This window comes from Gimesia maris (genome assembly GCF_008298035.1).
Taxonomy (GTDB): domain Bacteria; phylum Planctomycetota; class Planctomycetia; order Planctomycetales; family Planctomycetaceae; genus Gimesia; species Gimesia maris.
Genome location: NZ_CP042910.1, coordinates 6200001 through 6257671, shown reverse-complemented (window position 1 = coordinate 6257671; position 57671 = coordinate 6200001). Strand labels below are relative to the sequence as shown.

General features: G+C 50.0%; 45 protein-coding genes (1 of these 45 only partly in view). 25 read left to right on the top strand and 20 right to left on the bottom strand.

What is annotated here, in order from left to right; all coding sequences use genetic code 11:
• Positions 1-1478, bottom strand: partial view of a PVC-type heme-binding CxxCH protein gene (locus GmarT_RS23155; RefSeq protein WP_002649388.1) — the 5' portion only. The gene continues 1870 nt to the left of window position 1, outside the view; only the first 1478 of its 3348 coding nucleotides appear in the window; it begins with the start codon at positions 1476-1478; its stop codon lies off the left edge, out of view.
• A gap of 319 nt (positions 1479-1797) precedes the next feature.
• On the opposite strand from GmarT_RS23155, the gene GmarT_RS23150 reads away from it, so the two are divergent.
• The 3 genes from GmarT_RS23150 (at position 1798) to GmarT_RS23140 (ending at position 6039) form a co-directional block, all read left to right on the top strand.
• Positions 1798-3081, top strand: coding sequence for a glucose-1-phosphate adenylyltransferase (locus GmarT_RS23150; RefSeq protein ID WP_149303291.1), 1284 nt, complete (start codon positions 1798-1800; stop codon positions 3079-3081).
• A 154-nt stretch (positions 3082-3235) separates the two neighbouring features.
• The gene (locus GmarT_RS23145; protein WP_149303289.1) at positions 3236-4363 is read left to right on the top strand and encodes a hypothetical protein; all 1128 of its coding nucleotides are present in this window, start codon (positions 3236-3238) and stop codon (positions 4361-4363) included.
• A 293-nt stretch (positions 4364-4656) separates the two neighbouring features.
• Positions 4657-6039 (top strand): hypothetical protein, encoded by a 1383-nt coding sequence (locus GmarT_RS23140; RefSeq protein WP_149303286.1) that lies wholly within the window; start codon positions 4657-4659, stop codon positions 6037-6039.
• 39 nt (positions 6040-6078) lie between these two features.
• Here the strand turns inward: GmarT_RS23140 and GmarT_RS23135 are convergent, their stop codons facing one another.
• A complete protein-coding gene (locus GmarT_RS23135) occupies positions 6079-6615 on the bottom strand; it encodes a hypothetical protein (RefSeq protein WP_002648783.1) in 537 nt (178 codons plus the stop codon).
• 250 nt (positions 6616-6865) lie between these two features.
• Here GmarT_RS23135 and GmarT_RS23130 point away from each other — a divergent pair, with 250 nt between their 5' ends.
• Both GmarT_RS23130 and GmarT_RS23125 read left to right on the top strand, forming a co-directional pair.
• The gene (locus GmarT_RS23130; RefSeq protein ID WP_002648784.1) at positions 6866-7510 is read left to right on the top strand and encodes a pentapeptide repeat-containing protein; all 645 of its coding nucleotides are present in this window, start codon (positions 6866-6868) and stop codon (positions 7508-7510) included.
• A 178-nt stretch (positions 7511-7688) separates the two neighbouring features.
• A complete protein-coding gene (locus GmarT_RS23125; protein WP_149303284.1) occupies positions 7689-9302 on the top strand; it encodes a glycoside hydrolase family protein in 1614 nt (537 codons plus the stop codon).
• A 17-nt stretch (positions 9303-9319) separates the two neighbouring features.
• On the opposite strand, the gene GmarT_RS23120 is transcribed toward GmarT_RS23125, so the two are convergent.
• Positions 9320-10123 (bottom strand): GNAT family N-acetyltransferase, encoded by an 804-nt coding sequence (locus GmarT_RS23120; protein WP_002648787.1) that lies wholly within the window; start codon positions 10121-10123, stop codon positions 9320-9322.
• A 237-nt stretch (positions 10124-10360) separates the two neighbouring features.
• Between GmarT_RS23120 and GmarT_RS23115 the strand changes: the two genes are divergently transcribed.
• The gene (locus GmarT_RS23115) at positions 10361-11194 is read left to right on the top strand and encodes a hypothetical protein (RefSeq protein WP_002648788.1); all 834 of its coding nucleotides are present in this window, start codon (positions 10361-10363) and stop codon (positions 11192-11194) included.
• 115 nt (positions 11195-11309) lie between these two features.
• Here GmarT_RS23115 and GmarT_RS23110 read toward each other — a convergent pair whose 3' ends face one another.
• Together GmarT_RS23110 and GmarT_RS23105 are read right to left on the bottom strand one after the other, a co-directional pair.
• Positions 11310-13595, bottom strand: a complete 2286-nt coding sequence (locus tag GmarT_RS23110) for a peroxidase family protein (protein ID WP_149303282.1) — start codon at positions 13593-13595, stop codon at positions 11310-11312.
• 356 nt (positions 13596-13951) lie between these two features.
• Positions 13952-15250: a PDZ domain-containing protein gene (locus GmarT_RS23105; protein WP_002648790.1), complete on the bottom strand. Its 1299-nt coding sequence runs from the start codon at positions 15248-15250 to the stop codon at positions 13952-13954.
• Positions 15251-15571: 321 nt separating this feature from the next.
• Here GmarT_RS23105 and GmarT_RS23100 point away from each other — a divergent pair, with 321 nt between their 5' ends.
• From GmarT_RS23100 to GmarT_RS23090, 3 genes are read left to right on the top strand one after another with little or no spacing between them, the layout of a single operon-like run.
• Complete coding sequence (locus tag GmarT_RS23100) at positions 15572-16576, top strand: 6-bladed beta-propeller (protein ID WP_002648791.1); 1005 nt, start codon at positions 15572-15574, stop codon at positions 16574-16576.
• Between the two features lie 40 nt (positions 16577-16616).
• Complete coding sequence (locus tag GmarT_RS23095; RefSeq protein WP_002648792.1) at positions 16617-17180, top strand: SUKH-4 family immunity protein; 564 nt, start codon at positions 16617-16619, stop codon at positions 17178-17180.
• Positions 17177-17725, top strand: a complete 549-nt coding sequence (locus tag GmarT_RS23090) for a hypothetical protein (RefSeq protein ID WP_002648793.1) — start codon at positions 17177-17179, stop codon at positions 17723-17725. The genes GmarT_RS23095 and GmarT_RS23090 overlap by 4 nt, the downstream gene beginning before the upstream one ends.
• Before the next feature lie 461 nt (positions 17726-18186).
• Here the strand turns inward: GmarT_RS23090 and GmarT_RS23085 are convergent, their stop codons facing one another.
• Together GmarT_RS23085 and GmarT_RS23080 are read right to left on the bottom strand one after the other, a co-directional pair.
• The gene (locus GmarT_RS23085; protein WP_002648794.1) at positions 18187-18954 is read right to left on the bottom strand and encodes a BPL-N domain-containing protein; all 768 of its coding nucleotides are present in this window, start codon (positions 18952-18954) and stop codon (positions 18187-18189) included.
• 36 nt (positions 18955-18990) lie between these two features.
• Positions 18991-20280 (bottom strand): carcinine hydrolase/isopenicillin-N N-acyltransferase family protein, encoded by a 1290-nt coding sequence (locus tag GmarT_RS23080; RefSeq protein ID WP_002648795.1) that lies wholly within the window; start codon positions 20278-20280, stop codon positions 18991-18993.
• Between the two features lie 305 nt (positions 20281-20585).
• Here GmarT_RS23080 and GmarT_RS23075 point away from each other — a divergent pair, with 305 nt between their 5' ends.
• The 3 genes from GmarT_RS23075 (at position 20586) to GmarT_RS23065 (ending at position 22870) form a co-directional block, all read left to right on the top strand.
• On the top strand, positions 20586-21404 hold the full coding sequence (locus tag GmarT_RS23075; RefSeq protein WP_002648796.1) for a hypothetical protein: 819 nt from the start codon (positions 20586-20588) through the stop codon (positions 21402-21404).
• Positions 21405-21432: 28 nt separating this feature from the next.
• A complete protein-coding gene (locus GmarT_RS23070; protein WP_002648797.1) occupies positions 21433-21927 on the top strand; it encodes a hypothetical protein in 495 nt (164 codons plus the stop codon).
• A 76-nt stretch (positions 21928-22003) separates the two neighbouring features.
• On the top strand, positions 22004-22870 hold the full coding sequence (locus tag GmarT_RS23065) for a hypothetical protein (protein WP_149303280.1): 867 nt from the start codon (positions 22004-22006) through the stop codon (positions 22868-22870).
• A gap of 7 nt (positions 22871-22877) precedes the next feature.
• On the opposite strand, the gene GmarT_RS23060 is transcribed toward GmarT_RS23065, so the two are convergent.
• Complete coding sequence (locus GmarT_RS23060; protein WP_002648799.1) at positions 22878-23660, bottom strand: DUF1559 family PulG-like putative transporter; 783 nt, start codon at positions 23658-23660, stop codon at positions 22878-22880.
• A gap of 237 nt (positions 23661-23897) precedes the next feature.
• On the opposite strand from GmarT_RS23060, the gene GmarT_RS23055 reads away from it, so the two are divergent.
• From GmarT_RS23055 to GmarT_RS23045, 3 genes are read left to right on the top strand one after another with little or no spacing between them, the layout of a single operon-like run.
• Entirely contained in the window at positions 23898-24641 is a 744-nt protein-coding gene (locus GmarT_RS23055) for an SDR family oxidoreductase (RefSeq protein ID WP_002648800.1), read from the top strand.
• A 38-nt stretch (positions 24642-24679) separates the two neighbouring features.
• A complete protein-coding gene (locus tag GmarT_RS23050) occupies positions 24680-25117 on the top strand; it encodes a HEAT repeat domain-containing protein (RefSeq protein WP_149303278.1) in 438 nt (145 codons plus the stop codon).
• A 31-nt stretch (positions 25118-25148) separates the two neighbouring features.
• On the top strand, positions 25149-26189 hold the full coding sequence (locus GmarT_RS23045) for a transglutaminase-like domain-containing protein (RefSeq protein ID WP_002648802.1): 1041 nt from the start codon (positions 25149-25151) through the stop codon (positions 26187-26189).
• 27 nt (positions 26190-26216) lie between these two features.
• On the opposite strand, the gene GmarT_RS23040 is transcribed toward GmarT_RS23045, so the two are convergent.
• From GmarT_RS23040 to asnB, 8 genes are all read right to left on the bottom strand, one after another.
• Positions 26217-27692, bottom strand: coding sequence for a sulfatase family protein (locus GmarT_RS23040; protein ID WP_002648803.1), 1476 nt, complete (start codon positions 27690-27692; stop codon positions 26217-26219).
• An 87-nt stretch (positions 27693-27779) separates the two neighbouring features.
• Complete coding sequence (locus tag GmarT_RS23035; protein ID WP_002648804.1) at positions 27780-28394, bottom strand: adenylate kinase family protein; 615 nt, start codon at positions 28392-28394, stop codon at positions 27780-27782.
• A 217-nt stretch (positions 28395-28611) separates the two neighbouring features.
• Positions 28612-29217 (bottom strand): 30S ribosomal protein S4, encoded by a 606-nt coding sequence (rpsD, locus tag GmarT_RS23030; RefSeq protein WP_002648805.1) that lies wholly within the window; start codon positions 29215-29217, stop codon positions 28612-28614.
• A gap of 333 nt (positions 29218-29550) precedes the next feature.
• Positions 29551-30564: a polysaccharide deacetylase family protein gene (locus GmarT_RS23025; protein WP_157158994.1), complete on the bottom strand. Its 1014-nt coding sequence runs from the start codon at positions 30562-30564 to the stop codon at positions 29551-29553.
• A gap of 61 nt (positions 30565-30625) precedes the next feature.
• Positions 30626-31609 (bottom strand): NAD(+) synthase, encoded by a 984-nt coding sequence (nadE, locus tag GmarT_RS23020; protein ID WP_002648807.1) that lies wholly within the window; start codon positions 31607-31609, stop codon positions 30626-30628.
• Positions 31610-31685: 76 nt separating this feature from the next.
• Positions 31686-33242: a class I adenylate-forming enzyme family protein gene (locus tag GmarT_RS23015; RefSeq protein WP_044239912.1), complete on the bottom strand. Its 1557-nt coding sequence runs from the start codon at positions 33240-33242 to the stop codon at positions 31686-31688.
• A gap of 19 nt (positions 33243-33261) precedes the next feature.
• Entirely contained in the window at positions 33262-33519 is a 258-nt protein-coding gene (locus tag GmarT_RS23010; RefSeq protein WP_002648809.1) for an acyl carrier protein, read from the bottom strand.
• A 50-nt stretch (positions 33520-33569) separates the two neighbouring features.
• Positions 33570-35543 carry an asparagine synthase (glutamine-hydrolyzing) gene (gene asnB / locus GmarT_RS23005; RefSeq protein WP_002648810.1) on the bottom strand — a complete coding sequence of 658 codons (1974 nt, stop codon included), beginning with the start codon at positions 35541-35543 and terminating at the stop codon, positions 33570-33572.
• A 358-nt stretch (positions 35544-35901) separates the two neighbouring features.
• On the opposite strand from asnB, the gene GmarT_RS23000 reads away from it, so the two are divergent.
• Positions 35902-37485: a DUF8689 domain-containing protein gene (locus tag GmarT_RS23000; RefSeq protein ID WP_002648811.1), complete on the top strand. Its 1584-nt coding sequence runs from the start codon at positions 35902-35904 to the stop codon at positions 37483-37485.
• A 21-nt stretch (positions 37486-37506) separates the two neighbouring features.
• On the opposite strand, the gene GmarT_RS22995 is transcribed toward GmarT_RS23000, so the two are convergent.
• Positions 37507-37824 (bottom strand): hypothetical protein, encoded by a 318-nt coding sequence (locus GmarT_RS22995; protein WP_002648812.1) that lies wholly within the window; start codon positions 37822-37824, stop codon positions 37507-37509.
• A 398-nt stretch (positions 37825-38222) separates the two neighbouring features.
• Between GmarT_RS22995 and GmarT_RS22990 the strand changes: the two genes are divergently transcribed.
• Positions 38223-39251: a lysylphosphatidylglycerol synthase transmembrane domain-containing protein gene (locus GmarT_RS22990; protein ID WP_002648814.1), complete on the top strand. Its 1029-nt coding sequence runs from the start codon at positions 38223-38225 to the stop codon at positions 39249-39251.
• A gap of 8 nt (positions 39252-39259) precedes the next feature.
• Here GmarT_RS22990 and GmarT_RS22985 read toward each other — a convergent pair whose 3' ends face one another.
• Both GmarT_RS22985 and GmarT_RS22980 read right to left on the bottom strand, forming a co-directional pair.
• The gene (locus GmarT_RS22985; protein ID WP_002648815.1) at positions 39260-40147 is read right to left on the bottom strand and encodes a right-handed parallel beta-helix repeat-containing protein; all 888 of its coding nucleotides are present in this window, start codon (positions 40145-40147) and stop codon (positions 39260-39262) included.
• 127 nt (positions 40148-40274) lie between these two features.
• On the bottom strand, positions 40275-41423 hold the full coding sequence (locus GmarT_RS22980) for a citrate synthase (RefSeq protein WP_002648816.1): 1149 nt from the start codon (positions 41421-41423) through the stop codon (positions 40275-40277).
• Between the two features lie 1048 nt (positions 41424-42471).
• Here GmarT_RS22980 and GmarT_RS22975 point away from each other — a divergent pair.
• From GmarT_RS22975 to GmarT_RS22950, 6 genes are all read left to right on the top strand, one after another.
• A complete protein-coding gene (locus GmarT_RS22975) occupies positions 42472-44238 on the top strand; it encodes a sigma-70 family RNA polymerase sigma factor (protein WP_002648818.1) in 1767 nt (588 codons plus the stop codon).
• A gap of 225 nt (positions 44239-44463) precedes the next feature.
• Entirely contained in the window at positions 44464-45285 is an 822-nt protein-coding gene (locus GmarT_RS22970) for an enoyl-ACP reductase FabI (protein WP_002648819.1), read from the top strand.
• 407 nt (positions 45286-45692) lie between these two features.
• Complete coding sequence (locus GmarT_RS22965; protein WP_002648821.1) at positions 45693-46313, top strand: hypothetical protein; 621 nt, start codon at positions 45693-45695, stop codon at positions 46311-46313.
• A gap of 4 nt (positions 46314-46317) precedes the next feature.
• Positions 46318-48417 (top strand): flotillin family protein, encoded by a 2100-nt coding sequence (locus GmarT_RS22960; RefSeq protein WP_002648822.1) that lies wholly within the window; start codon positions 46318-46320, stop codon positions 48415-48417.
• A 236-nt stretch (positions 48418-48653) separates the two neighbouring features.
• Positions 48654-53984 carry a DNA repair ATPase gene (locus GmarT_RS30505; protein ID WP_002648823.1) on the top strand — a complete coding sequence of 1777 codons (5331 nt, stop codon included), beginning with the start codon at positions 48654-48656 and terminating at the stop codon, positions 53982-53984.
• A 195-nt stretch (positions 53985-54179) separates the two neighbouring features.
• Positions 54180-54680 (top strand): hypothetical protein, encoded by a 501-nt coding sequence (locus GmarT_RS22950; protein WP_044239916.1) that lies wholly within the window; start codon positions 54180-54182, stop codon positions 54678-54680.
• A gap of 21 nt (positions 54681-54701) precedes the next feature.
• On the opposite strand, the gene GmarT_RS22945 is transcribed toward GmarT_RS22950, so the two are convergent.
• Complete coding sequence (locus GmarT_RS22945) at positions 54702-56078, bottom strand: DUF1501 domain-containing protein (RefSeq protein WP_002648826.1); 1377 nt, start codon at positions 56076-56078, stop codon at positions 54702-54704.
• A gap of 256 nt (positions 56079-56334) precedes the next feature.
• Between GmarT_RS22945 and GmarT_RS22940 the strand changes: the two genes are divergently transcribed.
• Both GmarT_RS22940 and GmarT_RS22935 read left to right on the top strand, forming a co-directional pair.
• Positions 56335-56841, top strand: a complete 507-nt coding sequence (locus GmarT_RS22940) for a hypothetical protein (protein ID WP_002648827.1) — start codon at positions 56335-56337, stop codon at positions 56839-56841.
• Between the two features lie 296 nt (positions 56842-57137).
• Entirely contained in the window at positions 57138-57638 is a 501-nt protein-coding gene (locus GmarT_RS22935) for a hypothetical protein (protein WP_044239918.1), read from the top strand.
• Positions 57639-57671 lie beyond the last annotated feature (33 nt).

The following is a 57671-nucleotide window of genomic DNA, read 5'->3' as shown; positions in this document are numbered from 1 at the left end:
ATGCGGATCCGCTGATCAACGTGGGCCAGCAGCTTTGTCAGTTCTTCCGGGGAGCGTTCGGCAAAACCCTGTTTCATGATTTCTGCTGAATGCGACTCTTTCGCGGCTTTGACATGTTCAGTGTCGGTGAATTTGTAGATACGACCTTTGCCCAGACCGCTCCAGCCGTTGACCCAGTCGCTGACATACAGGCTGCCGTCATAACCGAAGTCGAGATCGGTGGCCAGGATCTGCCAGATGAATTCATGCGAGTCGGTCAGTTCAAATGACGCCCCTTTGGGCTTCACTGCAAAGGAGCGGATACCGCTTTTCGAAGGTGTGCCCCGAAAGTCGGCCAGGAAAAAGTGGTCCTTGTAGCGATCCGAGAGACCGACGCCGGGGTAATGGGTCAGTCCGGAAGGACCATCGGCAAGATTGATCACGGGGGGAACCATGTAGGCGGGCTGACCCTCGTGGGCAGGATGCCAGATCTTTTCCCGGTTGAAGGGCCCGCGGTCGCTGAGGTACTGGTAATACATTCGCCAGCCGGTGTCGCCCCCTTCGACGACGTAGACCCAGCGGGCTTTGTCACTGCTGTCGGAATTATTATCGCCTGTGAAGAGATTGCCATAATTGTCGAACGCCAGTTCCTGCGGATTGCGCAGGCCGTAGGCGAATTCCTCGAGTTCAGTACCGTCCAGGTTGCAGCGAAAGACGGCGCCTGTATCCGGGCGGAACAGGTGTTTGCCTTCTTTGGTGGTCACGTTATATCCGCGGTCGCCGATGCTGAAGTAGAGGCGTCCGTCAGGCCCCAGTCTCAGGCCGTGCAGGTCGTGACCGCGAAACGCGACGCGAATACCGTAACCGCTGCTCAGTTTTTCCCGCAGTGTTGCTTTGCCTTCGTGGGCGGTGTCGCTCAGTTTCCAGACGTGCGGGATGCAGGTGTAATAGACATAACCGCCCCGGGCCAGCACACCTGCGCCGGTTCCGTCTTCGATATTATTGAATCCATCGGCAAAGACACTCGCATGGTCGGCTGTGCCGTCGCCATCGCGGTCTTCGACCAGACGAATCCGGTCGTGCTCCCGTGCGTAATCTTTGATCTTGTCTTTGAGGTGTTTCCTGAAATAAGCCAGCCGATCTTCGATTGTTTCTGCTGCCAGATCGTCGTGCAGCCAGTCCATGTGTCCGCGGTTGTCCTCAACTCCTTTTCCCTGGCGGAAGGTTTCAGCGACGTAGAACCGACCCTGTTCATCAATGCAGAAGGCGACCGGATTGGCCAGCAGGGGCTCGGCGGCAAACAGACTCACCTGCATTCCCTCGGGAACACGGAAACCCTGGATCGCCTGTTCGCCTTCTTTCGAAGCCTCCGCGATGGCAGGCGTATAGGGTGTTTCACTAAACGCCAGTCGAGGTAGTATCGAGATGATGCAGGCAACAGCGGTCAGCAATACAGAACGAGGATACAGAGACAATTTCGGACAGAATACGTGCGACAAGATGACACTCCTCGGCGAGACCGTTGGCGGGAAGTAATAAATGAAGAAGAATTGATACTATCTTAAGGGTTTGTTTAAGCAGATCACAGCCTGAGTTTCTCCTAATCTGCCTGATCAATACAGATTTGAAATTGGTCGGAAAATTTGTCCGACCCGTGGAGTACACTGCTGAATCAACTGGCTTACGTGCCGCAATCTGAGTAACATGCAGTATCTAAGCAATACTGTTGTTCTACATCAATCTGTTCATTAATGTTGCTAACAAAAGTGTACGAACTCACGCTATAAGGTGCTTTTTGCACTAGAATCGGATCGCTCTATGAAAAATGTCGTCAGCCTTATCCTTGGCGGAGGCAAGGGAACCCGCCTGTTTCCACTCACCCAGTTTCGCTCCAAGCCGGCCGTTCCGCTGGCGGGAAAATATCGGCTGATTGACATTCCGATTTCCAACTGTATCAACAGTGAACTGAGCCGTATCTATCTGCTGACGCAGTTCAACTCGGTCAGTCTGCATCGCCATATTCGTCAGACCTACAAGTTTGATTCCTTCGGGGGTGGCTTTGTGGAAATCCTGGCGGCCCAACAGACGATGGAAGGGACCGACTGGTACCAGGGAACTGCGGACGCCGTCCGTAAGAACATTCGCTGCATCGAACAGTCGGACATCGACTATGTACTGATCCTTTCCGGCGATCAGCTGTATCGCATGGATTATGCAGAAATGCTGACCAACCATATCGAGTCGAATGCCGACGTCTCCATTGCGACCGTGCCACTCTCCAGCGAGCAGGCGGCTGCATTCGGGATCATGCGCGTGGATGACTCCGGCCGCGTCAAAGGCTTCCTGGAAAAACCGCAGACTGAAGAAGAGCTGAAAATGGTCCGCACGCCTCCCGAATGGATCGACCAGCAGGGGATCGAAAGCCGCGGCCGCGACTGCCTGGCCAGCATGGGGATCTACCTGTTCAACCGCGATCTGCTCGTCGATCTGTTGAAGAAGACCGACTATGAAGATTTCGGTAAAGAAATCTTCCCGATGTCAATTCGCACACACAAAGTGCACGCGCATCTATTCGACGGTTACTGGGAAGATATCGGCACGATTCGATCATTCTATGATGCGAACCTGGCGCTGGCGCATCCCAATCCGCCTTTCGATTTTGTGGTTGAGAAGTCCCCCATCTATTCGCGTCCCCGTTTTTTACCGCCGACGCGCTGTGAAGGCGTGACGATCAAACGCAGCCTGATTGCCGATGGCTGTGAAATCGACGAAGGAGCCGTGATTGAAAACAGTGTGATCGGCCTGCGATGCCGGATCGGCAAGAACGTGACGATTCGCAATTCGGTGATCATGGGAGCCGACTACTACCAGGACGAATGCAAAGAGACACTGGAAAACGACGACCGCCCGGCGATCGGCATCGGCGACGGTGCTTTTATTGACGGCGCGATCGTCGACAAAAACTGCCGCGTCGGCAAAAACGCCCGCATCGAACCCAACGGCCACAGCGAACAGGATTTTGATCATACTGAGGTCTTAATTCGCGACGGCATTATCGTGGTCCCGAGAGGCACCGTCCTGGCGGATGGGTGGAAGCTGTAGAACACTGGGTGACTAAATAGATCAATCAGAAAGGCAGTCCTTCGGGGCTGCCTTTTTTTATTTTTCACTTGAAAAATGTATTCGCGTGTACATAATGGCTTTGTGGATATTATTGTATTCGTAAGATGAATTAAATTTTTTCGGGAACAGATTCATGCGTACTTTGATACTTCTCACTATTTTGTCATGTCTTTCCCTGCCCCTTACCAGGGCAGAAGTGTTGCCATCACAAAAATACCCAGATTTGGGTTTTGATACGGTGAAGGTGTTAGATTACAAGAAAGCACTCCGAGAACAGGGGGAAGAGATCCCCCGATTTCCACCTCGTACTGCCAATGCACTCATCGTGAAAATGAATCGCTATAGAACCCGGATCGACAGTTCAATCACTGTTGTAGAACATACACGAGCTTCAAACTCTGAGCTTAAGGACGATGATTTAATAATAGTCGTCAATGGGAAATTACTTCGCTCATCTGATGAAGGAGAAAAGCTCCTGCAGCAAATCACTTACAAGGATAAGCTTGAATTAAGGGTGATTCGTCGTAGCGGGAATAACTGGGAGCGGATCGATGTTCCGATAAAACCATTTTCAGATCTGGAATATTATCATACGAAGATTACTACCGATCAGTCTCACGATGATGACTTTTCCCTCTGTCGATTTTGGATTCATCGCAAGGCTCATTCCAGATTCACCGATGGCAACTTTCAGTTGTATATCAAGCATAGAAGTGATGAACCATTACATCTCTACCTGCAGTTGTCGATGTTCCTGCCTGATGCTCCACTTCAAAAGGACTCGACAAAAGTTGATGGATTTATCATCAAAACGGATCATGCAAAATATCGAGTTGCCATAGACAAAGAAGAGAAAGTCGATCAACAGGAAGAAGAGCAGAGGAGGCAGAAATCAATAGCAAATTTTTCTCGTTTATATCGTCGCACTACAGACCAAACACGTGAGATGCTGGATGAACTGGGAGAAAAAATTGGTAATCTGGAAACAGTCCCTGATAAAATTCTGATTTCTTTGGAGCGTCGAGGCCTCGCCAGATCACAAGTCGCACTTGCCAGAATGTTTGAAGGTTGGCAATTGTACGATCTGCCTTTGAAGAAAGATCAACGAAAAATGATTGAGGATATCATCGCTTCAAATAAAGTGATGGTCTACCATGAATCTGTTCCCAACAAACCTTTTGAAGTCACTTCAGAACAAAAGCAACATATGAAAGACATCCTGGCTGTCTTCGATGTCGAAGGAGGGGAGGTAGGGAAGTAGTCAGGAGCCTGCGCGTTCAGAATGAACTCCTGCTGGAATTCTTTGATCAGAGCGAACAGGACTTCGATCATACCGAGGTCTTAATCCGCGATGGAATCATCGTGGTCCCGAAAGGCACCGTACTCGCGGATGGGTGGAAGCTGTAAAAGCTCAATCAACTTTAAAGATCAATCAGACAGGCAGCCCTTCGGGGCTGTCTTTTTTTATGGGTCAACTTGAATGTGTGGCCGGTTGTTTATATGGTGAACTCGTGTTGTTGGCGGGCATGTGATAGTCGATTAGAGGCCAGTTTGATGAGAGTATTGATTACGGTTGCCGTGTTGCTGTTTGGTTCACTTCCGGTTCAGGCAGAGTTTCCGTCTAAGAACTATGAGATGGGTTTTGAGACTGTTACCGTTTTTGAATATAAAAAAACGCTCCGCGAAGCGAATGCAGCGATTCCGGATTTTCCCCCTCGCACAGAGACTGCGGTAATCGTGAGATCGGTCGAATCGAACTCGCGTGCTTCCCTGGCTGGTCTCAAAGAAAATGATCTGATACGCGTGATTAACGGCAGCTATCTGCGGTCCCCCAACGCAGCCGATCAGAAACTGAGCGTGATTACCAATCGGGATCAGTTGAAACTGGGCATCATTCGTCGTGTGGAGGACAAGTGGGATCAGATTGCGATTACTCTGGAACCCATTTCTGATGCAGCGGCTCTCAAGCTGAAGCTCAGGAAACTCCCTCGCCTGGATGGTGCTTTTCTACCTTACTATCGCATCAGCCACAAGCACGCGCCAGCAACCCGCTATGCTCCCAACAATTTTCAATTGTATTTTACCGAGAGAGTAAACCGCCCCGAAAAACTTTATTTGCAAATCGCCCAGCTCCTTCCCGGTCACCCCGGACCCGGTTCATTTATCGTGACGACCGCTGACGACCGTTTCGTGTTCCAGTCTGAAGTTGTACAACCCCATCAGCGGGGACTGTTCTTTGCGGGGTCTCTACGCAGTCCTGAATGGGAACCGGTCAAGACCGAAATATTACTGATTTTGGCTGAGGACTGGCTCAACGAAAAACGACAGGAGTTTCAACAGGTCGAAGCAACACATAAACAGGAATTCAAAGAGTTTCAGTTTGATCAGAGTCGCCGGGACAAAGCCTATCAGGAACTCAATCAACGGCGGTTGTCTCTGATCACCGACATGGAGCGAATCAATCAGAAAATCCAGACAGCGGAAAGAAATTACCAAATTTTATTGCAGCGAAAAGAACGGCTGGCGAACCCGAGAACTGTGCTGTCACGAAATCCGTTCAGACTGACTGACGAAGCCCGCGAAGCAATCAAGTCTCATTTTACTGCCTTAACTTCTGAGCAGAAAGACATAGTCACTCGCGCGTTTCGGTCTGGAATCTCACTTGGTTTTAAAGAAGCGGAACTGCTTCAATTAGAAGAAACCGGTCTGGCCGAACAGGAAATCAGACGAAAGCAAGAGAAACTAGGCTGGCTCTGGGTAGATGCACCGCTGACGCCCGCGCAAATCCCCATGCTCCGCGCGATCATCGCCGCCCCCAGCGCGACCGTGCATCACGAAAGTACTCCGGAACAGAAATTCGAAGTGACTCCCGAACAGAAGGAGCGGATGCAGGTTGTGCTGGATGTGTTTGAAGCTGAGGAAAGGGTTGGAGAGTAAACAGTCAGCCATTTCCTAGAGCGCGATTCCACTTCGGATTCAGTAGCTTTTGAACTCTTTCAACAGTTCCGCATGCTTGAAATCAACAGCATTCCAACAGGAACTCTCTATCGGTTCGGGGAGATCATTCCAGGCGACGATCATCTGGAATGTGTTTTCGCTGCCTTTCGCTAACTCGGGCAGCTCAATCGACACGCCTTTTTCACTGATTCCGACTGATTCGGGATAAACCTGCTGGTCTACGGGCAAGCGTGCGTTGAGGCATTCTTCATCTTCAGTGCCAATCATCAGAATAGATCGAACGTTTTCCCAGGAGTGCGCGTAGAGATGCTCTCCGCAGTCGATCGCATGATCGGTAAATTTATGTTCGAGCAATCGGCATTCGAAGATCAGATTGTCAATCGGTTCATGGCAGTGAACCCTTAGCAGGATACCAATGCAACCAGAGACTGACATCCCAGGCGGAAGTACGGGGGACAGCGGTATCGAATCGAGATGAATCGAAACAGCTTTCGTGACGCCGAATACGAAGAAATTGATTTCACCCAGAGGGGTATTGATGGTGAGATATTGCATAATTATTCAAAAAGAATGCTTTATTAGAAATGGTTGAAAAGATCTAGCCGATTCGTTTGAGTCATTATATTTGACTGGAGTTTGTTATTTTTCGGTTTATGATACTCTAACAATCCTGATTCAAAGAACTTCGAGCATAGGATACCAGGAATTTCTTCGTAGGAAACAAGCTGAATGCAATTTTATGAACTGCATCATGAACGGTATTGTTTGAAGGCAACTGGTACCAGTCATTTCTGCGAGAAGAATTATGAACCTTGATTCTCATCTGTTACGGCTGGTGCATCACATTCTGTTTCGCGAGTGGGATCCTTTAGGCGTCAATGCCGATGAAGCAGCAGCCCGAGAGTATTCCAGCTACATCGTCGGCATTCTCGGATTACTCAAGCGGGGAGCGGATGAACGGAAGCTGTTATTGCATCTGCTTCAACTACAGGAGACCGCGCTGGGGATCAGCCCGCCTGATCCGGAAGGGGATCGGGTGATTGCCTCGCGACTGCTTGCTGCATATGAGATTGCCCAGAGGGGTATTCGACCAGCCCGCTCAGCGGAAGAGTTGCTGGCACGTTACCAGGCAGGAGAACGAGTTTTCAACGGCAGTCGTATTGAGACTGACGATCACAAGGTTTTGTCAGGATGCAAACTGGATGGTCTGGTGCTCCGAAATGCTTATGTGAAGCTTTCATTTCATGGGGCGTCGTTACGGGGCGCTGATTTCTGGGATGCTGAGTTGAAGGGCTCTGATTTTTCAAACGCCGATTTGCGGGGAGCCCAGTTTCACGGGAGTGTATTGGGTTTCACTTCTTTTCAGGACGCGCGTCTGGAAGGGGCGCAGTTCAACGAAGCGTGTTATCATTTGCGCATGCTGAAAACAGACGAGTTCCCTGACAGTTAGTGAAATACTCTTCACCAGCCTCATTAGGCATGTGTGACATAGATTTATTCGCAAATCAGTCGGTACTTCAGATTGAGATCTCAGGCTCATTTCCTCACGAATTTCATTGCTTCCCTGGTTCAATCTTCTACACTGAAACACATCTCATTAATCTTTCTTTCTTCCGGGGGGCAGGGTGATGCGCTGGAGTCTGTTGCTGGTGGCGGGGATTGTCTGGACTGGTCTGGCTGGTGTGATCGTCGCTGAAGAAAAGAGCGGTGATGCACACGGTCGTTATTTCGATGAGGCGCAGGCGACGACGCTGTTTGCCTTTGATGAGGTTTCGCTCCCTTTTTCACAGAATCTGAAACTGGTGATGCGGTCGCCTGAACGGCATCCGGCAAATCCGGTTGTGCAGCGCGGGGGAGCCGGGACGCCGGATTCGTGGGCCGTGCAGTTTTATGGTTCGGTCATTCGCGTGGGCGATGTGTATCGGATGTGGTATGTGGCGGCGGGGGAGGATCGGCTGGATAAGCGTGTGCCTCGCTCGGCGCCGTGGCGGGTGGCTTATGCCGAGAGCCGCGATGGCGTGCACTGGACCAAACCGGACCTGGGGCTGGTGGAGTACGCGGGGAATCGCAAGAACAACCTGGTGCAGATTGAGCCGCACATGGGGATCTTAAACGTCAAGGTGCTCTACGAGCCGGACGATCCCGATCCGTCGCGGCGGTATAAAATGGGAGCGCATGTCTGGTTCCCTAAAAACAAGGTCCGGCTGGGAACGCTGGCGACCTACGCGAGTGCCGACGGTCTGCGGTGGAAAACACTGCATGCTGCGAAACCGGTTCAGGCGGAGCTGCAGGTGGAAGAGATGCTGCTGCCTCCACTGCATTTTGAGCCGGTCGGCGGGCTCTATAAATGGGACGGCCTGTATTATGTGAATGGTCAGAATGCGATTGCGGCGTCGCGACCCTATCATGGTCGGGTGGTGCGGCAGTTTATTTCGCCTGACTTCGAGACCTGGTCGCACGCGAGCACGGTCGGTTTCGTCCGGCCGCAACAGTATCACCTGCTGGGACCGGGGCGGAGCCGCGAGGGAGAACAGAATCATGAAGGGGTGAGCGTGTGGAACCGGGGAAATGTGCTGCTGGGCATTTCCGGGATCTGGCACGGGGCCAGGGAATGGAAAGATGTGACCATCGACCTGGGGTTTGTGGTCAGCAATGATGGCGTGCAGTTTCGTCAGCCTGCGTATGAATGGACTTTTCTGAAACGGGGGGCTGACGGCGAGTGGGACCAGGGAGGCTTACTGCAGGGGCAGGGCTTTGAAAACATCGGTGGGCAGACGTTTGTGTATTACGGTGCCTGGGATCCGCGGCACTGGAAGGGCTCTCCGCCTCGGGGGGGAGTGGGGATTGTCACGCTGCCGCGCGACCGGTTTGCGGATTTGCGGGTGGATGAAACAACGACGGGCAAGGGTGACTACCAGATGCCGGTCACGACGAGTGAACTTCTGACGTCCGCGATTTCCCGGAAGGGAGACGGGCCTCAGCAGTTTTTCATGAATGCGGAGGGGCTGGGACCCGAGGCACGGCTGAAGGTCGAACTGTTGAGTGCGAACGCGGTCCCGCTGCCCGACTATTCAGGAAAGCAGGTAGCGGTCGTGACGACGAGCGGGTTTCAGACGCCGATCGTATGGAATGGTCAGACCGAGGTCACGGGCTTGCCGGAACGGTATCGGCTGCGGGTGACGTTTGAGGGGGAACAGAAAACGAAGATCCGGTTCAGTGCGCTGTATGTACGAGTGAAATGATCTTACTCAAAACTGAATCACGGATATTCGGCGTGGTTGAATTCTTCGACGGGCTGGAATCCCAGTGAGTGATAGACTTTGATCGCAGGTATGTTGTCATTGGATACGACGAGCGTGATCTGTTTTCCCTGGTCCAGCCAATGGCGGCTGATCGCGCTGACGATCTGTTTCGCGTAGCCTTTTCCCTGATGGGCGGGATGCGTCATGACGCCACCAATCTGGGCATAGTTTTTAGAAACGCCGTGAAGGTTGGCTTTGGAGACCAGCTGTCCCTCTTTGTGCAGCAGCCATTCATTGTCGGGAAAAATACGTGCGCGTTCGATTTCAGGGATTTCTTTGTCCGCGTCATCCTCCTCCACGATATTTCCGAGACGAATGATGTCTTCAATGTCGTGGGGTGTTGCATTGATTTCTTGTCCGGTTGCATGGTCATTGAATCTGTCCTGCGTGAGCAGCTGCAGTGTTTGTTCGGTGATCGTCTGAGGTTCGATGCCATGGGATTTCAGCCGATCAATGGTCGGTAAGGCATAGCGTCTGATAGCCACGACATATTTGACGGGCAATTTTCTCTGCATGAATTCATCGACAAATGCATTGATCACAGAGGGGCTTTGCGCATTGATCTGGATGTCACTCCAGAGGCCGAAGTAGGTGCCCAGACCGAGCAGGATATTGTTCTCGAAGTAACCCAGATACGTGTTGAATTCAAACGGGTTTAGAGAAAACTCAAAGCTGCCGATGACAAACATGTTTTCGATTTCCCGCTGATACGCGAAATCCAGGATTAACTGTTGATCGTCGGGTGTGAGTTCGCGAAGCATGGTTTGTGATCCTGTATTTGATATGTGTCAAACTGACTGGGAACAGGACTCCTGTCTGGGTAGGACAGATGATGCAATCAATGAGGTTCGGCTATGTGAGAATATTTTACCGGATCTGTTTTGCCGGGGCATCTGAATTGATCAAATATACATTTTTGGGTTGCTGAAGAGAGTCATTTCTGGTCTTCTATGCTTGTGATGTGAACAAAGTTCAATCGAGTGAAAGAAGGTGTCAGCATGCTGCAAGATGATTTCCAGATCACCGTAACCGGTCCCGAAGGATATGTTGAAGATCAGAACAGTGTGGATGAGTATCTGGAACATTTTCGGATGCAGATTCTGGATCACTTTCAGCAGTCCCCGGAGTTCTTCAGAGCGGCCGATTTGAATATCACGATGAAGGACTTCACGGCGCGAAGGTATGGCAGAGGCGTGATGTGGTATTCTCTGCGCTGGGAAATCGAGGCTTACGTCACCGGGACGGTGAATGGAAAAGAGTTCAAGTTTCCGGTATATCTCAAGAATGAATTCAATGTCAGAAAGATCGGTCTGATCTCCCTCCACAGGATGCTCACAGAAGGGTGGGATTTATATTCCACCTACGCGAATAATTATGATCTGGCGGGTGATCATCCCAAAGTGAAAGTGAGCATCGCAGATATCACCCATCAAGTATTGATTGCCCTGGATCAAAGAGTGGGGCGTCCTCAAGCCCCGACCACAAAACGCATCTACGCTCTCTGCTGGAGTCTGGCAATTCTGTCAGCTTTGAGTGTGTTTTTCTATATGCTGTTTATTGGCGGAGACTCGGCGAACCCTGACGTCTCGCAGCTCAGTAAGCTTATCACTTCCGGGATCGCCGGCTTAGTCAGCGGAATCACGGTCTTTGCCATCGTCTTTTTCACCAGCTTTCTGCTGATGCCTGGAGATTACTTTGTAAAGGACCCCGCAGGGAGAAAGCTGCTGCATCTATCAGGCACGAAATCAGTTTTTGGTGTACGACTGGCCTTGTTGTTCGGACTGAGTACCATTGTCTTTATTATCTGTTTCGTGACGGCACAATTCGTGTAGTGACAGGCTTTGTTCCGAGTATGCAAAAATGAGAAACGCCCGACAAGGTTTGCACCTTGCCGGACGTTCTTACGGGGTTGCCTGTCTGTGGTTTTCTGAAGTGAATCTAAGGCTGCTACCGACGGCGTTTCCCGGGTGACATATCTAACACTTTTCCCAGGTCGGAAGAGGCAAAGACCGCGTCCAGCATGCCGAAGTCGTCGCGGTCTTTTCCGGCATCTCGCTCGTTTGCTCTCTGCCGGTCTGGTCCTTGCGACGGGCGATGATTGTTCTGGTGTGGTGGCTGCTCTCTGCCGGGAGGTCCATCATGCCTGGAGTCGCGTCGTACCATGTCCAGCACGTTGACATCGATGTCGACATCGTCAGCGACGGAAACCGTGTCATTCGCGTCCGTGTGCTGAATCACAATCCGTTCGACGCCTGTGAAATCGACTGGCAGATTGTTGACTTCAACCACATTTTCATTCACGACGATCGTATCACTCTGCTGTGTGCCGTGGATGACCAATGCGTCGTCGCGTCCTTTGCCTGCTTCAACGATCAGGCCACCGGGCAGATCTGCCGGCTTAATGCCTTTGAAGTTGATGTGCAGCGAACCGGGGCTGGGGCTCGTCAGCATCAAACGTTCGACGTTGTCCAGAGGCTGACTGCCGAGTACCTGCTTTGTTCTTTGGTCGACAACTTGCAGAATCCCTTTTTTTGCACTAATGGTGACGTTCGTGGTACCAGTCTCTGCCAGGTCAATTTGCATCACCGTTGGGGCAAAGAAGACGTTTTCCTGCAGCCCGGAGACATCCGAGTTACGTTCGATGACATCTGCGAGTGTCGTATTGTTGATTTCATTCAATGCTTCACCGGAAAACACGTTTTCATACCAGAAGCGATCTCCATCGCGGAGTCGCTGGAACTGATCGATAATGATCATTGAAAAAGTCACACCCATGCTCGATCCCGGCATATGATCTTCAGCGAGGCCGCCCACCCAGAGATCGATGTTGTCAACGGTGCCGTAAAGTTGTTCCAGACGAGCAGCGACGTCCGGATCGGAAGTGATGTCGGAGAAGTTCTCCACGGCATTCAGACCCAGGGCAACCCGTGTTGAGTTGTAATCCGAGAGGCCATGGTCGCGACCCCGCTGGATATTGAGCGAGGCCAGATCAAAGCCGCCTGATCCGGGAGGGCCAAACAGGAAGTTGCGTACATCGTCGACGACCTGGTTATCGATTTCCTGGGCCAGGTTGACGGTGAGCCCGCGTAACAGGGAATCGACGCCATTGTTTTCGACTTCGCTCGGGTTGAAGAAGGCATCTAAGAGCGCAAGATTACCTTCGTCAGCGGTGTTCCCGTTCTCATCGAGCCGCAGGAGTTCGGACGACAGCATGGTATGCCCGAAGCGATAGGCGGCGGTAGAGAACTCATTGGCGATACTCGGATCGACGGTGGAATCGTAGCCCTGGTAGCTGCTGATGATATTGGAGCCGAACAAGGCAGGCAGGAATTCATTGAAGGTAATCGCCTGTATTTCAGCCGAAACGATCTGCCGCGCCTGTTGATAGAGTTGTTCGTCAGTCAGACTTGGATCTTCCAGCGCCAGTTCGGTGGCAACACGATTATGCTCCCGCATCCAGATGGTCTGCATCGACGTCAATGCGGCGTTTTCGTTGGCGCGAATGTCGCCGGCCAGAAAGAAACCGTCATCTCCATAGGGGAGCAGGTTCCCATCGCTGGTTGCCAGCAGTCCTCCCTGAAATGTTCTCAAACTGGCGGCCAGTTCCGCATCCGAACCATAGATCACCGAACCATCGATGAACGCCGTAATCTGATTGATCTGCTGCCGAACGCCGTTTTCGTCTACCTCGTAGTTGGAACGGTTCAAGTCGATTACGTCATCGCCTGAGCCGTCTGGATCGAAATAGATGTCACCGGTCGGGACTTCGATCGGATATGATTGGAGTGGATTACCGAATTCATCGTGCGCGGACTCGGTGAGAGTGATATCATGATCGATAAACTGGCCCCAGACCCAGAAGATATCAGTCAGGTAACGGTCATTAGTTTGTGATGTGTCCGCGGCAGCGATGACATTGCTGATTTCGCGAGCACTGGGTCGGTCTTCCCCGGCTGGTGTGTACTGGCCGTCGCCGTAGTCTGCGTCAGCCAGACGCAACAGTTCTGTATCAGTACTGCCGTATTCCGGGTTGTCGACGTTATTTCCGGTCCCGTCGATCGACGCATATTCGGGTGTGGTCCCGGACTCTGTCTGGGGAACGTTTGTGTCTGCCATCTCAGTGGGGAGGGAATTCATGGCTGACAGCAGTTGTCGGTATTCCAGATGTTCAATGGCGGAAGAATGAGATGCTTTATGTGATGCCTGACGGCGATGTGATTTTGGGAATAGCATGATGTGTTCTCCTGAAGCGTGCAGTTGCTGGCGCGCAGTTCTTTCGAACTGAGCGACATAAGCCACCAGACGCGTGGTTGATTTTGTAATGACGAAGGCCCGCCCTACAAAAGAGTTGATCAACCGGATTTCCCAAGACAGCGGGTTATCCTAAGAGAGTCTCAATGATTTAAAACGGAAGCCCACCGCAGTAATCCACCGAATTCGACAGAAATATCTTCAGAAAAATCAAAATGATCGGTGAACGAGTGGATGAATTGTAAGTTGACTCTCTCCCCAACAAAAAAACGCCCGACAAGGTTTGCACCTCATCAGACGTTTTCACGGGGTTGCTTGCATCATGCGTTGTCTGCTCCCTAGAAGTTTGCAGTTGGCAGACGCGTCATCTGCACGCTTGCTTCGAGCTGAGGACCGTCGATCGATTCGAGCAGTTCCAGTTCCAGGACACCGCCGGATTCTGCAATCACCTGTCCGAAGGTGGTGTCGTCGGTGATGACGACGCCGTTACATTTCGTGATGACCATACCAGGTTTGAGTCCGGTCAGATCAGCGGGAGAATTGGCTTCAACCGATTCGATGCCGATGCCTTTACCGGGTAACATCAATCCTTTCATTCCCAGGTACCAGCGAACGTCTTCGATGATCTGACCGCCGGGAGCGACATAGTCGCAGGTCGGGTACACGTAGTTGCAATACTGGTAGTTGCCTGGTCGATAGTTTTGCAGAGGCGTGCAGTAGTTGTACCACCACCAGGAAAACCGGGGACGATGATTGTGCCAGTGGTGTCCATGGTGTCCGTTATGATGACCGCCGTTGTGATGACCACCAGCGTGGTGCCCGCCATTGTTTCCGCCATGATGTCCGCCACCCTGATGACCGTGTCCGTTGTGACCCTGGCCGGGATTGGGTTTTGGCGGACGTGGTTTGGGAGGACCGTTACCAACGGGAGGTTGGGGCCGAGGTCGCGGTTTTGGTGCTCCCATTCCGGGATTAGGACGAGGTTTAATCACGCCTGTACCTGGTTTGCCGTTTCCAATACCCGGGTCAAGGGGTTTGATTGAAGGTCGTGGTTTGGGCACGCCGTTACCGGGACGAGGCCGAATTCCGCCATTGCCTGGTTTACCGTTACCAATACCCGGATCGATGGGTTTAATTGAAGGTCGTGGTTTGGGTGCGCCGTTACCGGGACGAGGACGAATCACGCCATTACCTGGTTTACCGTTACCAATACCCGGATCAATGGGCTTGAATGTCTGGCGTGGACGTGGTGCTGAATTCACTGTTTTGGGTCTGACGCTCATCTGGCGATGGTCGCGTGTGAAATTCGTGTTGCCTGCTCGGTGATCACGAATGTTACGTGTTGTCGGGGTGCGATGATCACGAATTGTGTTCATTGTTGGTTTACGGTTATTGGTCGTCGGGCTTTTTCGGACATTGGAAAAGTTCCGGGTTGATCGCTGCGACGATTGCATTCTCGGTGACCGGCTTTGCGTCCTGCCGCGAGAAAAATTACTGGATCGTGATGAGCGGGAAAAGCTGGATCCGCCTGAGCGTTTTGAACCACCGGAGCGGCCGCGATTACCGGCTTCGACATCCAACAGGCTGGTGCTGAAAACCATGGTGATGATCATCAGGCTGAGTGCGATACGTTTCATTGTTCTGTCTCCTGAATTTGCTTCAGTTATGGTGAAGTGAATCTGTTCCACGATTGATTCACCGTTGTGTGGCAGGTTGTCATCCCCCCTGCATGTACTACCAAGCGAGGGCCTGCGAAATGTGTTACAGGCTGTTTGAGAAAAAAACAGAAATGCCCCGAAAATGCCGATTTGGGCGGGATTAGTTGCAAACCGGGGAGCGGAGAGGGATACTGGAAGGGATGGCAACCGGCGTTGTATGGTTGCTGTCTGTCATTACTTACAACTTTTGAGAATGGCCCGCCATTCCACTCCGACATTCAATCAATGGGAAATTCGACTATGAAAAAGTGCTTGAATTATATTGCGGTGGCTGTGCTATTCAGCGTAACTGTCTCGCTGTCGGCGGCGGAGAAAGTCGAACCAGTGCGGATGGGCAGCGGGATCATGACCTTCGATACAGTGCCCGGCTGGGGATTTGACGAGCAGGGGCGCTCGGTACTGGGACCAACCCACGGCGGCGTTGTGATTGATAAAGCGGGTAACATCTACACGAGCGCCAAAATCGGTGTGGTTGTCTTTTCACCTGATGGAAAAGTCGTGCGGCGTTTTCTAGGGGACGAATATTCCAACATTCATGACATGGAAATTCGCGAAGAGGAAGATGGCGAATTCATTTACGGCGCCCGCAATGCGAACGCGGAGGGTATCAAGTTCAATGCAGAGACGGGTGAGATGATCCTGAAAATGCCGTTCCCGAAAGAATCCGGGCTCGATCTGAAGAAATTCGCTCCGACGGCAATTACCGTGGCTCCCAATGGCGACATCATTCTCTCGGACGGTTATGCCAGCAATCACATTTTCAAGTTTGACAAAAATGGCAAATACAAGTCCCACTTTGGTAAAAAGGGGAACGGGTTGAAGGAATTCAATACCGCGCATGGCATGACGCTGGATACGCGTTACGATCCCCCGCGGCTGCTGATCTGTGACCGCAATCATATGCCCAAAGGACGACTGCTGCATTACGATCTGGATGGTAACTTCATTGAAGAAGTGATTACCGGTCTGGGGATGCCGACATCTGTTTCGATCCAGGGAGATTATGTTTCGGTGCCCGATCTGCACGGACGCCTGGTGATTCTGGACAAAACCAACACCATCGTCGCGGTGCTGGGCAACAATGAAGATCCTAAAACGCATCGCAATTTCAATGTGCCCCAGGATCAGTGGCGCGAAGGCATCTTCAGCGGCACCCATGGTTCCTACTGGGACAAAGATGGCAACCTGTATGTCCAGGACTGGAACGTTTCTGGACGTTTGATGAAACTGGTCCGGGTGAAATAAGCCACCAGGTAGACCGTTGCCTTCTGATGAGAGAGAATTCATGTCGCCTGAATCATTTTGTGAGCGCTGGTGTGATGATGAAGATGAAGTTCTAATTGCATTTCCAGCGCAATCCGTTGCGGGGCTTTCTATCCCTGAAACGTCTCGCGAGTTTTTGAAGTCTGCTGGCCTGCCGGATTCCGCAGCTCCTTTTCTGGATTTTCAGGCTCCTGAATCAGGGGTGCTTCCCGATGTCTCAGAAAAATGGAATCAGGATCCATCATTCCAGCGTTACCGGATTATAGGTAATAATGGTTCGGGCGATCCGGTCTGTCTGGATGAGGCTGAAAATGGACGGGTGGTTTATCTGAATCATGATCTCAATTTTAAACCTGTGCTGATCAATTCATCCATCACGGCACTGGCAGAGTCTCTTTTGATCTATCGACAGTTTGTTCGTGATTGCCAGGAACAAAACGGTGAGGATGCCTGGTTAGATTGTGATATTTCAGAAGCGCTTCTGGTACGTCTCAATCATGATTTAACGCGCATCGATAGTACTGGCATATCACCAGGTTGTTTCTGGTCTATGGAACTGGAACGGCTTCGTGAAGGCGATTCATGAGTGAATACACTCCCCCGCAATGCCGTCGAATCGTGCTGGTCTTATTTGTTTTGTGTGGCGGGATCTGGCTCGCTGGCTGCGGAGGGCCAGAAGGGCCGCAACGTCGTGTCGTGACGGAACCCGGGGCTGACTTCACGCATTACACGGGGCTGGCCTGGCCTGCTGCGGCGCAGGTAGTTTCTGCCGGTGATATCTGGTTGGACTTTGTGGGAGACGGTGAATTCCATCTGGTATTTGACTTAGATCATGCGACGCTGGAACAATGGCTGGCAGAACCACCGTCGTGGGAACAACTGAAATGGAAAGGTGGACCGGTCCCTGATGAAATCAGTTGGCAAGCTGGTTTTGGTGTCAAAGGGATGAGCGCTGACCCAGCCGGGGGAGGCCCCGATCACAAAATCAGCGAAGTCGAGTATCAGAGTGTGTACGAGTCAAAGCAGACCTGGTATGTGGCTCAAGACCGTGGAGCAGGTTGGCAACATGGTCAGATTCTGATTCTGGACCTGGAACACAATCGCGTCTGGTTTTCCCGTTGGGATTACTGAGAGTCTCATTTTTTCCAGAGTTCAACTGCTCTTTTGCTGGCTTCGGGGTGTACCGTATGCCGAACTGGGGCGATCCGGTGCCGAACAGCCGCGACAGGAGTGTGAAGGGTGTCTGATAGGGGGCCGATAGCGGTCCGAGGTAGTGTCGACCCGCACTTTTTTTGTCGGTGCTCAGACTGAACTAAATCGGGCGGGTGATATCGAGTATAATCTGTCTCTGTAGCGTTAAATGAGCTTCTATAGTTTAGGGAATTCCTAATTCGGTGGCTCGGGGGCTATTTCATCAGATTTCGCTAAGTCGAGTCAGGGACAGCAAAAGCGTGCAAGCAATAATTTGCCCCGCGCGCGACGCAGATAACGCATCATGTCCCGATGCGGGAGCCTGTCAAGCTGATCATGGCGAACTGGTCTGGAATTTTCTTGGTCGAATAGTGATGAAATCTGCAGCAACAGAAGTTGGTTCATTCCTGATTCGCGGCCCAGTAAACGCCGATGGCGATGAGGGAATGTGGTCCGTTTTTGGTTTCGGCGTGCGGACTGAAGCAGATCACACGACCAGAGCCGAAGCGGGAGCGGATGATGGCGTGAGTGCCAGTCATGGCTTCAGCCGGGGCACCGTTATTGGCGACTTCGGATTCGAAAGAAGCGAGGACCTGGTAGCCGGGGAGGTCGGGTTGATTGTCAGGGACGAGTAAGGGGCCGTTGGAATAATAGATGTTGTATTTCGATTTTGTTTTACCGAGAACTTCTGAGCCGGCGGGCGTCAACTGGATGGTGACGTTGCTTTTGCCCCGTTTCCAGTGAGCACGATCCCAGACACGGGCGTTGATAATATCGAGCGACCAACTGTAATGCGAAGAAGCCAGATAAGCGCCAGCACAGATGCCGACGTAACCGCCTCCATTTTTCACGAACGTGCGGACTGCGGCACGACCTTCCGGTTTGAGTGCTTTGGCCTGACCACTGCCACTGCCGCCCGGCATGATGACGACGTCGAAGTTCTTGAGCTGACCGTCTTGAATTTCTTCAGGAGAAATGATTGTGGACTGGAAGCCGTTTTCAGGAATCAGGAACCGCTGCAGATTTTCATGACCTTTAGAACCGGATTTGGGGAAATTAAAGATGGCGACGCGAACCGGTGTTTCCTCGTCTGCAATTACCGCGGATTGGAGAGATGAGCAAACTGATACGAATAATACGATCAACAGAAATTGTGAAACAGGTCGCATGAGAAGAGCCTTCAAGTTAAATAAGAATTCAGGGAATCACAATTTTTTTTTGACAGGAGCAAACGCGGGTGGCGGAGGGGCCGGGAGTGTGATCGCCGCCTGTTTCATTTCGCGAAGTTCCTGCTGCATGGCGGTCATCGCGAGCTGTGCCATTTTCTGATGGAACCGGGTGACTGCTCCAGGCGAGTAGCCATGCTCCACGCGTGCCGCCTGGAATTTGCTGGTCAGCGAGAGGATCTTGTCTTCCACGGACCAGAGATCAGACCAGATGTCGGGCAGGTATTCGGTGTTGATGCCTTTTCCGTCGTCGGATTTACTCCAGGCACGCAGGGAGATCGCAATTTCGCCAAGCTCAGCTCCTTTGTCGTCCGCAAGCGGATCGGCGATTTCCTGCACTTCGACCCAGCAGGGGACGGCGATGGAAAAACTGGGATTACCCAGGATGGTCCACATCGTCGCCAGCCGAGGATCTTCCCCCGGTTTCACGCCTTGAAAGACGGCAGCGGAAACGGAGGTGGAGCGGCTGATGGTGTTGTCTGTTTTGATGACTGCCGGGAGTTTCTGTTTGACACCATTGACGGTGCCGGGCCAGGGAGTGCCTTTGGGGTCGGAAAGATCACGCGTCAGATTGCGAATGAGGTAATCGACGGTGATGCCTTTGTCTTTTTGCAGGTCGAGCCGGGAACAGGCCTGGGAATAGCGTTCTGCAGAATAGATCTTACCGAGTTGCTCTGGCGTGGGGTTGGCCGGAAAATCGCGGGCCGTGGTGGAGAAATTAGAACGGACAATGTAACCGTGGGGAGCGACCGCCGGATCGTTGGCGTCGAACATCGTAAAGCTGGTGGGACCGGTTTCGAACAGGGCCGCGCCCCCCTGGGCATCGATGACGCCGAAGTTGGCGACCGTGCGTCGACCGCTCTGGTTGGTTTCTTCGAGCAGTCGTTTGAAATCTGCGACCGTGTGGCAGGTCAGCAGGGCGCGTTTGATGAGCAGGCCATTGGCGGGGCCGGTCTTTTTACCAGGCTGACGGAGGTCGGTACTGAGAGAGTTTTCGATACAGAAGCCGGCTTCGTTCATGCCCATCCAGGCGGACCTGCGACTGCCCGCATTGACGACGGCAACAGCCCGCAACGGACCTTCTGTAAGCAGCGCGACTTCATTGTGCCGGGCAGGGGCATCGCGGTTCTTCCAGAGCAGCGGCCGACCGTCGACTGTCGCTCTGCCGCTGATGACAGCGGTGGTACAGGCATCGAGCGGGAGAGGAGAACTTTTCCAGATCAGCAGCAGCATCAGCATCCGAATCAGCGAGGCCCGGTTCGCGTACATAATCGGTGCATCCTTTGGAGGGAGTTAAACGGTTCGAATCTTCACAGGAAGAAAACTTCTAAATGGTTGAAACATTTTGAGTTTGGTTCACGATTCACTCAAGTGTCAAAAAGCGGGTTCATCAAACCTGCATCAAATCTTCATATTGTGCGATAGATTAATTTGCAGGGGAAATAAAAAATTTCAGATTCAGGGCAGATGGTCAAAGAAAATCTATAACTGGCGGGGCAGATGTTTTATGCTGAGTGATGGCGAACAGCGAATGCGTTCATCCCGATTTACATGTATTCAGAAAGGGGACTCTGATGCAGGAAACGCGATATACTGAAAAGCAGATTCTGGCCGGTATTTTTGAATGCTGGTGTGATGCGATGGGGTATGATGAAGATGAAATGGAAATGGATCCTCCCTTTAGTGCCGAAACTCGCATTGATCTACACATGAAAGCGCACAATGATTGGGCAGACACCGATCTGGCGGATATCTTCTATCGTCTGGAGAGGCATTTTAAATTTCAAAGCACTCTGGAAGAATGGACTGAAGAACTGGGGATTGCGAATGTGCCCAGTGTGGAAGTGTGGGAAAACGAGATTGCGCCTCAATTTACTTTTGGTGCACTGGCGCGGTTTATTCAGAAGCGAGCTGTGAATACGGTTTCGTTTGAGCCCGTGATGGTGATCAATAAAGAGTGCCGATCGGCGGGTGTGTTTTATGGCATTGAGCAGATTTCGAAGCAGCTGGTTTCAGCGAAATATCAGGTGACGCCGAGTACAAAAATTCTGGACGCGTTTCGTGGTTATCAATTGAATTCGTTCTGGAGTGAACTCAGCTGGAGGTCGGAAACGCGTCTGCCTCGTCTTACGCGACGCTGGGATTTTCTCACAAACTGGGGCTACATGATTGCCTTCTGGGTGCTGTTGATCGCCTTCCCCGCGGTAGTCTTTACGGAGAACTTTTATATCTTGCTTGGAGCAGTCCTGTATGTGATTACAATCTGGTTAACGGATTCTGTCTTTACTCATTATTCTGATCCCCTGCCAGCTGATCTGCAGACGTTTCGCGATCTGGCGGTGTGGATTGCCGAACATGACAGTGAAGCAGTACATCAATCCGTGGAAGGATAACTTTATTGGTGATTGCGGGAGGTTAATTATGAAATCAAGCGCTTGGCTTCTGATCCTGATGTTTACTTTCTGCTTTGTAACAGGAGTTACCGCGGAGGATCAACGGGTCCGCTTGACGTTACCTCCCGAGCAGATTCCAGATCCCGCCTGGAGGCGTGAGTATTTTGAGGGAACTTTGCCGTTAAAGAATCGTCCCCAGATCATTTCGAGAAAGAAGGTGCAGGACGAGGTACATGTCGTTGTGAAAAATACTGGCAACACAACCCTGGTCTATCGTTCCGCAGGACCGGAGTCCATTCAGGTATATCAGGAAATATTCAGGCGGGGGCTCTGGCGGAAAGCGAATTGGGACTGGTGTGGTACAGGAAAGGCTGATTACTCCATTCTGCCCGGTCAATCGGTTCAACTAACGGTTCGATTTTCTGATGAAGAAAGAGGAGAACGAATGCTGGGGGAATTTTATAGAAGCCGGGACAAAGCGTTGCGGATTGATTGTCCTGGCGACGGAGACCAGTCCAGATGATTTGTGGAAAAATAATTCTATTAAACTATCGTTTAGATACGGAAAATACAAACCGTCAGGTAAGTGAAACCACCGAATGAGAATCATAGCAGACAGGAACGCTTCTATTTTCGCTCGAACTACTATTCTGGTGTTTTTGATCGGGGTAGGAGCGATCTGGGCTGGTCTGTCTTTCCTTGTATCGAAACCTGCAGAAGGTGATTTTCATTTTGAACTGGGAAAAGGCCGGTCCCTGGATATCTACTGCGAAGGTGAATTCTTTTATGAACCGCCGGGGTACGTTTCTTATAGCGTGAGACAGAATGGAAAGGTCCTGGTGCCTAAGCATCGCTTTTGCAGTATTGGCGCGGAACGAGTTCCCTCTGGTCGAGTCGAAATGGTCATGACTGGGGACGGTGATACGGTCGCGATACGGCGGAATTTTGATGTAATAATCCTGCATGACTTCAAGTCGAATCGAACCTGGCCTCGCCAGTATGGAGAATTCCAACTGAATGATTATCTGTTAGCAAAAGAATTGTTGGAGCGGTTCAAAAGCGAAGGTCAGGAGCTTTACTGCACTGCAGTGCAATCATATCTGTCGTCTTATCTTCCGTCTCCCGATGGTCAAAGGATTGTGCTTCAGTTTTGGGATAAAAAGGAGTATCACGCGGAATTAAACGTACGTGTGATCAATCAACAGGGGGAAATTCTCCACGAGCTGAGGGGAGAGGAAAATGAGATCATTTCAATGGAAGATATTTACAGTCGGAAAAACTGGTCCGCCGGTTGGTTAAGTGAGAACCGGTTTGGTGTATGGACTTTAAATGGAGGGACGCATATCTGGGATTTTAAAGAGGATGGCACGTGTGTCGAATTGCCGGCTCCACTGGATCCCGAACTGGTGACTCAGTTGAAAGAAAAGACGGCTCCGCGAATGCGCTCTTTCGGGATCAACTTATGATGCGCGACTATCGGGCCTGCTGTAATGGAAAAGTTTCTCCCCCAGCGGGAGTACTGAGTGCCTTGAGTACAGCCGGGTCTGTGTCTTTATTCAATAAATGAACGCTGCCGTCAGCAAACAGGAAGAACACGCCCTCTCCCCCGGGTCTGCCGTAGGCGTTGGGGCCACCTTTGAGTCCACGGATGGGATCTCGTAAATTGGTGGGATCACCCCAGGCTGGAAATGAAGAATCAATTTCACCGATCAAAAGTGTATTTGATTGGCCATCGTGCATTTTCACTGTGGTCAGGTTGCGTGTTTTGTTGAACGGGATCAGGTGAGAATTCGCACTGTAATGGGAAAGCCCATAACCTTGCACATTCTGATGTGGAACGTCAGACAAATCAGGATTGAAGAATTTCGGAATTGTAATCGTGAAGACATTTTTATTTTCGGAAGTGTCCCAGGCTTGGGAGTAATCAATCTCAGCCGCCATCGCTGATTCATCAATGTAAGGCAACAGGTCTGTCATCCAACTATGTAAGGGGGCACCAGATGAATCCACCGGACGTTCCCAGGATGAGTTCTCGGTTTGAACGTAGTCAAAATTGGAAATCGCTAATCCCAGATATTTTAAGTGACGACGACTTGGTGATTTATATTTGGCAATTTCACGAGCCTGTTGAACTGCAGGGTATAAAAGCAGGAGCAGAACACAAATAATCAAAATGACGATCAGGAATTCGACTAATCGCGGGAGATGTTTCTTTTTCTTTTCTAAATTAGAATTCTCAGAAACAATATGATTCATATTCTACTTTTCAATTAAAATAAAACTGGTGCATGTTACTGTCTTCAGACAGTTTATCATAATTCGATTGAAATTTGAGAGAAATAAATCCCAAAATGAGAGCAGATCGGTGACGAATCAAACTCAGGGATTGTCTCACTCGCGCCGCGGCGTAGAATGTCTCTAACGTTTAAATATGGTTCCTGCGAATTGATTGCGGGGTATATTAGCGTCGGATATCTAATAAAGGATTCTGAAATGGGCTATGAGATTCAGGGGCAGGTGGCGTTGGTCACGGGAGCCAACCGCGGGATTGGGAAAGTGATTCTGGAAGGCTTGCTGAAAGCGGGGGCAACCAAAGTGTATGCGGCTGTCCGTGATACGTCTTCGGTGGCTGGATTGATCGACGAATATGGGGACAAGGTGGTGCCTGTAGAATTTGATCTGACGAAGCCGGCCTTGATCAAAAATGCTGCGGAAGTGGCCAGTGATGTCTCGCTGGTGGTGAATAATGCAGGGGTTCTCAAGCCGGCAACTGCTTTATCTGAAGACGCTGTTGAATCGCTGGAATTCGAGATGACTGCGAACGTGTATGGCCTGATTCGAGTGGCGCAGGCCTTCGCTCCCGTGCTCAAAGCCAATGGTGGCGGGGCGCTGGTGCAGTTGAATTCGGTGGCTTCGCTGAAAACGTTTCCCGATTTCACTACCTACTGTGCTTCCAAAGCGGCCTCATATGCTGTGACACAGGCCTTGAAGGAGCAGCTTAAGGGACAGGGTACCCTGGTGGTCAGCGTGCATCCCGGCCCGATTGCGACGGATATGGGTCACGACGCAGGCTTTGATGAGATCGCAGAGTCGCCAGAGTTAGTCGCTGAGGGAATCGTGGCTGCCTTGAAAGCGGGCGAATTCCATGTCTTCCCCGATTCGATGGCGAAGGATGTGGGAGCCGCTTATCACAGCTTCGCTGAAAATGTGATCGAAGCGGAGATGGCGGAAGGTTGAAAGCAGGAGAGACCGTTCCAGTTCAGAAAGGTCAAGAATTGAAATCAGAATCGGAAACTCTATCACTCGATTTAAGGGCCATGATGTATCGTTACTGCTTTCTCCTGTTATTGCTCGTTGGCTGTAATTCTGATCCACAAATTGATTATACCACGCTGACCGTCGATCAGTTACGGAGCAGGTTGACCGATTCTGATCCCAATGTCCGCTGGCAGTCTGTATTTGAACTGGAACGCCGCGAGGGAGGAGGGATACAGGCTGTGAAAGAACTGACGGCCCTGCTGGATGATAAGAATGTGGAAGTGAGACGCGTGACTACCCAGGCATTCGCTGGGATTTTTATGGAGGCGAAGCCACCCTATTCGAAAGATCTAAAACAGGCAATCATGGTGTTGAAGAATAATCAGGATGCTGATGAGGTGGTTCAGTCCGGTGTGCGAATTGCACTGGGGATTGTGGAAGCAAAACAAAAATGAAACCTGGAATGACTTTCACAGGAGAGATTCGATGTGGCGGTTTTTGATTCCTTTTCTATTATCTGGCTCGAGTCTGCTGGCTGCAGAGCCCGTGTTTGATGCCATTGATTATGCTACTCCCGAGAAATATCTGACCGCTCCTGCCAGCCTGGGAGATCAGGCAAAGATCAAGGCGCAGGCGCTGACTTTGAAGGCAGACAGCGATCAGAAAACGGTTTCCAATGTACTGGACTGGATGAATGCCAGTTTGAAGTATCAGGCTGATCTGGCATACCAGTGGCGCAACTATGATACGGTGATCGGGGATGGCTGCTATGGTGGCTGTGCTGATTATGCGATTGCCTGTGGTGTTCTGCTGAAAAGTGCCGGCATCCCGACCGTCTGGGTGAAAACGATGGATGTGCCCTGGATCTGGACTTTGAAACGAGGCGACGCGTTTCAGACCTGGTCGGGGCATGTGTTTCTGGAGGTTTATCTCGACGGGAAATGGGTGCTGCTGGATCCGGGGGCAAAACGTGTCTATCCGAATTATTCACCCGAGATGCGAATCCTGCCGGGCAATCGCTTCGCCTATCATAAAGGCAATGATCCCAAAACAATGATCATGTCTTTGCAGTGGGAAGATTGGAAACTGCAGACCAGAGCGTATTTTTCGAAACTGGACCCGAGGCTGCTGCCCGTTGATACTGTAGCGTCAGTCGTGCTGGGGAAAACCTGTTTTGTGATCGGTAATTCTCCCTACTATCAGAGGCTGACGAAGCTGGCTCAACAGCAGGGTTTGACTGTAGCCAAGTCGTTCAATACCGGCTACGACACCTATCTGCCGCTGGCGAAGGGGCACATCCTTTACATTGCGACACACGAAGGCCAGCCCACGGTTCCCATCGCGACGCTGGAGAAGTATTTCCCCAACGCTTCAGCCGGGATTAAACCGGGAAGGATTACCATTGAGGGGACCGAGATTCTGTTTATCGAACTTCCCAGAGAGATTTCAATCAACGAGAAACGGAACCAGTTAGAACAGGAAAGGAAACAGCTTGAGCAGAGGAAGGCAAAGCTTCTCGCGAAGTAAGTCAGCAGCGATGGCTGTGACAGGGTTTCAATCCACACGACCGGGCTGGCGGTTGTTTTTGCCTTTGCGTTTGGTGCCGGTATCGCCGAGGTCTTCGCGGGCCTGTTCTGCCAGCGCGGTCAGGCGTTTGACGACATCGGGATGCTGGTTGGCGACGTTTTTACTTTCACTGACGTCGTCATCCAGGTTGTAAAGGGCCAGGCCGGTTTTCTTCTGAATGTAGGGGCCGGGAGTTCCACCTGAACCGGGTTTGTTTTTCAGGCTGCGATAAGGATGAGGAAAATGCAGTTTCCATTTTCCGCTGCGGACGGCGTTGAGATGATCGCCCCAGTAGAAGTAGAGGACATCGTGGGGGGATTGGGCTCCCTGTTCGCCACTCATCAGAGGCCAGATGTTCTTGCCATCGATGATGCGATCCTGGGGAACTTTGCCGCCGGAGAGGTAGGCGATGGTGGGAAGTATGTCGATGGTCATTGCCATCTGGTGGCAGACGGAGCCCGCTGGAATCTGACCGGGCCAGGCCATGATACAGGGTTCGCGTTGTCCGCCATCCCAGGCGGTTCCTTTGCCTTCACGCAGCGGGAGTGCAGAGCCGGCGTGATCGCCGTAGGAGAGCCAGGGGCCATTATCGGAGGTGAAGATGACCAGGGTATTTTCTTCGATACCGTTTTCTTTCAGCGCCTGTCGAATCTGGCCGACGGACCAGTCGATTTCCATAATGACATCGCCGTAAAGCCCCTGTTCGGATTTGCCTTTGAATTTATCGCTGACAAACAGGGGGACGTGTGGCATCGAGTGTGGAACATACAGGAAGAAAGGTTTGTCATGGTTTTTATTGATGAAGGAGACCGCACGCTCGGTATACCAGGTAGAGAGTTGGGCCTGTTCCTTGCCGGTGACTTTGGGGTTGATGACGGTTTCGTTTTCGATCAGCGGGAGATCGGGGAAGCGTTTGCCGGCAGTGGGATGGAAGGGCCACATATCGTTGGAGTAGGGGAGCCCGAAGTATTCATCGAAGCCATGTCGTGTGGGAAGGAATTCGGGGAGGTGTCCCAGATGCCATTTACCGTAGATGGCGGTGGCATAACCCTGGGGTTTGACGACTTCGGCGATGGTGGTTTCTTCAGCATTGATCCCGATTTTGGATTGGGGGCCGAGTGCACCGCGAATACCAACACGATTGGGATAGCAGCCGGTGAGCAGCGCGACACGCGAAGCAGAACAGACGGCTTGAGCCGCGTAGAAGTCGGTGAAGCGGATGCCTTCTTTTGCCATCTGGTCGAGATTGGGGGTTTTGATATTGGGTGAGCCGAAGACGCCGACATCCTGGTAGCCTTGATCGTCGGTGAAGATGATGACGAAGTTGGGATGCTGACGGGCCGGTCGGGCGTCTGCCACGTTTGACAGCAGTGACAGGAATACCAGGCAGATCACAAGAAAGCTGATACCAGGGAACCGTTTTTTAACGCGCTGCAAGGAAGATTGTGTTTCAGTATCGGCCATGAAATTACCTTTCCGGAGAGCAATCGGGTTGTGTCATGTTTACAACCAGCTTACCGGAAAGGAGATTCATTTCAATGCTTGTGGAGTTTACTCACCGCGGAAGTGGGCATCCTGCACGGGAACGAGCTGTTCCAGGCAGGCGAGCAAAACGCCGGCTGGTGAGCCGATGGCGTCAATGTGGGCGACGATTTCTTCAGGATAACAGCTGAGAACGAGTGCCGATTCTTCGCGGTAGATTTCAAAACGACGACGGATGACTGTTTCGTTGGCATCGTCGGCACGGTTTTCACGGATCGCGCGGTGACGGATGCGGTGAATCATTTCTTCTTCATCGCTACAGGTCAGGTGCAGGACTTTGAGGACATCAATGTGCTGTTCCAGGATTTTGGCCTGCTGGATATTCCGGGGAATTCCATCGAGGATGAGAATGTCTTTGCGGGGTTTATACATCGAGAGGGTGGCGCGGGCATCGAGTCCCTGCTTCCAGATACGAATACTGAGGTCATCGGGAACGAGTTCGCCACGCGAGCTGTATTTGTAGATCTCCTGACCTTCGGGCGACTCAATATCAATCGAGCGGAAAACGTCGCCACTGGAGAGGTGAAAGAATCCGGGAATCTGTCCAAGGATTCGTCCCTGGGTTCCTTTACCAACGCCGGGAGCACCAAACAGCAGGACGGCTTTTCTACGTTCCGTCGCCATAGTTATGCCTCTATGTATCAAGGTCAATCATGGTTTCAGTAGCCACAGTGGTTACTGCTTTTTGTATCCAGACAGGCCGCCCGAATTCAGTTTATTACAATAACGTTTCAGCAGACAATTCTCACCCTAGCAGGGTAGTTATTAATGAATGTAAATAAAAAACACTCCGAAAAACCAGATAGTTTTTCGGAGTGTTGAATTAATTTGCTGGTAACTTTTAGCGTGAGATCAGAGCCACAACCTGACCGACGTCAACCGGGAGGCTGACATCTTCCATGGTGGGGGCAGTGACAACAGTGGCTGAGAGTTCTTTTTTCTCAAGTGTCAGCCAGGCACATCCGGGGCGACCTGATTCAATCAGCTCTGCATAGAGCTTTTTGAGGTTAGGGCGATTACGGACTGTGATGACATCGCCGGGTTTTACCCAGATCGATGGTTTGTTTACAGTCCGACCATTGAGCTGGAAGTGGGAGTGTACGATTCCCTGACGCGCCTGAGGACGAGTCTGGGCAAAGCCAGCCCGGCAGATAACGTTATCGAGTCGGCGTTCGCAGAGAATCAGCAGGGCTTCCCCGGTGTTCCCTTTGATGCGACGGGCTTTGTCGAAGTAGCGACGCAGCTGACGTTCGCGGAGACCGTAATAGAATTTGATCTTCTGCTTTTCAATTAAAGCCAGACCGAAGTTAGATGATTTGCGGCGGCGTTGTGACATTCCAGGTGGAAGGTTCCGCTGGTCCAATGCACGTGTTGCACCTGCGTCTTCAAAAACCAAAGCTCCCAGACGACGGTTGACCCGTCCTTTTGGTCCTGTGTAACGACCCATTCAGAGTTTCTCCCAGATTAATCACAAGCTGCCGAACACTTAACTTGTTGAACGGCAAAGAAATATACTTAAGGTCTGATCGAAGTAAACTATTTTCACATAATAGCTTACATTCAAATGCCTAGAGGATCAGACCGGTTTGAGCAGTCAGGGTCTTGAGTTACATAGCTTAACAGCGCGTAACACAACCTTTAAAGCGGTCCGCTGTTATCGCAAATTCAATAAGAATCGTCAACCAACTGGGCAGCAGGATCGGAAAAACTCAGAAAATATCAGGTCTTCAAATCGGGAAATGGATTCAAATCTGCTGGAATTCTGGAAAGAGGCAGGTTCTTATGTACACTTTTTGCTGCTGAAGACCTGTGGGATTGAAACCGAAGATCGAAACAGTGAGGCAGGTTCTTCGGATTCCACAGCGATTCGAGGCAGGTCCCACGGATCGGGTTTTTCGAGAGGAGCAAATCCGCCGTAGTAGCTGAAGCCCCAACGGAATCCGGCCTGCTTCAGACAGTCCCGGGTATGCTGGTTAAAGCAGTCTTTACCGCCGACCGGGTAGCTGAAACTGGTAATCTCCTGTCCGATTTCAGTTTCGATCCGTTGTTTACAGTGTTCGATTTCAAACTGTTGAATCTCAGGAGAGTGCCGTGACAGAATCGGGTGGGTGACTGTATGGCCGCCGATGTCCATGCCGGCTGTGCTCATTTCGCGAATCATATCCCAGGTCATCCAGACGTAATCGGCGATTTCCTGCGGACAGCGACCTGCGCCGGTCGCTTCGGCCAGAAAGTTCAGAAAATTCTCTGTCTGATCTCCGCTCAGTTTTTTGAATCTGCTCAAGAGGATTTTAATCGATTGCTCGCACTCATCCGGATGAAGAGACAGACTGTCCCCCGTCAATTCATTGGTCTGAATCAGCTGTCGCGTGGCGCTGCGGACCATCCAGGAAATTTCATCCCACCAGGCTACTTTTCGATCATCCAGAAAAGCAGTTGTGAGGAAGAACGTCGCAGGAGCGTTGTAAGATTTGATTATGGGGAAAGCCCATTCATAATTATCAAGGTAACCATCATCGAAGGTCACCAGCACATACCGTCCTCGTGGCTGATTCCAGATATGATCCAGATCCCGGATACGGATCATGTCGAAATTCAGGCTGAGAAATCGAATCTGCTTTTCGAAATCTTCTGCAGAGGCACTCCATAGATCATGATCGAACACTGAGTTGTTGATGTCACCAACGCGGTGGTAATTCAACACCAGCAAACCATTCCAGACGGAGACGTTACGAGCCAGCAGATTCATTCCGGTCCAGTCGAGCGCTTTGGCCAGCAGTTCTTTTTTACTCACAAGGCGGGTTCCTTTCAGACGATTTCTAATCTGGCGATACAGCTTCATTTTCAAGTGTCACTCAGACGGATTCAATCAGCTGGGGCGGCAGATGCAGGTAATGGCCTGCTTTGCGTTTCGATTCGATATCGCCGTAGACCAGAGCAACCTGTTCGGCTGGCAGACCGGTACCTGCGGCGGTCTCCTCTGCAGTATAACCGTTATTCAAACCGTACAGGCAGCAGTCGAGTTTGTCGTATGAAACTGCAAAGAAGAATTCTTCCTGGGACTGTTCCAGCGAATAAGTGTCTGTGGTTGGTGGACGCATCCGAATGACTTCCGGTACATCGAGATACTCAGCGAGTTGATAGACCTGCGATTTATACAGGTGGGCGATCGGTTTCAGGTCTGCTGCACCATCGCCGTTTTTAACGAAGAATCCCTGATCGTATTCGAGGCGATTGGGAGTGCCGGGAACCGCGTAGTTCAATCGGTCGGCGTGGTAGTATTCCATCATCTTACGACAGCGTTGTTTAAAGTTTGTCGCTGCGACAATCGTCTGGTAGGCAGAGAGAGGCAGACGTTTTTTGATGAATTCGCCTTCAGGGGTCTGCACGACGACTGAAAAGACACGGTACCCCCCCTCTTTCAGCAGGTTGGGCAGTACAATTTTCGATTTCCAGTGAGGCTCGTATTCCGGGATCACCTGCTTGATAGCGACGTCGCGGCGTTCATAGCAACCCGCGCCCTGCAACATGGGAGAGATGTTCTCCACGATGGCTTCCACATTGAAATGATCTGCCAGCAACTGGCCGAAGGTTAAACTTTCGTCCTTCGTATCGTGTTCGGGCATCATGATTCCCAGAACACGATCTGCACCAAAGGCCCGCACACAGAGCGCCGTTACAACGCTGCTGTCGATACCTCCAGAGAGTCCCAGCACGGCACCTTTTTTTCGCATTGTCTTGCGAACGGTTTCCTGCATCCAGCTGACAATACGCTCTGTTTCCGCTGCGCAGTCCAGATTCAGTAATTCCGGTTTGAAGGTTCTGGTTTGTGTAATCATAGTGTTGCGATCCTCGTGAGTAATGCTTATCGCGTGAGTGCGATTCAAAGTTTCCGTGTGGGTTGTGAGCTCTGTTTCAGGGAAGAACCAGCTGTTTTTTATCGACTTTCCCATTGGGGGATTTTGGCAGTTCATCCCTGAATTCCACCTTCTGGGGTACCATGAAATCCTCCAGGTGTTTGCGACAGTAAGCGATGACTGCTTTCTCTGTGAGTTCCTGTTCGGGCATCACAGTTACAATGGCGCGAATCGACTGGCCGAGAATCGGGTCAGGATCTCCTATAATGGCCGCTTCGGAAATTGCCGGGTGTGCGAACAGGACGTTTTCCACTTCCTTGGGACTGACTTTCTCCCCTCGACTTTTAATGATGTCGTCACGTCTTCCGACAAAGTACAGGTAACCTTCCCTGTCCATGCGAAACAGGTCGCCGGTATAGAGATACATTTCGCCCGGCAGTTCGCCTGGCTTTAATCGTTCTGCTGTGCGTTCAGGTGCTTCCCAGTAGCCAAGCATGACATTAGCACCGCGGACGACCAGTTCGCCTGTCTGTTCCGCTGGCAGGCGGTGACCTGCATCATCAACGATAAAGACTTCTGAGTCAGGCATGGCGATCCCGACCGAACCGGTTCTGATATCAACCTGATCCAGGGGAAGGTAGGAAACACGTTTGCATTCGGTCAGACCATACATTGAGAAAATCTGAACGTGTGGCAGACGTTTGCGGAAGGTGAGAATATGTTCGGTTGGTAATGCGGCTCCCGTGTTAGTAATGTAACGCAGGTTGGAAAAATCGTACTTTGAGAGATCCATCTTGAGCAGGATCGCCGACATGGTGGGCACGAGAGGAAATCCCGTGACCTGCTCGTCGATGATTTTCTGCAGTACTGCATGTGGATACGTGAACGATTTTTCGAGCGCCAGCGTTGCTCCGACCCGGAAGGCCATCAGTAACTGGTACAGGCCATAATCGAATGAGAGTGGCAGGACATTTAAGATAATGTCCGCTGGTTCATTCATCAGATAAGTGGTTATCGAACGGGCAGCCGAGGTCATGTTCAAGTGAGTGAGCATAACGCCTTTGGGATTTCCCGTCGATCCCGACGTGTAGACCAGGGCAGCAAGATCGATGCTGATGGTTTTAATCGCCGGTGGTGTCAGTTGATCTGCGTATTCCTTCTGCAACTGATCCCAAGAATCATATCGCAGAAGCTGCCATTCGGTACTTTCCGGCTGATCACAGTCAGCCCCGGTTGCGATGACGGTTTTCAAATGAGGCAGCAAAGCAGCATGTTCGAGGATCAGGTTCTGTTTTTTGTTCGGAATGATCAGCGTCGTGGCTCTGCAGTTGTTCAGGACGTAGGTCAGTTTATCAATCTTTGTAGTGGGGTTGACCATCACAAAGACGCCACCCGCTTTTAATACGGCGAAGATCGCGACCGTCGCTTCCAGTGAATTATCGAGATGAATGGCAACACGTTCGCCGCGCTGCAGTCCTCGCTGGAGGAGTGCCTGTGCCAGGCGATTACTCTGCAGTTCAAGATCCTGATAGGTATATCGCTGCTGATCAACGACCAAGGCAACTTTGTCCGGATACTCGCGCGCACTGTTTTCTAAAAATGATTGCAGCAACAAGGGCCTGCTCCTCAGGAAATTAAGCCAGTTCTTTGAGTTTGGATTCAATAAAAGTAATCAGTCGGTCGATGGAGTCCAGATTTTCCGGGACCAGTTCATCATCATCTACTGCGACGGAATAGTGATCTTCAATGAAAGCGACCAGTTCCAGTACGCCCGTAGAATCGATGATGCCTGTCTCCAGGAACGAGTCGTCATTGTGAAGTGAAGCCGGATCTTCGCCGAACAGGAAGTTTTCCGCGACAAAGTTTCGTACGTCATTTTGGATCGAGTTCATTTTGCTACCTTTGAAATTATCTTTTTAAGTAAATCTAAAGACTGTTTGTATTATGCAAGTGATGTTGCATTTACCGTACTGGTCTGATTTGAAGAAACGGTCTGTCCGTGGATCATCTGTTCGACCAGTAACTGTGTTGAAAGAATTCCCACCAATGCCATATTGTCTCGCGTGCCAATCGCACGTCCCTGTTCGATTTTTTTGACGAGACGTTGAACTGCCTCTGGCTGGAACAATCCATTTGCCTGAAGTTTCTCTGCTGACAATAAGTGGTTCACGTATTCAAATCGGGCCGATTGTTTCTCTGTATCAATGAAACTATGGGCATCGGGAGCGCGGTAAGGTTGCTTGGGGCGTTTGCGGATACTGTCGGGAATCAGATCCCGCATGGCGTATTTCAGCAGATATTTTTCGTCCAAGCCGTTCATTTTAAATCGCACGGGGATACGGGATGCGAACTCGACAACGCGATAATCAAGGAACGGGAAGCGGCCTTCAATCGAATTTCCCATTGCCATACGGTCTCCCTGTGAGGAGAGAATATAGCCTGGCATCAGGTTGATTGACTCCAGGTATTGTGCCTGACAGAAAGATGGCCATTCGGAGAACTGACCAGGTAGTTGGCTTTCAAAGTCAGTGAAGGGATTCTGATTGACCAGTTGTTGTTTGACATCATCACTGAAGAATGTTTTCAGTTTCGATGTCAAATCCCAGCGTGGCAGATGTGAAAAGAACGGGCTGTCGATTTCATCCTGACGGATCTTGAAAAATGCCTTGAGATAAGCAGGGGACTGTGCCTGCAGATTTTTCATATATGGATAGAGTCGTTTCAGCAACAGCGGCCTGATTGCCGAATCAGGTTGACGGCTCCAGAAGCGGCGGATTTTGGTCTCTTTAAAAATATCGTATCCCCCCAGAACTTCGTCGGCACCTTCGCCGGTCATGACGACCTTGAATTGACTGTCCCGAACGAGTTTGGACAGCAGGTACATGGGAGCGGGGGCAGTTCGCAGAACCGGTTTTTCTGTGTGTTGAATGACAGTGGGGAAAATTCGCCCGATATCTTCGTAAGAGCAGCAGACCGTCTGGTGATCTGTTCCCAGTTCGCGAATCATTTCCTGCTGGTAACTGCTTTCGTCATAATCTTTGTCGTTGAAATTCAGCGAAAAAGTATTCAGGGGGGCATTCGTGTAATTGCGAATGATTGCCGCGGTGACAGAGGAATCGAGTCCACCACTGAGGTAAGCGCCGACAGATACATCGGCACGTAATCGGAGTTGAGTCGCGTTGATCAACAGATCGCGCAGTTCATCTGCCCAGTCATCCAGCGACCGATTCTCTTCATTGGGCTGGTAGTCGAGATGCCAGTATTGCCAGATTTTGACCTGGCCATTCTTCACAATCATCGAGTGTGCCGGAGGCAGTTCATTGATACCCGCAAAAAATGTTCGGGGGGGGAGGGGTGACCAGAATGTGAACAGCTCGTTTAAAGCGGTCAGATCCACTTCCCGTTTGACATCAGTCAGTGCAAATAATGCTTTGACTTCGGAAGCGAAACACAGTCGACCCTGAGTCTGAGTATAAACCAGCGGGCGGATTCCCATACGATCGCGGGAGAGGAAGACTTCCTGGCGTTTACGGTCATGGATGGCAAAGGCCCATTGCCCGTTAAAGTGCTGAACACATTCCGGGCCGTATTCCGCGTACATGTGCAATATGACTTCCGTATCGGAATGGGTGCGAAACTCATATCCTTTGCTTTTGAGCTGAGCACGCAATTCGATATGGTTAAAAATCTCACCATTAAAAGTAACTGTCAGCAGGCCATCAGGTGTCTGCATAGGCTGCAGTCCCCCGGCGAGATCGACAATACTTAGTCGGCTGTGTGCGAAACCGACTGGCCCACACGTCGAGACTCCTGATGCATCAGGTCCCCGATGGTTCAGCGTTTCAATCATGGCATTTAATTCTGACTTAAGGACCGAAGCCTGGTCAGAACGAATGATGCCTGCAATTCCACACATAGATGAGCCAGTACGATAAAGAGAAAGATCAGATCTGAAATGGGGTGAGTAAATACTCCCACAGAAGGAATCTAGGTCACACGGATATCAAGTCAAACAGGAAGTGACTGAGCGTAGTAATGTTTATAAAAAACAACCGTTCCACTCGACTTCCGATGCTTAATCACTATGCACGATACAATCGGCACCCGGGTTGAGAGAAAGCGTTTGACTCTTTGGTTTTGAGTACTATGCTTAATTTGCATATTGCATTTCGGGCCGCATTTTCTAACAGACACATCTGACTCATCTGGAAATTCTGAAATCAGATGACCCTCTCATTATTAATTCAGCGCAGATAATTGATTGTGAACCGAATATGTCAGCGAATGATTCCGAATCTGTGGCAGTGAATTCCAAATCGGAAAACAGTGACTCCGGAAAACCGGGTCGTACCGCTTCCAATGCGGTCAATACAGAAGAGCTGCTCGCTTCACTCAGTATGTTGAATCTCAATTCGGATGAGGATTCCGGCGAGTCAGGGACAGAAAAAACATCAAAAAGCAGTATTGTTGCTGCTCACTTACCCCTGTCAAAGGGAGTGAGTGAACCCATGCGGGTCATTGGAAAAGATCAGCATCTCAGCCAGTTATTCAACCGGGTTCAGTCTCTGTTGAAAGGAGACAGCGAAGAGGCCGAAGGGAAATTTATCCCGCATTGTCCGGAAACTCTGGAAGATACCGGATTAACCCAGGACGAAATTGAGCGTCTGATCCTGAAGTATCTGCTCGCGAAAGGAACGCAGACCGGTCGTCAGATCTGTGCGCAGATCAAGCTTCCCTTTGGAATCGTGGATACCATTCTGAAGCGGGCCAAGCAGGATCAACTGGTCGCCTTCGGTGGTACAGCGGAGATGGGGGACTACGAGTTTACCATTACGGAACTGGGCCGGGAACGTGCCCGTCGATACACGCAGGAGTGTACTTACTTTGGTTCTGCTCCGGTGAGCTTCAAGGATTATCTGAAGGCGATGGAAATGCAGAGCATTGCCAAGCAGGAAGCGACCGAGGCGGATTTAAAAGCGGCTTTTTCTGATCTGATTATCAATCCCAAGATGCTGGATCGGCTGGGGCCTGCCGTGAATTCGGGCCGCGGGATGTTTCTATTTGGTGAAGCCGGCAATGGAAAAACCAGTATTGCCGAACGGATTACAAAAGCCTTCGGTTCGACGATCTGGATTCCCCGTTGCCTGGGTATCGATGGAGATATTATACGTATATTCGATCCCGGCTTGCATGAAGAGGTGATTCAGGAGGATCATTCGGAGGGACTGTTTGATTTGTCAGGCATCGATCCGCGCTGGGTACAGATTGTCCGCCCGACAGTGATTGCCGGTGGTGAGTTAACCATGAAAGAGCTGGAAATCACTCAAAACCCGCAGACAAAGATCTGCGAGGCACCACTGCAGTTAAAAAGTAACTGCGGGACGTTTGTGATTGACGACTTTGGACGTCAGCGCATGCCTGTCGATGAACTGCTCAACCGCTGGATTGTACCCCTGGAAAAACGGTATGACTTTTTGAATCTGCCCAGCGGTAAGAAGATTCAGGTTCCCTTTGACCAGCTGATTATCTTTTCGACAAACCTTGAGCCGAAGGATCTGGTGGATGCAGCGTTTCTGCGCCGGATTCCCTACAAGATTGAAGCCCTGGATCCTTCAGAAGAAGAATTTCGGGCTCTCTTCGAATTGATGGCACCGATGATGGGTTTTCAGTTCGACGAACAGGCATTTCAGTATCTGATCGATACTCATTATAAGGCCGTCAATCGACCGTTTCGTGCCTGTCAGCCCCGCGACCTGCTGCTGCAGGTCAAGAACTTCTGCGTCTACAAAGAAGTCCCGCGAAAACTGACGCCGGGCGCCTTTGATTTTGCTGTCGAAAACTATTTTTCCGTGATGTGAAATCGGCAGTCTGCTGCCTGATTACGCAGGCCATTCCGAATCACAGGAATGACAGCGAAACCCGACGACTGTTGCAGTACCGGGAATCAGACGATTTTTCTGGTTCAGCAGACCGTCTCGGAGTTCCAGCTTTTCTACAGCCGAGCTGCCACAGTCGGTGCATTGCTGATTCAGGAAAATGGTACGGGCGCGTTTCAGAACCCAGTCTTCCTGATTGCGGTTATGTGATTTCTTCACACTCGCTCGCCGAAACGGCAGAATCATGGGGGTGGTTTCTTCCAGAGAGACGACCGGCTCGGTCTGGGGTTCATCCGGGTAATAGACTTTTAAAATGCTCATCCATGAGCTCCTTGCGTTCAGTCCCTTGATTAAATATTCCAGTCAATCCGGACGGGAATGTTTCCGGGGTAGGCTTCGCATGTCTGGTGAAACAGGAAAGGTTCGGAGAAACATACGAAGAGGTGAGCAGGATAAAATTCTCTGATTAAGTTGGCAAGAGGTTTTAACTCAAAGGTATCAATATTGTAAAAAATTCCTGCTGCAAATTGACAGAATGTGTGAAAATGGGAAGAGTTAGCGGTATGGCGATGATATTCAGATAGCAGCACTAAATAGAATGCTGTATGATTTTTGCGGATGGTTCGTCAAAAACGATTCCACTCCAGCGATGCTGGGAGTTTTAAAACACGCAGGTTATTTCAGGAGTTGTTCCGATCAACAAGTCAAAGTTCATCAAGTTGCTACTCGGTTTAATTGTCACAATTGTCTGCCTGGTGGCAGCCGTCTGGGGAATTGACTTTGAGCAGATCTACACCAGTTTCAAACGCGCCAATTACTGGACGCTGCCTTTGATGCTGGGGGCGCTGTTTATGTTTTACTGGCTGAAAGCAGTGCGCTGGCAAATGCTGCTGGAACCCATCAAAAAACTGACCGTTGCCCAGGTTACGCCGGCAATGATGATTGGTTTTATGGGAAATAACATCCTGCCTGCCCACCTGGGAGAGTTTTTGCGTGTCTATGTATTGAGTCGCCAGTTTCAAATCCCGAAAACAACGGTCCTGTCCACCCTGGTTCTGGAACGGTTGTTTGATGTGATTGCAATTCTCTGTTATCTGGGTATCGGGATCTATTTTGCCCCCAATCTCCCGGAAAGATATCATACGATCAGCCTCATTGTCGCATCCGGGATTGTGGTCATGATCATTGCGGTAGCGGCATATATTATCTGGACCGAGGCTGTGATTCGTCTGTTTCGCAGTATTTTCAGCTATCTCCCTTTTTTACCAGAGAAACTGACCCATCTTGTACTGGAAATGATGCGGGCAGGCGCTTTGGGGATGACATCATTGAAAAGTAAGCGACTCTGCTTCGGGATCATCTGGACCTCATTTGCGCAATGGCTTTTCAATGGTCTGAGTATCTATATTGCACTCTGGAGTTTTAATATTCAGGTCTCGCCCCTGGCAGCTTTTGTTGTACTGGGTGTCACGGCGTTCGGGGTCATTGTCCCTTCAACACCTGGATTTTTTGGGGTGGTTCAGCTTTGCTTTTCCGTGAGTCTTAAGGCATTCGGCGTTGCCAGTGCAGATGCTTTTTCTGCCTCGATATACTATCAGCTCTCACAGTATTTTCCCGTTACAATTATTGGCTTGTACTATTCGAACCGGGAAGGTTTAAAATTCAGTGAAGCAGAGCAGGAAGCCGAGAATGAGCTGGAAGAACTGGAGGGGGGGCATGAATCAGGGGCCGATTCAGAAAGCTGTTAATCACTCGTTCAGGGAGACAGGGTAGCTTTTTTACCCAGTTTGGTCTGCTTAAGATTTGCTACACCCTGTTCTGTGATCAGCAGGTCTTCGATCCGATTGTCAATGAGTTTTGAATCGATTACTTCTACCTGGGAAGTTCCGTTGACAGCCAGCCCACAGCGCCCGTTCCCGGTGCTGGTGACGTTTTCCAGGATAATATTCTTACAGCGGTCATGAACGTTAATGCCGTCGATGCGAAAGTTCTCAAACGTCACATCCGATATTTGAACCCCCTCTACATCGACCAGCGACAGTCCGACAGACATGCCGGCGAGTGAGAATACCTCATTGGGGGGGAACTGATTTTTCAGTTCCCGGTAATAAATCGACCCTTTATATACAGCCCAGTTTCCCGATGGAATGTCAGTTAACTTAACCTCCTGATCTGTTTCAGGACGGTATTCCGGCAGGGTTTTCCCATCCAGGTACAGATTAAAGTATCCTTTTCTGAAGGGGGTGACCTTCCACAGTCCGTCCTTTAATGGTTTCCAGCCATTCTGGGGGACAGGGATGGCACCGCTGATTGTTGCGCCATTTCCCAGAATGGTAAACATTTCCTGGCCGATTCCACTGAAGCGTTTACCTGAGAGGGCGATCGATTCATGGTAGGGGATCTCGTTGTTGATCAGGATGATTTTGTCACCGGGGCGGGCATACTCCAGGGCTCTTTTAATTGTTTTTACCGGGCCGTTTTTGCCGGATACAATTTTGGGGGCAATGCCGTTTAATGCATTGTTTCCTGCCCGGTTATCGACATAGATCACACCGCATTCTGCTGCTGAATGTGCCAGGCAGACTAGAAAGAGAAAACAGAGTAACCCGGATTGTAAATCTACAAAACGAAGCACGTTTCGCATGGTTGGCGGCTTTCTGTCTGATTCAGTGTTTTGAGTGTGTATCTAGGCCAGAGAGAAGATGTTTCTCCCAGCAGAAAAAACCCCGGTTGAAAACCGGGGTTTGTGAACTGGATCAATTCAAAAACTGTTAACGTTCGGTTACCGGAATGACGGGGCGTTCGTCGTACCCGATATAGTTTGCTTTGGGGCGGATGATTTTATTTCCGTCCAGTTGTTCCAGGATATGAGCACACCAGCCAGCGATGCGGCTGGCTGCAAAGATACAGGTAAACAGATCGCCCGGGATGCCCATGTAATGCTGAAGACTGGCTGAGTAAAAGTCCACATTGCAGTTTCGCTTGATTTCCTCGTAGACGAGTTTTTCCATCTCGATGGACATCTCATACCACTTGGGTTCGCCGGTCTCTTCTCCGAGTCGCCGTGAAAGTTCTTTTAAATGTTTTGCACGTGGATCTTCTACCTGGTAAACGGCATGCCCAAAGCCCATAAACTTGCCTTTGGCTTCGCGGACTTTTTTCACATAGGGGGCAACATTTTCGACGGAACCGATTTCGAAGAGTGTTTTCAGAACTTCGGTGTTCGCTCCGCCATGCAGTTTCCCTTTCAGTGCGCCAATAGCACCTGTGACTGCAGAATAAATATCAGGTAGAGTCGCGATAATGACTCGACCGGTAAACGTACTGGCATTTAATCCATGTTCTGCATGGAGTGTGAGGATGAGATCCATGGCACGGGTTGCATCTTCACTTGGTTTCTCGCCATTGATCATATACATGAAGTTCCCGGCATGGCACAGTTCGGGATCCGGTTCAACCGGTTCCAGTCCCTGGCGAACGCGGTGAATGGCGGCCACAATGGTCGGGATCTGAGAGATCAGTTTGATCGAAATCTGTAACCGATTCTCAAACGTTTCAATTTCCGCATTAGGGTCATAAACACCTGCCAGAGATGTAATCGATCTCAGCAGTGCCATCGGTGGTGCTGAAACAGGAAGCTTTTTCAGGGCGTCGATCAGTTCCGGGGGGATACTGCGGTACTGTTTCAGTTCAGCCTGGTAGGCAGCGAGTTGAGTGGCGGTAGGAAGCTCTCCGTTTAACAACAGAAAAGAAACGTCCTCAAATGTCGCATTCTCTGCCAGATCGTCGATGTTATATCCACGATACAGCAGTTTCCCAATGGTTCCATTTACTAAACAGATAGAACTGTCAGCTGCTATGATCCCTTTTAGCCCTTTGACAGCTTCGCTCGATGATTTCTCTACGTCTTCTGCGCTCATTTGAACTGGTTCCACTTTCTCAACTACAGCCAATAAATTCCAGTAAGGTGAAGGATCACGCACCAGGGGCTCTGGTGAGACAGTAATCGCCGCCTGACTTTAATTAAACAAACTATGGAAAACTCGTATCATCCCAGTATATCAAGCCCTTTCATAAGTTCAATCAAGCGAATTCTTTTCCAGCGGTGTCTTCAGGAATCATGATAATCCGGGCTCACTTTTCGGAATAACTTCACTATTTGTTCATTACCGGTTTGAAATCAGGGGATTGACTATTCAGTCTGTAGTGTGAAAATGTCTGTAGTGAATCAGGTTACATCCGGTTGCTCGTTTGTAATGGGTTTATAGAGAACCCGGGTGCGGTACCCCGTTTCAGAGACTTGAGCTGTTTTTTGAATTTTGGTGTTTCCCCGTCAGGGGAGGGATCTTTTTAGCGCACGTAAGTTGTTATCTGGTAAGGTTGCTGAGGTTTTTTATTTTTTTTTAAATCGTCATTGTGGATTTCCGTAGACGTTACGAAAAGTTGTGGTAGGATGGGGCTATATGAGCTGGAGGCTTATTAGCTTTTTTCAGGTTCTCGGGAGAAGTAAGGATGTCTTGGGAGAGAACCCTCTTGACTAATTTAGTTGGCGAATCGGATGCTCCGACGAAGCGCGTAAAAGCGTATTTGAGCAACTTAGTTCTTCAGATGCTCTACGCAGTGCCCCACTTACCTCTAGCGATCCTTTTGTGCTTCGGGTCTAGCTTACACCTTGCTCCCGGCAGGGAGAACGGTTTTACGGCAGGTATTAATAACACCAACGTGTTTTGGAGTTTTTTGCAATTATTTCATAGCTCTATCGCTATAGGAATCAGCTAGTGATGAGTAGAGTGACAGTAATAAAGTATTGAGTTGATATAGTAGAAAAATTGGAAAAGTATAGTGAAAAGATCAATTCTGACGCCTGCTGATCACACTGTCCTTTTATTCTCATAAACAGAAACGCCGTGGTTACACACGGACGTGTGGCCGTAATTTTTTTGATAATACAAATTAAGGGAGTGACCCGTGCACCGTTTCGATGCAAATCTGAACTTACTATTTCAGGAAGCGGAAAAACAAGGTTTTTTAACATTTCAACAGGTTCATACGTTCCTCCCAGACGAAGGAGGCGATCCCTCGCTGATTGAATATATTGTCGTGGGACTGGAAGAGCGTGGCCTTGATCTGATTGATGATCCGAATGCGGATATTGATGATGAGGAAGTTGCTTCCGTCGACTCCTCAGCGAACACCCACTCGGATGTAGCTCAGGGGGCAGATGAAGATTCAGATGATGCTTCTTCCTCCATTGTTGAACCCGAAACATCGCTCTCTTCGCGTGATCCCATTCGCATGTATCTCAGTCAGATGGGAAATATCCCACTGTTGAGTCGTTCTCGCGAAATTTTTCTGGCCAAGAAGATTGAAATCACGCGTAAACGATTTCGCCGCACTGTGCTGGAATCTGATTTCGCACTCAAGATTGCCATCGACACTCTGGAGAAAGTGTTCGCAGGAGAGCTTCCTTTTGAGCGAACCTTACGCACCTCTGATACCGAAGATGCCACCAAAGATCAGATTATGGGGCGGATGCCTTATAATATCGCAACCTTAAAGGCACTCCTCCAGAAAAACAATGAGGATTTTGAGCTGATTCAGTCTGGTGAACTTGGTAAGGTTGAGCAGCGTGAAGTTCAAAAGCGGATGGTGGTACGTCGCCAGAAAATGGCAACCCTCTGTGAAGAACTCTGTCTGCGTACGCAACGTCTGCAGCCGGTTCTGAAACGAATTCATCAGATTGCCGGTCGGATGCGTGAGGTTCAGGAACAGCTTGAAGATTATAAGCAGCTGCGTCATAAGGCCACCGATCACCGTCTGCTGGAACGCGAACTGTCTGAGTTGACCATCATGGTGGTCGAAACATCAGAAGATTTTCAGACCCGTTCCCGGGAAATCAAACGTCGTTTTGATGACTGGACCGAAGCCAAGCAGCAACTCTCTGGCGGAAACCTGCGTCTGGTTGTCTCGATTGCTAAAAAATACCGAAATCGTGGCTTAAGCTTCCTGGACCTGATTCAGGAAGGAAACGCCGGCCTGATGCGTGGTGTGGAAAAATATGAATATCGCCGTGGTTATAAGTTTTCAACCTATGCTACCTGGTGGATACGTCAGGCCATTACCCGCGCTGTCGCCGACCATGCCCGGACCATTCGAATTCCCGTGCACATGTTCCAGAGTATCTCTACTCTGAAAGCGCGCAGCGAACAGATTCGCCAGGAAACCGGTCGTGAACCGACGATGGAAGAACTGGCCGATTCCGTTGGTCTTGGTGTGGAAGAGACCGAACGGATCATGAAGACCTGGAAACATCCCATCAGCCTGGATACGCCTGTGGGAGAAAGTGAAGACAGCAGCTTCGGTGATTTCCTGGAAGATGGACACGAATCCTCTCCTGCAGACGCTGCCATGCGTGAAATGCTGAAAGACAAAATTGAGCATGTTCTCAAAAGCCTGACATACCGTGAACGTGAAATCATCCGTCTGCGATATGGCTTAGGTGATGGCTACAGTTATACATTGGAAGAAACCGGTCGTATCTTCAAAGTAACCCGCGAGCGAATTCGCCAGATCGAATCCAAGGCGCTGCGAAAACTGCAGCATCAGACACGCAGTGCCCATCTGCGAGGCTTTGTCGATGCCATCTTCCCGAACAAGGAAGATGAGGAAAACGAAGGTGAAGAGGGCGTGCAGACAGATCAGGAGTCTTCCACCATGGTGGGGGCACTTGAGTAGGTCCTGAATTCTTACCATATTGCACCAGATTCAAGGCGGTTTGCTGTTTTCACGAACAACAGACCGCCTTTGACTTTTCTATTTCGCTCAATTCGAATAGTTTATACGCATCTGGAGCGAGCATAATAGAGCGAAGGCGCGATAATTCAATGGGATGCGCCCTGGATTGAAGGTTCCGGTAACTTCAATCCTCCTGGATTTCATCATATTTACGGAGTAACACACATGGGTCTTTTTGAAGGCAAAAAAGGTCTGGTTTTGGGCATCGCGAATGACCATTCAATTGCATGGGCCATCACTGAAAAGCTTTATGACGAAGGCGCTGAAATTGCTTTCACTCACCTTCCGGATAAAGATCCTGAGCGTCCTCGTATGGAGCGTCGTCTGCGAAAGCTGGTCGAGCCAAAGGGCGCCAAGATCATGATTCCCTGTGATGTGACCAAGGACGAAGACCTGGATAAGGTTTTTGAAACTGTCAAAGCGGAATATGGTGAGATCGATTTCGTGTTACACTCGATTGCCTATGCCCCGATGGATGACCTGAAAGGCCCCGTTTATAATGTGAGCCGCGATGGCTTCAAGCTCTCGATGGAAATCAGCGTCTACAGTCTGCTGGCGGTCGCCAATCGCGCCAAAGATATTTTGAAGCCAGGTGGCAGCATTCTGACTCTGAGTTATCTCGGCGGCGAAAAAGTGATCCCCGGTTACAATGTAATGGGGATCTGCAAGTCGGCTCTGGAGAACTCGGTGATGTACCTGGCAAACGAGCTGGGACCACAGGGTATCCGCGTCAACAGCCTGAGTGCCGGTCCGTTGAAGACACTCAGTTCCTCGGCTGTCGGTGAATTCGATCTGATGATGAAACTGTATCAGACGATGTCGCCACTCCGCAAAAACATCACGCCGGACGATGTTGGCAAAGCCGGCATGTATCTGCTCAGCGATCTGTCCAGCGGAGTCTCCGGTGAGAATCATCACGTGGATTCCGGTTACCACGTGATGGCAGCTCCTCCAATTGAACTTCAGCAGGAGCAGGCTCAGGCTTAACTCCGACTGCAAACCCTATATTCAAACGAAGCCACCTGTTGAACATAATCGTTACAACAGGTGGTTTTTTTACGTCTGCTCTTCCAGAAATCCCAGTCGGCTGTAATCGGAATCTTGAGAAAATATTGCCTCACGAGGATATATTTCCCGTTTTGCTCAGCCGATTGCCGCATATTGAATGCTCTCTGCACAATTCCCTTTTTGCTAACGATTACGATATCGGGAAAAAATCTGCCGGTTTCGCAGGTTTTCTTGATCCTGTGAATCAAATTCCCGTTCTTATAGCTGCAGGTTGATTTTCAAGGTACATACTTGATGAACCGTACACGTTGAATTGTTTTCATCGCTGCTTGAGTCACTTGTAACCTTTCAATTTTTTCCATCATCCCGAGGTCCGGGAGTATTCGGTGCCTGAAATTATCAAAGTCAGTCTGGAATGGCCCACCCTGCCGGCAACGGTTCTGCTGGCAGTCTGCCTGCTGTACTGGATCTGTGTCATACTGGGATTCATGGAATTAGATTTTTTAGATTTTGATCTGGATTTTGAAATCGGTACAGAGGGCACTTCTTTTCTTGATTTTGGGTTTATCGGTTTACGTTTTTTGAATATTGGTGAAGTACCGGTAATGCTCTGGTTGAGTATATTTTCACTGAGTATGTGGATGCTCTCAGTGAATTTCGATTCCAAAGTAGAGATCAATACATGGCTGGACTATCTGCCATTATTACTGCGAAATCTGGGGATCAGCCTGGTAGTCACTAAACTGGTCACTCAACCGTTTAAAGGATATTTCCAGTTTACACCCCCTAACCAGGTTGAGACTTTGTTAGGGAAGTCGTGTGTCGTTACCAGTACCACGGTGACTGACCGCTTTGGCCAGGGAGAGCTGGAAACTGAGGGAGCCCCGTTAAAACTACATATACGTGCGGAAGACGAAACGATCCAGAAGGGAGATCTGGTTCGGCTAGCAGACTATAACTCGGAAAAACAGGTATTTTACGTCGTAAAAATTAGCCAGGAGTCATAACATCATGTCCATATCGGCATTTCAACTTCCCGCAGCATTTCTGTTGGGGGTCGACTTTCTCAGTGAGTCAGTGGTTGTCGCGGGCCTCATTATCGGAGTCTTTGTTGTCGGTTTTGCTGTCGCGGTTTCCCGCTTTTACCGCAAAGTAGGCCCGGAAGAAGCCCTGGTGCGGACAGGTGTGGGTAATTTAAAGGTGGCTAACGGCGAAGGGATTTTTGTGATCCCGGTTCTGCATCGAGCCGACCAGATGGATCTCTCGGTCAAGCGAATTGAAATTGCCCGCAAAGGCGAAGTCGGACTGATCTGCCGGGACAATATCCGTGCGGATATCGAAGTTGCTTTTTTTGTTCGTGTTAATAATACAGCGAACGATATCCGAAATGTCGCCCAGTCTCTGGGGTGTAAAAGAGCATCCAGCCGTGATGCACTCATTGAGTTATTTGATGCCAAGTTTTCCGAAGCTTTGAAGACCGTCGGGAAGCATTTCGACTTCGTCGAACTGTATAACGAACGGGATAAGTTCAAAGAAGAGATTCTGAAGATCATCGGGACCGACCTGAACGGCTACGTGCTGGACGACTGTGCCATTGATTACCTGGAACAGACACCTCTGGAAAAACTGAGTCCCACGAACATTCTCGACGCCGAGGGGATCAAGAAGATCACCGATCTGACGGCCCGCGAGCACGTCCTGTCGAACCATATTACCCGGGAAAAAGAAAAAACGATTAAGAAGCAGGACGTGGAAGCTCAGGAAACCATTCTGGAACTGGAACGTCAGCGTGTGGAAGCAGTCGAGAAACAGACACGTGAAATCGCTTCGTTAACTGCCCGTGAACATGCGGAAGCACGTCGCGTGGAACACGAAGAGCGGTTGAAAGCAGAGACCGCCCGGATTCGCACCGATGAGGAACTGGCCATCGCGGAAGAGAATAAGCTGCGTCAGGTCATTGTTGCCGAAAAGAGCAAACAACGAACGGAAGCGGTCGAAAATGAACGGGTCGAAAAAGACCGACTGCTTGAAGTCACCGAACGTGCCCGCGTTGTCGGACTGGCTGAGATTGACAAAGATAAAGCTATCGAAGTTGAAAAACGCAATATCCAGGAAGTGATTCGGGAACGTGTCATCGTGGAACGAGCCGTTGTCGAAGAGGAAGAACGGATCAAGGATACTCACGAATTTGCAACCGCAGATCGTCTGAAGCAGGTCACCGTCACCAAAGCGGAGATGGAAGCCCAGGAAAATCTGGTCAAAGAAGTCAAAGCTGCAGAAGCTCAGAAATCGTCTGCTGAGCTGCTGGCTGAAAAAGTGGTCATTGAAGCGGAAGCAGAGAAAACAGCCACAGAGAAGAAATCGGATGCCATCAAAGTCATGGCGGAAGCCAAGACGGCCGACGGCGCTGCCATTGGATTGGCTGATGCCCAGGTCATGATTGCCAAAGCCACTGCGACCGAAAAGACAGGTCAGGCCGAAGCCAACGTTATGATCGCCAAGGCGGAAGCCACTGAAAAGACCGGAACTGCGGAAGCCAAGGTCATGCAGCTCAAGTACAGCTCGGAAGCAACTGGAATTGTCGACAAAGCCAAGGCAATGAAACTCTTCGATGGTGTGGGACGAGATCACGAAGAATTCAAAATCCGCCTCAACAAAGACAAGGAAATCGAACTGGCTGCCATCGCTGCACAGCAGGAGATCGCAGAGGCTCAGGCTGGTATCGTGGGTGAAGCGTTGAAATCAGCCCGCATCGATATCGTGGGAGGCGAAACAACATTCTTCGATAAGATTGTGGACTCTATCAAGAGTGGTAAGTCGATCGATCGTTTTGTTCACAACAGTGAAACTCTGACGGACATTAAGAATACGTTTTTTAACGGGAACCCTGACTACTTCGAAGATCAGCTGCAGACCTTTATTACCCGGTTTGGCATGTCATTCGAAGATGTCAAGAACCTCTCAATAGCCGCTCTGATTTCCCAGATGCTGGTTCAGGCTGAAGGGGAAGAAGATCGGTCGACGCTGAATCGTCTGCTCGCGACTGTGAAAAACCTCGGGATTGCGGATAAAAAAGTGTCTTCCTTCATGAAAGCGAAAGTCGAGAAGTAATACTTCACTTTCTGCATCAGAAACGTCGTTCAGTCGGCTGTCTCTTTCCGGGAAATAAACGTTCTGGAGAGAACGCCGATTGAAGTCGGTTCTTTCGTCTGCAAAAATTATCCGTAAAGCGTGTTTCCCGGAAAATAGGTTCTAGAGCGCCTCGTATTTCACCATAGCGTCTCTCAATCTATTCTGCTCGGTCCAAAAGGATCTGGAGACGCTGTAGTAAAACTGGACACCGTCTAATGGCCGATACGAAAAATAATTCAGAAGAGACTGCAGAAAGTAATGCGGATAGCATTGCCCTGGAGAGCAGTACCTACGAAATTATTCAAAATCGACTCAAAGGACACGGGAAAGAACTGCAGACCCGCCTGGGAAAACTGAACGAGCTTCGCAAAGAAGTTTTTGGTTCAATTGAAACCCGGTTGATCGGCAGTGATCGCATTACAACCGAACATAACTGTGTTCCCCGCGACATGCTGGCTGTCGGGACTCGTTTCCTGTTCGGCTATAATGTCAATTTTGGTCTGAAGACCGAAATCAGTCTCGGCGATGTCTTCGCCGTTTATGAATTCAAAGAAGGTACCTATCACGCGCTGCCTCTGGATCTGATTCGTAATGCTGCGTTCGAAAAAGATTTCAAAGACATCTACCGCTACTACAAAAAGGCCACTTTTGCGAAGTTTTTCGTGAAGGGCCCTTTTTTGTATATGCTGTTTAAAGTGGGAGATGGTCCTAAGGATTTCAAATCTTTCAAGTGGGCTTTCCAGGGCGATCAACTGGTTTATGTTGATAACCGCAGTGATCATGAAGTTCAGTATCCCGCGCAGCAGGAATTTGAATGGACGCGTACCCATCGTGATCTGCACTTCGCGGGACTGCATCCACATATCTCAATCGATGACCGATTATTCGTCGAAACCGTGGGCGGCGATCTGACCATCAAGATTGAAAATAACACCGAAACCGGTGAAGGCATTTATTCAGAACCGGTCGACGATCCGGACCAGATTTTGGATGATGCGGAAATCTTTTATGCCCTCATCGGTTCCCTGATTCTGTTAAAAATCAAACCCTATAAAGAAACAAAGTACCGCTACTTCATTTACAACGAAAAGCTGCAGAAAGCGCAACGTCTCGATTCCATTAAAGATGCCTGTATTCTGCTTCCCGATGATCATGGTCTGGTGTTTTCAAATGGTTATTATCTGCAGAATGGTGAATCGAAAACATTCGAAACTGATCTGCAGGACATGCTCTACCAGGAACGAATTGCGTCTCCCAACGGTGAAGATTTTCTGTATGTGTTTTGTCAGCCAGAGCAGGGGGCCTATGTCTTGCTGCAATACAATCTGATCGAACAGAAACTCGACACACCTATGATCTGTCATGGATTTACCCGGTTCGAGGGGGGAGAGCTGATCTGTTTTTCCGGTCAGGATGAACCACAAAAACACCATACACTGCAGCTCTGGCAGACGCCTTATATCAGCGATTCATTTCAGGTTCCCCATAAGCAGGATTCTTACCTCAATAAAATCGGGAATAAAGATATCGTGCGGGGCATGGCGGAATGCCATGAACTGCTGGGCTTAATTAATCGTAAAGACGCTTACGAAAATCTGTATGTGGATCTGGTAAAAGTCACCAGCGATGTCCTCGATTCCTACTTCTGGATCAATCAGGAAGACACTTTTGCACTGGGTGAGGTCGTACTCGAGATCAAACGCGCCGCTGAAGCTGCTGTCACCGAGTACGAAAAGGTTCTGCAGCTTCGTCAGAACACAAAACAGAAAACAGTTGAAGTTGAAAAGCAGACTAAAAAAACTTTAACAGACATTGACCATCGTCGATTTGACAAAATCGATGACTTTGTGCAGAGCCTGGCCAGTTTGAGGAGTCTGCGAGGCGATGTTATCTCGCTGCGCGATCTGCGGTATGTTGATCAGGGCCTGGTCGACAAGCTGGAAAAAAGTGTCAGTGAGAAGAACGAGAAGCTGGCAACTCGCTGCGTTTCTTTCCTGATGCGGGAAGACGCGCTCAAACCGTATGCAGAACGGATAGTGGCTGCGACCGAACAGATAGATCTGGTCGAGAAAGTAGCCGATGCGCGGAAGGTGGAAGAAGAGATCGAAGCCAGTTCAAAAGAGCTGGAGATGCTGATTGAGATTGTCAGTAATCTGAAAGTCGAAGATACTACTCAACGCACCGCGATTATTGATAATATTTCCACGAATTTTTCTAAAATCAACCAGTCCCGTGCTGCCCTCAAACGTCGCATTAAAGATCTGATGTCGGTCGAAGGTGTGGCCGAATTCAATGCGCAGATGAAGCTGCTGAATCAGGGCGTGGTGAACTATCTTGATGTCTGTGACTCACCCGAAAAATGTGATGACTTCCTTACCAAACTGATGATTCAGGTGGAGGAACTGGAAGGTCGTTTTGCTGAGTTCGATGAATTTGTTGAACAGCTGACTGAAAAACGGGAAGAAATCTACGCTGCTTTTGAATCACGCAAGCTGGCGATTGTGGAAAGCCGGAATAAGCGGGCCAATTCACTGGCAAAATCAGCCGATCGCATACTGACTGGTATTCGCAGTCGCGCGGAACAGCTGAAAACGATCAATGAGATCAACGGCTATTTTGCTTCGGACCTGATGATCGATAAAGTTCGGGACATTGTACGCCAGCTGGGTGAGCTGCAGGATACTGTCAAGGTTGATGATATTCAGGGCCGCCTGAAAAGTATTCGCGAAGACACCGTTCGGCAGCTGAAAGACAAGCAGGAACTGTTCGTCGACGGCGAAAATATCATCAAGCTGGGGAACCGTCAGTTTACGGTGAATCGCCAGGCGCTTGATTTAACTACCGTTTTTCGTGATGACAGCCTACAGTTACATTTAACGGGTACCAATTTCTTCGAAGAAATCGAAGACGAGCGTCTGCTGGCTACCAGGGAAGTCTGGGATCAGGAAGTGGTCTCAGAGAACAAGGATGTATACCGCGTTGAATATTTAACCTACTGCCTGCTGAAATCGGTAGAAGCCGATCCTGATCAGTCCCTGCTATCGCTGTCCAAATTATCCGATGAAGAATTGCTGGCCTGCATTCAGAAGTTTATGGGACCTCGCTATACCGAAGGCTACATCAAGGGGGTCCACGATCAGGATGCATTGCTGCTTCTGAAATCTCTGTTGAAAATCAAACCTGCATTGGGACTCCTGCGATACCAGTCTGCTGCCCGGGCACTGGCCGGTCTGTACTGGAGCTACTTTTGTGATCCGGAAATAAAGACACTGTTTGCAACGAAATTGTCCGGATTTGGCAGTGTGATGCAGGTTTTTCCTCGCACCGGCCAGCAGCAGTATTATATCAACGAACTCAGGCAGCAGCTTTCCCAGTTTGTATTGCAGGTTTCCTGCCTCGATCAGACACTGGTCAGCGAAGCAGCCGAGTATCTGTTTCAGGAACTGGTACATGGCTCTACATTTGTGATCAGCAAACGGGCTGCTGATCTGTATCAGGATTTCGAAAAATATCTGAAACACAACAACGCCGCCAGTCAGCTCACAGACAGCCTGTCTTCCACCAGGGAGAATCCGATCAACTGGTTTCTACTGGCGCGCGATTGGGTTCAGGCCTATCTGGATTATCTTGATTCCGAAGAAGATTTCGATTATCTGGACGAAGTCGCATTGCTGCTGCTTGATGCCAAACTGGATCGTAGCCGGCTGATTGACGCGATTGTGACCGAACAGATCTCTGGTCTTTCAGGATCACATGCACGCATCCGGAGTGGCGAATACCATCTGAACTTTAATCGCTACTCGAAGCGGCTGGCTGAGTTTCAATCTGTGAATGTGCCACGGTTTGAATCGTACCTGTCTCTCAAGAAAGAGATTGTCGACCAGTCGCGAGATGCCATGCGGCTCGATGAATTTCGCCCCCGTGTACTGACATCATTTGTCCGGAATCGACTGCTGGATGAAGTCTATCTGCCCGTGATTGGAGATAACCTGGCCAAGCAGATGGGGGAAGCAGGCGAAAATAAACGGACCGACCGGATGGGGCTGTTGATGCTGGTCTCTCCTCCCGGATACGGTAAAACCACATTGATGGAATACATCGCCAATCGTCTGGGGATCATCTTCATGAAGATCAACGGGCCCGCACTCGGACATCAGGTGACATCACTCGATCCGGCAGCGGCACCGAATGCCGGGGCACGGGAAGAGGTCAAGAAGTTAAACCTGTCGCTCGAGATGGGGGATAACGTCATGATCTATCTGGATGACATTCAGCACTGTAACCCGGAATTTCTGCAGAAGTTTATTTCACTCTGTGATGCCCAGCGAAAAATTGAAGGTGTTTATAAAGGAGAGACCCGCACCTACGATTTACGCGGACGCAAAGTCGCCGTTGTGATGGCAGGCAATCCCTATACGGAGAGTGGCGAAAAGTTTCAGATCCCGGACATGCTCTCCAACCGTGCAGACATCTATAACCTGGGTGAAGTGATCGGCGAGCATGCGGATGCATTCGAAATGAGCTACCTGGAGAACTGCATTACCTCGAATCCCGTGCTCAATCAACTTTCTTCACGCAGCCAGAAAGATATCTACACGATCATCCAGATGGCCGAGGATGGGGCCGGCGAACGGGGTGACCTGGAAGGGAACTACTCGGTGGAAGAACTCAACGAGATGGTTTCCACCATGAAAAAACTGATTCGCGTGCGCGATGTCATTTTGAGCGTGAACCGCGAGTATATCCGCTCGGCGGCCCAGTCGGATGATTACCGTACGGAACCGGCGTTCAAGCTGCAGGGCTCATACCGTAACATGAACCGCATCGCCGAAAAAGTATTTTCGGTGATGAATGATAAAGAGCTGGAGACATTGATTGTCTCCAACTACGAAAATGACGTTCAGACTTTAACCTCGGACGCAGAAGCCAACCTGCTGAAGTTCAAGGAACTGATGGGCATCTTATCCGAGGCTGAGTTAGAGCGCTGGAATGCAATCAAAAAGTCATTCCGGAAAAATCAGCAGCTCAAGAGCGTCGGTGGCGAGGACCGCATGGCCCAGGCGATTCTGCAGCTGGCGAATGTGGTCGAGGGACTGCAGGACATACGCGAAAGTATGAATGCCGGCATCGGTCGACTCACGGCTGAGAAGGATTCAAATCTGGATTTGTATGCTAAAGATTTTGCAGAACGGTTCCAGCATCTGGCAGAAAGCCTGCACGCAATTCAGGCGGCTTTGACGACCGGAACCAAAGATGTGACTACAATGTTCGAGCAGTCTATCAAAACGCGATCGGCACAGTCTGAGTCTGCTCAAGCGGGAGAGGCATCCGCTTCTACACCCGATGACAGAATTACGGTCGTGAATAAAATTCCCCGCTCTCTGCTGAATGTACTGGAAACACAGTTCGATCTGATGCAGGGTTGGATGCAGCCTCTCGTCACCTCTTCCCATGCCAATCAGGCCGAGTTCAAAGAGCTGAAGGAACTGGTGGAACGCTGCCTCAAAGATTACAACGCGCTGATCAATCGTGTGGACGACGAGTAGAACTCGTAGCAGTCCGCGATTTTTTCTAGGAATTACAAGCATCTGTAATCCTGATGCCCCTACATCTTACAATTCATGATGCGTCATACTTGCCGCGTGTTCATTTATCTCGTCCTGGTTGAGGTTTCTGCTGGTTTGGTGTAATCTTTTTCACTAAGGCGTCAGTCAAAAAACAGGCTTCATAGTGAGGGAAAAATGAAAATCGTATTTGCAGATCAAATCGCTTCGTTAGGAGATTTCGAATCAATCCCGGGACTGATAGCCGTGGATTTGTTTTTGTCCCTGATTGCAGTGCCGATCTCAGCGATGATATTGAGAAAAGCAATCAGCATGTTTAATGAAGCAGCAGCTGAAGAAACACAAAAGATCAAGTTTCCCACTTTACCCAATGCAATTTGGATCTCATTGATCGTAACACTGAGTATTCAAGCAGTGCTCATATTAGCTGCGTTCATTTTGATTCCCGTAGCTGATATGACTTTCTATTCTGGAAAAAATAGTCAGGGGTATTACATTTTGCTGGCCGTTTCGAGTGTCGTGCTGGCATTCTTTACATATAGCAAAGTCCTCTCAATGTGCTGGCCTATTAATTCCGCTAACGCCAACTCAATTGTTGCCATCGATTTTGTGATTCGGTTCATGTTTCTCTTGATATTAGGTGTGATAGCGCTTGTTTTGAAGAGTTTGTATGAATAGAAGTTGAAACTGGTGAGATTATTATGCCAACTCGTGTAATGGTTCTCCAAAGGGGAGTGTGATAATCGGGCGTCCCGAATGATCCAGATAATGCTTCTCAGTATCAATTCCCAGGTGCTGGTAAATTGTAGCGAGCACATCCTGTGGCGTTTTGGGATTATCTTTCGGGAATGCGCCTTTGGAATCCGATGATCCCACCACCCGACCTCCTTTTAACGGTCCCCCTGCAATTGCGGCGCTGAACACATTCGGGTAATGGTCGCGGCCTGCATTCTTATTGACACGGGGAGTGCGACCAAATTCGCCCCAGGCCACGACGAGTGTCGTTTCCAGCAGACTACGCTGATCGAGGTCTTCGATCAACGCGGAATAAGCCTGATCCCAGCGAGGCAGGAATCCGTTTCGCATTGAGTCGAAACCTTTGACGTGGGTATCCCACCAGCGACAGTCGACGGTAACGAGTCTCACGCCCGCTTCCACCAGACGGCGGCCTAAGAGCATCCGCTGTGAAAAGGCGCTGGCACTGCAGCGCGTGGGATCCATAGGATCGTAACGGGGAATGAAGCCATATCGTTCCCTTGTGCTTTCTCGTTCAGCATCCAGGTCGAATGCCTTTCGCGCCTTGTCAGAACTCAGGATTCCAAATGCCTGTTGTTGAAACTGACTGATTGCCGTGAGTTGTCCGGAACGATCCAGGTCCTTACGAAAATGATCAAAGCCTTTGAGCAGGTCTTTCCGCCGAGCAAAACGATTGTCGTTGATGCCTTCGACGAGCGAAAAGTTCTGCAGGGTAAATGGACCATCATTAGCCGGATCGGCTAACGTTTCGAATGGCTTGTGGGCGACGCCGAGGTAAGCGGAATCGGTGCCGGGGACCTGACGGGGAATCATGACATACGGGGGAAGCTCAGGAGTCAGATAGCCGAGTTGCTCTGAAACGATGGAGCCACAGCTGGGGTGCACATTGATGGTGGGATCCGTTCCCGGGGGATGGCCGGTAAACAGGATCTGATCGCCGGCGGAATGTCCCGCGTTGGTGTGATGCAGGCTGCGGATGATGGACCATTTCTCCATGATCTGCGCACAGCGTGGCATCAGGTCGACAATTTCAATCCCGGGTACTGAGGTTCTGATCGCTCCGAAATCGCCACGAAATTCGGCAGGAGCGTTAGGTTTGGGGTCCCAGGTTTCATGCTGTGAGGGGCCGCCCCGCATCCAGAGAATGATGACTGAATTCTCTTTTCTGGCGGCGGGACCAGCGTGCGCATCATGACGCAGGAGTTCCGGGAGTGACAGACCAGTGAGTCCTAAACCACCCGCTTTCAAAAAGCCGCGTCGATTGAATCGCAGTGTCTTCTGGAATTCTGAGCATACACCCTGCGGCCAGATTCGCCTCATTCTTCCATGCCCTTAGATTTATGAATCAGAGCAGTGTATCAATTTCTATTTATGTTAGCACGAAAAAGGTGAAGTACAACTAAAACCCGGCGTGGAAATAACTTGTGATAGCTTCTATTAGAAGAAAAGCAATTACGGAATAATGTATGTAAATCAATTTATATTGTTGACTTAGTAATCTTGTATGTGTACTTAAGGGTCATGTAGACAATTGTGACTGCTTCTGAGGATATTTCTGCGCATACAGGAGAGGTAGATGTTTGATTCGTCAATGTTAGTGTTAGGGGCTGCGAATCCAGTGGCAGTGATACTCTGTTTGCTGGTGGTTGTACTCCCCATCGGTTTGCTGATCGGAGCGGTGATTCTGCGTGCTTCTGTCAGCTTATTCAACAAGTTTGCCGGCTTTGACGAAGACAGTCGCTACAGAGTTCCAGAGCCAAGCATGCTGAATGGGATGGGAATGCTATTGTTATCAACGATTGCCAATGCCATCTTTAGCTTCCTGATTGGAGCGATTGGTGTCGCTACTGGTATGATTCAGGACGGACCAGAGGGCGTTGATCGCGGGGGGGAGATGCTTTTAAACCTGGTGTCTTTGCCGGTCTCGTTTGTAATTTTCTCAGCGATCCTTTCTTCAATGCTTCCCACCACTTTCAAGCGAGCGATGGGAGTCGTGCTCTGTCAGTATCTGATTGCTCTTGCTCTGGCCATTGTGATTGGTCTGCTTTTTTTACTTGTGGTAATGGCAACGGGAGCGGCTTAAATAAGTGATTGAAGTATCGGGAAATGAGTTGGTTCCGCTGTCTTTATTTCTTCATTATACTGACAGGAAGAGCAGTGGAGACCAGACTTTAATTCTGTTGGAAATCACGAACATACCTGATCTTTAAGCAAAGGTTTCAGTTATATTTCACGAAATTGGGGCAGCATTGTAGGACCTGTGGATTAGTAGCTGCCAAAGAAATTCCGTGTGAGTTTTTGTTATGTGCCATTCAGGGTGTTGCGCCGCAGATTTAGATTGTTGGTGGTCAACTGGAATCCATTTTGAGGATGCATCGAATGTCAGGCGTGATAGAAGAATTGGGCGGCCCAGGCATCGCTTTGGTTGCTTTAGTGATATTACTGGTGGTTGGTTTGTGGATCAATGCCATGGTCTTACGAATTGCCGTCAGCCTCCTGAATCGGTTTGCTTTTGCGAAAGAGAGAGTTTCAGAAGCTGCTGAACGGCAAATTCATCCGATTCCCGAACCGACCACAACCTCTGCCATGGGCATGCTGCTGGTCGCTGCCTTCATAAATTTCGTGATTGGGGGGATCTACGCCATACTGGCCACTGCGCAAAAAACATCTCCTGAATCAGCATTGGTGGAATTTCTGCCAAAGATCCGCATTATCTGTGCTGTGGTCAGTTTTTTTACAACCTCTGCTGTGTTTTCGTTTCTGTTGCCCACGAGTTATTTACGTGCTCTCGGTGTGGCATTTGTCAGAATGATAATGATGCTGGTAATTTATGGTATCACAGCTTTAGCGTGGCTGCTCTTTTTCCGTTCCGGAACTTGATGGCAAGGTTTCAAATCATTTACAGCGTGTATC

What these genes read in the sequence shown, in the direction of transcription:
- GmarT_RS23115 (WP_002648788.1), top strand. Translation starts at nt 10,361, where the DNA reads ATGCTGCAAGATGATTTCCAGATCACCGTAACCGGTCCCGAAGGATAT.
- GmarT_RS22960 (WP_002648822.1), top strand. Translation starts at nt 46,318, where the DNA reads ATGTCCATATCGGCATTTCAACTTCCCGCAGCATTTCTGTTGGGGGTC.
- GmarT_RS23150 (WP_149303291.1), top strand. Translation starts at nt 1,798, where the DNA reads ATGAAAAATGTCGTCAGCCTTATCCTTGGCGGAGGCAAGGGAACCCGC.
- GmarT_RS23140 (WP_149303286.1), top strand. Translation starts at nt 4,657, where the DNA reads ATGAGAGTATTGATTACGGTTGCCGTGTTGCTGTTTGGTTCACTTCCG.
- GmarT_RS23135 (WP_002648783.1), bottom strand. Translation starts at nt 6,615, where the DNA reads ATGCAATATCTCACCATCAATACCCCTCTGGGTGAAATCAATTTCTTC.
- GmarT_RS22980 (WP_002648816.1), bottom strand. Translation starts at nt 41,423, where the DNA reads ATGAGCGCAGAAGACGTAGAGAAATCATCGAGCGAAGCTGTCAAAGGG.
- GmarT_RS23055 (WP_002648800.1), top strand. Translation starts at nt 23,898, where the DNA reads ATGGGCTATGAGATTCAGGGGCAGGTGGCGTTGGTCACGGGAGCCAAC.
- GmarT_RS23125 (WP_149303284.1), top strand. Translation starts at nt 7,689, where the DNA reads ATGCGCTGGAGTCTGTTGCTGGTGGCGGGGATTGTCTGGACTGGTCTG.
- GmarT_RS23070 (WP_002648797.1), top strand. Translation starts at nt 21,433, where the DNA reads ATGAAATCAAGCGCTTGGCTTCTGATCCTGATGTTTACTTTCTGCTTT.
- GmarT_RS23130 (WP_002648784.1), top strand. Translation starts at nt 6,866, where the DNA reads ATGAACCTTGATTCTCATCTGTTACGGCTGGTGCATCACATTCTGTTT.
- GmarT_RS22985 (WP_002648815.1), bottom strand. Translation starts at nt 40,147, where the DNA reads ATGCGAAACGTGCTTCGTTTTGTAGATTTACAATCCGGGTTACTCTGT.
- GmarT_RS23035 (WP_002648804.1), bottom strand. Translation starts at nt 28,394, where the DNA reads ATGGCGACGGAACGTAGAAAAGCCGTCCTGCTGTTTGGTGCTCCCGGC.
- GmarT_RS30505 (WP_002648823.1), top strand. Translation starts at nt 48,654, where the DNA reads ATGGCCGATACGAAAAATAATTCAGAAGAGACTGCAGAAAGTAATGCG.
- GmarT_RS23000 (WP_002648811.1), top strand. Translation starts at nt 35,902, where the DNA reads ATGTCAGCGAATGATTCCGAATCTGTGGCAGTGAATTCCAAATCGGAA.
- GmarT_RS23145 (WP_149303289.1), top strand. Translation starts at nt 3,236, where the DNA reads ATGCGTACTTTGATACTTCTCACTATTTTGTCATGTCTTTCCCTGCCC.
- GmarT_RS23045 (WP_002648802.1), top strand. Translation starts at nt 25,149, where the DNA reads ATGTGGCGGTTTTTGATTCCTTTTCTATTATCTGGCTCGAGTCTGCTG.
- asnB (WP_002648810.1), bottom strand. Translation starts at nt 35,543, where the DNA reads ATGTGTGGAATTGCAGGCATCATTCGTTCTGACCAGGCTTCGGTCCTT.
- GmarT_RS23075 (WP_002648796.1), top strand. Translation starts at nt 20,586, where the DNA reads ATGCAGGAAACGCGATATACTGAAAAGCAGATTCTGGCCGGTATTTTT.
- GmarT_RS22950 (WP_044239916.1), top strand. Translation starts at nt 54,180, where the DNA reads ATGAAAATCGTATTTGCAGATCAAATCGCTTCGTTAGGAGATTTCGAA.
- GmarT_RS23060 (WP_002648799.1), bottom strand. Translation starts at nt 23,660, where the DNA reads ATGAATCATATTGTTTCTGAGAATTCTAATTTAGAAAAGAAAAAGAAA.
- GmarT_RS23105 (WP_002648790.1), bottom strand. Translation starts at nt 15,250, where the DNA reads ATGAAACGTATCGCACTCAGCCTGATGATCATCACCATGGTTTTCAGC.
- GmarT_RS22940 (WP_002648827.1), top strand. Translation starts at nt 56,335, where the DNA reads ATGTTTGATTCGTCAATGTTAGTGTTAGGGGCTGCGAATCCAGTGGCA.
- GmarT_RS22945 (WP_002648826.1), bottom strand. Translation starts at nt 56,078, where the DNA reads ATGAGGCGAATCTGGCCGCAGGGTGTATGCTCAGAATTCCAGAAGACA.
- GmarT_RS23040 (WP_002648803.1), bottom strand. Translation starts at nt 27,692, where the DNA reads ATGGCCGATACTGAAACACAATCTTCCTTGCAGCGCGTTAAAAAACGG.
- GmarT_RS23085 (WP_002648794.1), bottom strand. Translation starts at nt 18,954, where the DNA reads ATGCGACCTGTTTCACAATTTCTGTTGATCGTATTATTCGTATCAGTT.
- GmarT_RS23010 (WP_002648809.1), bottom strand. Translation starts at nt 33,519, where the DNA reads ATGAACTCGATCCAAAATGACGTACGAAACTTTGTCGCGGAAAACTTC.
- GmarT_RS22995 (WP_002648812.1), bottom strand. Translation starts at nt 37,824, where the DNA reads ATGAGCATTTTAAAAGTCTATTACCCGGATGAACCCCAGACCGAGCCG.
- GmarT_RS23080 (WP_002648795.1), bottom strand. Translation starts at nt 20,280, where the DNA reads ATGTACGCGAACCGGGCCTCGCTGATTCGGATGCTGATGCTGCTGCTG.
- GmarT_RS23090 (WP_002648793.1), top strand. Translation starts at nt 17,177, where the DNA reads ATGAGTGAATACACTCCCCCGCAATGCCGTCGAATCGTGCTGGTCTTA.
- nadE (WP_002648807.1), bottom strand. Translation starts at nt 31,609, where the DNA reads ATGATTACACAAACCAGAACCTTCAAACCGGAATTACTGAATCTGGAC.
- GmarT_RS23095 (WP_002648792.1), top strand. Translation starts at nt 16,617, where the DNA reads ATGTCGCCTGAATCATTTTGTGAGCGCTGGTGTGATGATGAAGATGAA.
- GmarT_RS23120 (WP_002648787.1), bottom strand. Translation starts at nt 10,123, where the DNA reads ATGCTTCGCGAACTCACACCCGACGATCAACAGTTAATCCTGGATTTC.
- GmarT_RS23110 (WP_149303282.1), bottom strand. Translation starts at nt 13,595, where the DNA reads ATGCTATTCCCAAAATCACATCGCCGTCAGGCATCACATAAAGCATCT.
- GmarT_RS23065 (WP_149303280.1), top strand. Translation starts at nt 22,004, where the DNA reads ATGAGAATCATAGCAGACAGGAACGCTTCTATTTTCGCTCGAACTACT.
- GmarT_RS22970 (WP_002648819.1), top strand. Translation starts at nt 44,464, where the DNA reads ATGGGTCTTTTTGAAGGCAAAAAAGGTCTGGTTTTGGGCATCGCGAAT.
- GmarT_RS23100 (WP_002648791.1), top strand. Translation starts at nt 15,572, where the DNA reads ATGAAAAAGTGCTTGAATTATATTGCGGTGGCTGTGCTATTCAGCGTA.
- rpsD (WP_002648805.1), bottom strand. Translation starts at nt 29,217, where the DNA reads ATGGGTCGTTACACAGGACCAAAAGGACGGGTCAACCGTCGTCTGGGA.
- GmarT_RS22935 (WP_044239918.1), top strand. Translation starts at nt 57,138, where the DNA reads ATGTCAGGCGTGATAGAAGAATTGGGCGGCCCAGGCATCGCTTTGGTT.